This is a genomic window from Allobosea sp. NPDC003192, from assembly GCF_050275675.1.
In the GTDB taxonomy this organism is placed as follows: domain Bacteria; phylum Pseudomonadota; class Alphaproteobacteria; order Rhizobiales; family Beijerinckiaceae; genus Allobosea.
Genome location: NZ_JBNNPK010000016.1, coordinates 113,935 through 162,825 on the forward strand (window position 1 = coordinate 113,935; position 48,891 = coordinate 162,825).

The 48,891-nt window shown below is 66.1% G+C and carries 45 protein-coding genes (1 of these 45 only partly in view); 33 read left to right on the forward strand and 12 right to left on the reverse strand.

Going from position 1 to position 48,891, the window contains the following annotated elements; translation table 11 throughout:
• The 12 genes from ACQKLX_RS20735 to ehuA form a co-directional block, all read left to right on the forward strand.
• Window positions 1-426, forward strand: the final stretch of a protein-coding gene (locus tag ACQKLX_RS20735; RefSeq protein ID WP_427363453.1) for an ABC transporter permease. 426 nt of this gene lie to the left of the window's left edge; 426 of the gene's 852 nt are visible here — the last part of the coding sequence; the start codon falls outside the window, past its left edge; the stop codon is at window positions 424-426.
• A complete protein-coding gene (locus ACQKLX_RS20740) occupies window positions 416-2,098 on the forward strand; it encodes an ABC transporter ATP-binding protein (protein WP_427363454.1) in 1,683 nt (560 codons plus the stop codon). The genes ACQKLX_RS20735 and ACQKLX_RS20740 overlap by 11 nt, the downstream gene beginning before the upstream one ends.
• Window positions 2,088-3,497 (forward strand): FAD-binding oxidoreductase, encoded by a 1,410-nt coding sequence (locus ACQKLX_RS20745; RefSeq protein ID WP_427363455.1) that lies wholly within the window; start codon window positions 2,088-2,090, stop codon window positions 3,495-3,497. Before ACQKLX_RS20740 ends, ACQKLX_RS20745 begins: the two co-directional genes overlap by 11 nt.
• 184 nt (window positions 3,498-3,681) lie before the next feature.
• Window positions 3,682-5,136 carry a MocR-like ectoine utilization transcription factor EhuR gene (gene ehuR, locus ACQKLX_RS20750; RefSeq protein ID WP_427363456.1) on the forward strand — a complete coding sequence of 485 codons (1,455 nt, stop codon included), beginning with the start codon at window positions 3,682-3,684 and terminating at the stop codon, window positions 5,134-5,136.
• A gap of 127 nt (window positions 5,137-5,263) precedes the next feature.
• On the forward strand, window positions 5,264-6,292 hold the full coding sequence (gene eutB / locus ACQKLX_RS20755) for a hydroxyectoine utilization dehydratase EutB (RefSeq protein WP_427363457.1): 1,029 nt from the start codon (window positions 5,264-5,266) through the stop codon (window positions 6,290-6,292).
• The gene (gene eutC / locus ACQKLX_RS20760; protein WP_427363458.1) at window positions 6,289-7,302 is read left to right on the forward strand and encodes an ectoine utilization protein EutC; all 1,014 of its coding nucleotides are present in this window, start codon (window positions 6,289-6,291) and stop codon (window positions 7,300-7,302) included. The genes eutB and eutC overlap by 4 nt, the downstream gene beginning before the upstream one ends.
• Window positions 7,299-8,477: an ectoine hydrolase DoeA gene (gene doeA, locus ACQKLX_RS20765; protein WP_427363459.1), complete on the forward strand. Its 1,179-nt coding sequence runs from the start codon at window positions 7,299-7,301 to the stop codon at window positions 8,475-8,477. Before eutC ends, doeA begins: the two co-directional genes overlap by 4 nt.
• Window positions 8,478-8,481: 4 nt before the next feature.
• Window positions 8,482-9,495 carry a N(2)-acetyl-L-2,4-diaminobutanoate deacetylase DoeB gene (doeB, locus tag ACQKLX_RS20770; RefSeq protein WP_427363460.1) on the forward strand — a complete coding sequence of 338 codons (1,014 nt, stop codon included), beginning with the start codon at window positions 8,482-8,484 and terminating at the stop codon, window positions 9,493-9,495.
• 106 nt (window positions 9,496-9,601) lie between these two features.
• The gene (ehuB, locus tag ACQKLX_RS20775) at window positions 9,602-10,453 is read left to right on the forward strand and encodes an ectoine/hydroxyectoine ABC transporter substrate-binding protein EhuB (protein WP_427363461.1); all 852 of its coding nucleotides are present in this window, start codon (window positions 9,602-9,604) and stop codon (window positions 10,451-10,453) included.
• 77 nt (window positions 10,454-10,530) lie between these two features.
• Window positions 10,531-11,196 carry an ectoine/hydroxyectoine ABC transporter permease subunit EhuC gene (gene ehuC / locus ACQKLX_RS20780; protein WP_427363462.1) on the forward strand — a complete coding sequence of 222 codons (666 nt, stop codon included), beginning with the start codon at window positions 10,531-10,533 and terminating at the stop codon, window positions 11,194-11,196.
• A 10-nt stretch (window positions 11,197-11,206) separates the two neighbouring features.
• On the forward strand, window positions 11,207-11,899 hold the full coding sequence (gene ehuD / locus ACQKLX_RS20785; RefSeq protein ID WP_427363463.1) for an ectoine/hydroxyectoine ABC transporter permease subunit EhuD: 693 nt from the start codon (window positions 11,207-11,209) through the stop codon (window positions 11,897-11,899).
• Complete coding sequence (ehuA, locus tag ACQKLX_RS20790; RefSeq protein ID WP_427363464.1) at window positions 11,896-12,675, forward strand: ectoine/hydroxyectoine ABC transporter ATP-binding protein EhuA; 780 nt, start codon at window positions 11,896-11,898, stop codon at window positions 12,673-12,675. Before ehuD ends, ehuA begins: the two co-directional genes overlap by 4 nt.
• Window positions 12,676-12,702: 27 nt before the next feature.
• Here the strand turns inward: ehuA and ACQKLX_RS20795 are convergent, their stop codons facing one another.
• Window positions 12,703-13,167 carry an Lrp/AsnC family transcriptional regulator gene (locus ACQKLX_RS20795; protein WP_427363465.1) on the reverse strand — a complete coding sequence of 155 codons (465 nt, stop codon included), beginning with the start codon at window positions 13,165-13,167 and terminating at the stop codon, window positions 12,703-12,705.
• 222 nt (window positions 13,168-13,389) lie between these two features.
• Here ACQKLX_RS20795 and ACQKLX_RS20800 point away from each other — a divergent pair, with 222 nt between their 5' ends.
• A complete protein-coding gene (locus ACQKLX_RS20800; RefSeq protein ID WP_427363466.1) occupies window positions 13,390-14,793 on the forward strand; it encodes an aspartate aminotransferase family protein in 1,404 nt (467 codons plus the stop codon).
• Window positions 14,794-14,828: 35 nt separating this feature from the next.
• The gene (locus ACQKLX_RS20805) at window positions 14,829-16,238 is read left to right on the forward strand and encodes an aldehyde dehydrogenase family protein (RefSeq protein ID WP_427363467.1); all 1,410 of its coding nucleotides are present in this window, start codon (window positions 14,829-14,831) and stop codon (window positions 16,236-16,238) included.
• Window positions 16,239-16,345: 107 nt separating this feature from the next.
• Here the strand turns inward: ACQKLX_RS20805 and proX are convergent, their stop codons facing one another.
• From proX to ACQKLX_RS20850, 9 genes are all read right to left on the reverse strand, one after another.
• Window positions 16,346-17,386: a glycine betaine/L-proline ABC transporter substrate-binding protein ProX gene (gene proX, locus ACQKLX_RS20810; protein WP_427363468.1), complete on the reverse strand. Its 1,041-nt coding sequence runs from the start codon at window positions 17,384-17,386 to the stop codon at window positions 16,346-16,348.
• An 82-nt stretch (window positions 17,387-17,468) separates the two neighbouring features.
• Window positions 17,469-18,416, reverse strand: a complete 948-nt coding sequence (locus ACQKLX_RS20815; RefSeq protein ID WP_427363469.1) for an ABC transporter permease — start codon at window positions 18,414-18,416, stop codon at window positions 17,469-17,471.
• On the reverse strand, window positions 18,413-19,582 hold the full coding sequence (locus tag ACQKLX_RS20820) for a quaternary amine ABC transporter ATP-binding protein (protein ID WP_427363470.1): 1,170 nt from the start codon (window positions 19,580-19,582) through the stop codon (window positions 18,413-18,415). Before ACQKLX_RS20820 ends, ACQKLX_RS20815 begins: the two co-directional genes overlap by 4 nt.
• Before the next feature lie 63 nt (window positions 19,583-19,645).
• The gene (locus ACQKLX_RS20825; RefSeq protein WP_427363471.1) at window positions 19,646-19,960 is read right to left on the reverse strand and encodes an NIPSNAP family protein; all 315 of its coding nucleotides are present in this window, start codon (window positions 19,958-19,960) and stop codon (window positions 19,646-19,648) included.
• Entirely contained in the window at window positions 19,957-20,790 is an 834-nt protein-coding gene (locus ACQKLX_RS20830) for an alpha/beta fold hydrolase (protein ID WP_427363472.1), read from the reverse strand. The genes ACQKLX_RS20825 and ACQKLX_RS20830 overlap by 4 nt, the downstream gene beginning before the upstream one ends.
• A 5-nt stretch (window positions 20,791-20,795) precedes the next feature.
• Window positions 20,796-21,881 carry an LLM class flavin-dependent oxidoreductase gene (locus tag ACQKLX_RS20835; protein ID WP_427363473.1) on the reverse strand — a complete coding sequence of 362 codons (1,086 nt, stop codon included), beginning with the start codon at window positions 21,879-21,881 and terminating at the stop codon, window positions 20,796-20,798.
• A gap of 32 nt (window positions 21,882-21,913) precedes the next feature.
• Window positions 21,914-23,425 carry an aldehyde dehydrogenase gene (locus ACQKLX_RS20840; protein ID WP_427363474.1) on the reverse strand — a complete coding sequence of 504 codons (1,512 nt, stop codon included), beginning with the start codon at window positions 23,423-23,425 and terminating at the stop codon, window positions 21,914-21,916.
• Window positions 23,422-24,423, reverse strand: coding sequence for a flavin reductase (locus ACQKLX_RS20845; RefSeq protein WP_427363475.1), 1,002 nt, complete (start codon window positions 24,421-24,423; stop codon window positions 23,422-23,424). Before ACQKLX_RS20845 ends, ACQKLX_RS20840 begins: the two co-directional genes overlap by 4 nt.
• A 106-nt stretch (window positions 24,424-24,529) precedes the next feature.
• Window positions 24,530-26,335 carry a helix-turn-helix domain-containing protein gene (locus tag ACQKLX_RS20850; RefSeq protein ID WP_427363476.1) on the reverse strand — a complete coding sequence of 602 codons (1,806 nt, stop codon included), beginning with the start codon at window positions 26,333-26,335 and terminating at the stop codon, window positions 24,530-24,532.
• A gap of 136 nt (window positions 26,336-26,471) precedes the next feature.
• Between ACQKLX_RS20850 and ACQKLX_RS20855 the strand changes: the two genes are divergently transcribed.
• Window positions 26,472-27,077 carry an amino acid synthesis family protein gene (locus ACQKLX_RS20855; protein ID WP_427363477.1) on the forward strand — a complete coding sequence of 202 codons (606 nt, stop codon included), beginning with the start codon at window positions 26,472-26,474 and terminating at the stop codon, window positions 27,075-27,077.
• A 253-nt stretch (window positions 27,078-27,330) separates the two neighbouring features.
• Here the strand turns inward: ACQKLX_RS20855 and ACQKLX_RS20860 are convergent, their stop codons facing one another.
• A complete protein-coding gene (locus tag ACQKLX_RS20860; protein WP_427363478.1) occupies window positions 27,331-27,858 on the reverse strand; it encodes a hypothetical protein in 528 nt (175 codons plus the stop codon).
• Between the two features lie 66 nt (window positions 27,859-27,924).
• Entirely contained in the window at window positions 27,925-28,821 is an 897-nt protein-coding gene (locus ACQKLX_RS20865) for a bestrophin family protein (protein WP_427363479.1), read from the reverse strand.
• A gap of 217 nt (window positions 28,822-29,038) precedes the next feature.
• On the opposite strand from ACQKLX_RS20865, the gene ACQKLX_RS20870 reads away from it, so the two are divergent.
• From ACQKLX_RS20870 to ACQKLX_RS20955, 18 genes are all read left to right on the forward strand, one after another.
• Window positions 29,039-31,306 carry an FdhF/YdeP family oxidoreductase gene (locus tag ACQKLX_RS20870; protein WP_427363480.1) on the forward strand — a complete coding sequence of 756 codons (2,268 nt, stop codon included), beginning with the start codon at window positions 29,039-29,041 and terminating at the stop codon, window positions 31,304-31,306.
• 78 nt (window positions 31,307-31,384) lie between these two features.
• A complete protein-coding gene (locus ACQKLX_RS20875) occupies window positions 31,385-32,803 on the forward strand; it encodes a cytochrome ubiquinol oxidase subunit I (RefSeq protein ID WP_427363481.1) in 1,419 nt (472 codons plus the stop codon).
• Window positions 32,804-32,808: 5 nt separating this feature from the next.
• Window positions 32,809-33,813, forward strand: coding sequence for a cytochrome d ubiquinol oxidase subunit II (cydB, locus tag ACQKLX_RS20880; RefSeq protein ID WP_427363482.1), 1,005 nt, complete (start codon window positions 32,809-32,811; stop codon window positions 33,811-33,813).
• A complete protein-coding gene (locus ACQKLX_RS20885) occupies window positions 33,813-33,929 on the forward strand; it encodes a DUF2474 family protein (protein WP_427363483.1) in 117 nt (38 codons plus the stop codon). The genes cydB and ACQKLX_RS20885 overlap by 1 nt, the downstream gene beginning before the upstream one ends.
• A 112-nt stretch (window positions 33,930-34,041) precedes the next feature.
• A complete protein-coding gene (locus ACQKLX_RS20890; RefSeq protein ID WP_427363484.1) occupies window positions 34,042-35,229 on the forward strand; it encodes a mechanosensitive ion channel family protein in 1,188 nt (395 codons plus the stop codon).
• A 36-nt stretch (window positions 35,230-35,265) separates the two neighbouring features.
• A complete protein-coding gene (locus ACQKLX_RS20895; RefSeq protein ID WP_427363485.1) occupies window positions 35,266-36,264 on the forward strand; it encodes a cation diffusion facilitator family transporter in 999 nt (332 codons plus the stop codon).
• A gap of 215 nt (window positions 36,265-36,479) precedes the next feature.
• A complete protein-coding gene (locus ACQKLX_RS20900; protein WP_427363486.1) occupies window positions 36,480-37,043 on the forward strand; it encodes an HdeD family acid-resistance protein in 564 nt (187 codons plus the stop codon).
• 133 nt (window positions 37,044-37,176) lie between these two features.
• On the forward strand, window positions 37,177-37,824 hold the full coding sequence (grpE, locus tag ACQKLX_RS20905) for a nucleotide exchange factor GrpE (protein WP_427363487.1): 648 nt from the start codon (window positions 37,177-37,179) through the stop codon (window positions 37,822-37,824).
• Between the two features lie 41 nt (window positions 37,825-37,865).
• Window positions 37,866-38,354: a hypothetical protein gene (locus ACQKLX_RS20910; protein ID WP_427363488.1), complete on the forward strand. Its 489-nt coding sequence runs from the start codon at window positions 37,866-37,868 to the stop codon at window positions 38,352-38,354.
• Window positions 38,355-38,515: 161 nt separating this feature from the next.
• Window positions 38,516-39,088: an Hsp20/alpha crystallin family protein gene (locus tag ACQKLX_RS20915; RefSeq protein WP_427363489.1), complete on the forward strand. Its 573-nt coding sequence runs from the start codon at window positions 38,516-38,518 to the stop codon at window positions 39,086-39,088.
• 51 nt (window positions 39,089-39,139) lie between these two features.
• Window positions 39,140-41,041: a molecular chaperone DnaK gene (gene dnaK, locus ACQKLX_RS20920; RefSeq protein WP_427363490.1), complete on the forward strand. Its 1,902-nt coding sequence runs from the start codon at window positions 39,140-39,142 to the stop codon at window positions 41,039-41,041.
• A gap of 68 nt (window positions 41,042-41,109) precedes the next feature.
• A complete protein-coding gene (locus ACQKLX_RS20925) occupies window positions 41,110-41,802 on the forward strand; it encodes a CDGSH iron-sulfur domain-containing protein (protein ID WP_427363491.1) in 693 nt (230 codons plus the stop codon).
• A 45-nt stretch (window positions 41,803-41,847) separates the two neighbouring features.
• Window positions 41,848-42,750: a DnaJ C-terminal domain-containing protein gene (locus tag ACQKLX_RS20930; RefSeq protein ID WP_427363492.1), complete on the forward strand. Its 903-nt coding sequence runs from the start codon at window positions 41,848-41,850 to the stop codon at window positions 42,748-42,750.
• A 2-nt stretch (window positions 42,751-42,752) separates the two neighbouring features.
• Window positions 42,753-43,028, forward strand: coding sequence for a chaperone modulator CbpM (locus tag ACQKLX_RS20935; protein ID WP_427363498.1), 276 nt, complete (start codon window positions 42,753-42,755; stop codon window positions 43,026-43,028).
• A gap of 51 nt (window positions 43,029-43,079) precedes the next feature.
• Window positions 43,080-43,307, forward strand: a complete 228-nt coding sequence (locus ACQKLX_RS20940; protein WP_137882232.1) for a hypothetical protein — start codon at window positions 43,080-43,082, stop codon at window positions 43,305-43,307.
• A 109-nt stretch (window positions 43,308-43,416) separates the two neighbouring features.
• Window positions 43,417-44,817, forward strand: a complete 1,401-nt coding sequence (locus ACQKLX_RS20945; protein ID WP_427363493.1) for a sigma-54-dependent transcriptional regulator — start codon at window positions 43,417-43,419, stop codon at window positions 44,815-44,817.
• A 70-nt stretch (window positions 44,818-44,887) separates the two neighbouring features.
• On the forward strand, window positions 44,888-46,834 hold the full coding sequence (locus tag ACQKLX_RS20950; protein WP_427363499.1) for a sensor histidine kinase: 1,947 nt from the start codon (window positions 44,888-44,890) through the stop codon (window positions 46,832-46,834).
• A gap of 235 nt (window positions 46,835-47,069) precedes the next feature.
• Window positions 47,070-48,891 (forward strand): Clp protease N-terminal domain-containing protein (locus tag ACQKLX_RS20955; protein WP_427363494.1); only part of this gene is annotated, 1,822 nt, incomplete at its 3' end.

Consider the following 48,891-nt stretch of genomic DNA (forward strand, 5'->3'; position numbering starts at 1 on the left):
CTGCCCGTGCTGATCGGCGTCATCGCGCTGCTCGATGCGACGCGGGTTTTCCGGATCGCACGCGCCGCCGCGATGGATGTGGCGGCCCAGGATTTCGTCGAGGTCGCGCGGCTACGCGGCGAGGGAACCGGCTGGATCATGCGCCGCGAGATCCTGCCCAACATCGTCGTGCCGCTCGCGGCGGAATTCGGCCTGCGCTTCTGCTTCGTCTTCCTGTTCATCGCGACGCTGAGCTTCATCGGCCTCGGCATCCAGCCGCCGACGGCCGACTGGGGCTCGATGGTGCGCGAGAACGCCGCGGCGATCTCGTTCGGCATCCTGATGCCGCTGTTTCCTGCCGGCGCGATCGCATTGCTGACCATCGGCATCAACCTGGTCATCGACTGGGCCGCGGCCGGCCATCACGGGGTGAGCGATGAACGCTGAAACCGCGAGCCTCGCTGTGGCAGCATCACACCCGCTGGCTGAACCGGATGGCGCGCCGCTCCTCGTCATGCGCGGCCTCGTGATCGAGACGAGCGGGCCCGGCCGGCCGCAGCAGATCGTCGACGGCATCGATCTTGAGCTGCATGCCGGCGAGGTGCTCGGCCTGATCGGGGAATCGGGCGCCGGCAAGTCCACAATCGGCTTGGCTGCGCTCGGCTATGTCCGGCCCGGCTGCCGCTTCGCTGGGGGCTCCGTGCTGTTCGACGGGCAGGACCTGCTCGCCTTGCCGCCGCAGCGCTGCCGTGCGCTGCGCGGCACCCGCATCGCCTATGTCGCCCAGAGCGCCACCGCCTCCTTCAACCCGGCCCATCGCCTGATCGAGCAGGTGGTCGAGACCGCGACTCGGCAGGCCGGCATGGGGCGGCGCCAAGCAGAGCAGGACGCGCGCGAGCTGTTCGCGCGGCTTGCCCTGCCTGATCCCGACCATATCGGCGAACGCTTCCCGCACGAGCTCTCTGGCGGGCAGCTGCAGCGCGTGATGATCGCGATGGCGATGATCTGCCGGCCGGATCTCATCGTCTTCGACGAGCCGACCACGGCCCTCGACGTGACCACGCAGGTCGAGATCCTCACCTCGATCCGCAACGTTGTCGAGGCCTTCGGGACGGCCGCGATCTACATCACCCATGATCTTGCGGTGGTAACGCAGCTCGCCCATCGCATCACCGTGCTGCGCCATGGCCGCATCGTCGAGGAGGCCCCGACGCGGGCCATGCTTGCCGCCCCGCGCGAGAGCTACACCCGCTCGCTCTGGGCGGTGCGCCACATCAGGAAAGCGCCAGAGCAGGATCATGGCGCGCCGCTGCTGGAACTGGACGGGATCAGTGCCTCCTATGGCTCCGTCCCAGTGCTCAAGGACGTCTCGCTGACGGTCCGAACAGGCGGCACGGTCGCCCTCGTCGGCGAATCCGGCTCCGGCAAATCGACCCTGGCGCGCATCGTCGCCGGATTGCTGTCGCCCACTGCCGGACAGGTGCAACTCCAGGGAAGCTGCTTGCCGGGGGCCCTGCAGGATCGCTTGCGCGATCAGCTTCGCCGTGTCCAGCTCATCCACCAGAGCCCGGACGCGGCGCTCAATCCCCGGCAGAGCATCCGCGAGGCGATTGGCCGACCGTTGCAGCTCTATTCCGGCCTCAGAGGCGCCGCACGCGAGGCCCGACTGCGCGAGCTGATGGCGCTGGTCGAGCTGAAGCCCGATCTGCTCGACCGCTTGCCAGGCGCGCTTTCGGGCGGGCAGAAGCAGCGCGTCTGCATCGCCCGTGCACTCGCTGCCGGCCCCGAGCTCTTGATCTGCGACGAGGTGACCTCGGCGCTCGACCAGGTCGTCCAGGCCGGCATCCTCGCCATGCTCCAGCGGCTGCAGAACGAGCTCGGCCTGTCCTACCTCTTCATCACCCATGACATCGCCACGGTGCGCGCCATCGCCGACGAGGTCGTGGTCATGCGTCAAGGCGCGGTCGTCGAGAGCGGGCCGCGTGACGCCGTGCTGGAGACGCCGTCCGACAATTACACGCAACTGCTGCTCTCCTGCGTGCCCGATGTCGATCCGGACTGGCTCACACGGTTGCTGCAGCAGCGCGTCACCGCCGGAGACTTGACCGATGCGCGTTGAGGACATGCCTGCCGGGTCCGCGCTGGATCGGATCGCCTCCCTGCGCGCGCATCTGCCGGGCAGCCAGGTGCTCGACCGCAGCGCGCTCGCAGCGCGTGATCCCGGCTGGGACGACGGCAATCTGAACGCCTTCGCGCTCGTTCGCCCCAGCTCCGTCGCGGATGTCGTAGAGCTGGTGGCGTGGTGCCGGGCGCATTGCTGCGCCTTCGTGCCGCAAGGCGGGCGGACCGGCCTCGTCGGCGGTGCCGTCACCACGCCGGACCAGTTGATCTGCGATCTCGGCGCGCTCGACAGGGTCGAGGAGATCGATCCCGACAGCGGTGTCGCCGTGGTCCAGGCCGGGGTCACGCTCTCTGCCTTGCAAGAAGCGGCGGCGGCCGCCGGACTCCATCCCGGCCTCGACCTTGCCGCGCGCGGCTCGGCCACGATCGGCGGGCTGATCGCGACCAATGCCGGCGGCATCACGGCCTTCCGCACCGGCGTCATGCGCCACCGCGTGCTCGGCCTGGAGGCCGTGCTGCCCGATGGGCGCCTCGTCGATGACATGACACGGGTCCTGAAGACGAGCGCCGGCTATGATGTGAAGCAGCTGCTGATCGGGGCGGAAGGCACGCTCGGCATCGTCACGCGTGCGGTGATCCGGCTCGATCCCTTGCCGAGCGGCCGCGCGACCGCACTGCTCGGCACCACCGGCGCAGCGCAGGCGCTCGACATCGTCCGCCATTTGCAGGGCGGGTCGGCGCCATTGCTCGCGGCAGAGATCATGTGGTCCGGCTTCGCGGCCGTGACTTGTGCCGCGCTCGGCCTCGATTCGGCGCTGTTGCCGCTACGCTCGCCTTGCCTGCTATTGGTCGAGCTCGGCGGCGCCAGCTTCGAAGCTGCCCGCACAGCGCTGGAAGACGCGCTCGCAGCTCTCTTCGAGACGGAACCGGACATCGATGGCATTGTCTGCGCCTCGATGGCCCAGTCGGCGCAGCTCTGGCGGCTGCGCGAGGACACGGATGTGCTCTATCGGCTCCACCCCCAGGCGCCTTCCTACGATATCTCGCTCCCAGCACGCGAGTTCGATGGGTACGTGGCGCGCCTGCAGCCGGCATTGAAGGCGATCGACCCGGCCATCGAACCTTATCTGTTCGGCCATCTTGCCGACGGCAATCTCCACATCGTCCTGAACCTGTCCGGTCCGCTCCGGCCGGATGTCCGGACAGCCGTGGAAACCGCAATCTATGGCGAGTTGCGCGGGCTCGGCGGCTCGTTTTCCGCCGAGCATGGCATCGGCAGTAAGCGGATCGCGGCACTGGAACGCCATGCCGACCCTGTAAAGCTGGCGCTGATGGCCCAGCTCAAGACGCTGTTCGACCCCGACAACCTGTGCAATCCCGGCAAGATCATCGCATAGAGTCTCCGGCTGAAGCAGGCCTCCATGCCTGAAGCCCATCAACTTCAGCGAGCCTGAGCTTGGTCATGCGGCCGTCGCGCTTGAGGGCCGCGACGATCTTGAGGTCGATGGGATCGAGCTTCATCTTCTGGGACCGCGCGTGCATAATGTCATGAACAGCGCTTACTAAGAACGAGACAATCCTATGCTCCGTCAAGCCGACAGGCCGCCCGGCGACCGGCTCGCTACCGTCCTGGATAAAGCCGTCGAATGGCACCCAGTCCTGACGAAGCAGAAGGGCGCGACCAAGCACGCCGCGCTGACCGAACGCATCATCGCCGATATCGACGCCGGCGTCCTGAAGCCGATGGACCGGATGCCGACCCATCGCGATCTCGCCCGCGAGCTCGGCATCTCCGTCCAGACCGTCAGCCTGAGCTACAAGGAGGCCGAGCGCCTCGGCTATCTCAGCGGCGAGGTCGGGCGCGGGACCTTCGTGAAGAGCCGCGTCACCGAGCAGGCGGGACGGCTGATGCTCGACCGCAGCCCGACCGAGGTCGTCGACCTTTCGATCGTGCGCGGGGTCTATCTCGATGCGCATGAGGCGGCCGCGCGTCAGGCTCTGGCTGCGCTGGCCGAGGGCGATACCAGCCCCTTCATGCGCCCATGCCGGCCGATCGCCGGCCTCGACCGCCACCGCGAAGCGGCACGCCTCTGGCTCGGGCCACTCGGCGTCGAGACGTCTGTCGAGCGCGTGCTGATCACCAATGGCGCGGCGCATGCGCTCTTCCTGGCGCTCGCCTGCGTGGTTCGCGCCGGCGATATCGTGCTGACCGAGAACCTGACCGATCACGGCGTCATCGGCCTCGCCAACGTGCTCGGTTTCAGCCTCAAGGGCTTGCCAACCGACGAGGAAGGCATCCGCCCCGATGCGTTCGAGGCTGCCTGCCGCACCGGCGGCGTCCGGGCGCTCGTCCTCATCCCGACGCTCAACAACCCGACCAGCCATGTCGCCGGCCCCGAGCGTCGCCGCGCCATTGCCGAGATCGCGCAGCGCTATGGCGTCTTCGTCGTCGAGGACGAGGTCTACAAGCCGCTGATCGCCGAGCCGCTTCCGTCGATCACCGCGATGCTGCCCGATCTCGGCTTCTTCCTGACGAGCTTCACCAAGACAGTGCTGACCGGCCTGCGCGTCGGCTATCTCGTGGTGCCGCCGCAATATTCGATCCGCGCCGCCTCGATCCTGCGCGTGACCAGCTGGAGCGGCACTTATCTGCCGGCCGAGATCGCGACGCGCTGGGTCGAGGACGGCACGGCGCTAAGGCTACTCACCGTCCAGCGCGCGGAGGCGACGGCGCGCCAGCGCATCGTCGCCGAGACACTCGGGAGCCATGTCGCCTCGAGCCATCCACTCTCGCTCTGCGCCTGGCTCAAGGTGCCCGCGTATTGGACCGAGGACAGTCTGGTGCGCTCGCTCGCCGACCGGCGCGTGGCCGTGACGCCGTCCGACCCGTTCGTCGCCGGCGCCAGTCATGGCGGCGGCATCCGTATCTGCCTGGGCGGGCGGATGAGCCATGACTTGCTGGCCCGGACGCTGGCGACGGTTCGGCAGACCTTCGAGCAGCTCCCGCCGGTCTTCGACATCGGTGCGATCGGCTGAGGGCGGTGGCGAATAGGCTCACTTTGCCGTGTCATTGCCGCCTTTGGCCCATGTCCGGCATTGGATCATGACAATATAATAATTGACATGAAATTTTCCCCCTCGCAGCATGACAAGCGAGGGAGACATGACGGTGACCAAACCGCGTCTTTTCACTGCCGAGACAGATCGGCCGGCTGTAGCGCCGGCCGCTATCGCTTTGCCCGAGATCGAAGCCGCCGCGGCGCGCATCGCCGGCCGGGTCGAGCGCACGCCGCTTGTCGCCTCGCCCTCCCTCAGCCGCCTCTGCGGCCAGCCCGTCCATCTCAAGCTGGAGACCCGCCAGCCGATCGGCGCCTTCAAGCTGCGCGGCGCGATGAATGCAGTGCTGGCGCTGACCGGGGACCAGCGCCCGCGCGGTCTCGTGACCGTATCGACCGGCAATCATGGTCGTGCGGTCGCCTACACCGCCCGCGAGCTCGGCCTTGCCGCCACCATCTGCATGTCGGCGCTGGTGCCTTCAAACAAGGTCGAGGCGATCCGTTCGCTCGGCGCCGAGGTCCGCATCGTCGGCCGTTCGCAGGATGATGCGCAGATCCAAGTCGAGCGGTTGATTGCCGAGCGCGGGCTCATTCCAATTCCGCCCTTCGACGATCCCGACGTCGTTACCGGCCAGGGCACGATCGGCCTCGAACTCATCGAGGACCTGCCCGAACTCGCCTGCGTGCTGATCCCGCTCTCGGGCGGCGGCCTCGCCGCCGGCATTGCCGTGGCGGTCAAGGCGCTGCGGCCCTCCGCGAGGATCATCGGCATCTCGATGGAACGCGGCGCCGCCATGGCCGCTGCGCTCGCCGCCGGCAGGCCCGTCGAGGTCATTGAAGAGGAAACGCTGGCGGACTCCCTCGGCGGCGGCATCGGCCTTTCCAACCGCGTCACCTTCGCCCTGTGCCGTGACCTGATCGACGAGGTCGTGCTGCTCAGCGAGGCGGAGATCGCGGCCGGCATCCGCCATGCCGCGCTCGTGGAAAACGAGATCGTCGAAGGCGCCGGCGCGGTCGGCATCGCCGCCCTGCTCGCCGGCAAGGTCAGCCCGCATGGGCCGACGGCGCTCATCGTCTCCGGCCGCAATATCGACGAGGCCGTGCACCGGCGGATCGTCTCCGGAGCCGCCGCATGAGCCGCATGCTCGTCCTCACCGAAGCGGAGCTGCGCCGCATCGTCGGGCTTGATCTGAGCGCCGTCACCTGCGTCGAGGAGGCCTTTGCGGCGCTCGCGACCAGGCCGGTCGCCATGCCGCCGATCCTGCGGCTCGATATTCCCGAGCATCGCGGCGAAGTCGACGTGAAGACGGCCTATGTGCCGGGCCTCGACGGCTTCGCGATCAAGGTCAGCCCCGGCTTCTTCGACAATCCCAGGCTCGGCCTGCCCAGCCTGAACGGGCTGATGATCCTGTTCAGCGCCCGGACCGGCCTGGTCGAGGCGCTGCTCCTCGACAATGGCTATCTCACCGATGTCAGGACGGCCGCGGCTGGAGCCGTCGCGGCGCGTCACCTCGCCCGGCCGGATGCGGCAGTCGCCGCTATCTTCGGCGCCGGCATGCAGGCGAGGCTGCAGCTCGAAGCCTTGGCGCTGGTGCGGCCGATCCGCGAGGCGCGGGTCTGGGCGCGCGATCCACAGAAGGCGAGCGAGGCTGCGAGCGAGCTCTCCCGCAAGCTCGGTTTTCCGGTCGCCGCTATCGCCGATCCGCACGCAGCCATGCGAGGCGCCGACATCATCGTCACCACCACGCCGGCCGAGAAGCCGATCCTGATGGCGGACTGGCTCGAACCCGGCCAGCACATCACGGCGATGGGCTCCGACAGCGAGCACAAGAACGAGATCGACCCGACCGTCTTCGCCCGCGCCACCTATGTCGCTGATCGTCTCAGCCAGACGCGGCGGCTCGGCGAGCTCGCTCATGCGATCCGCTTCGGCCTTGCGACCTCCGACCAGGCTTTCGCCGAGCTCGGCGAGGTCGTCGCCGGCAAGCGCCCCGGGCGCACGCGCGCCGACGAGATCACCCTCGCCGACCTGACCGGCACCGGGGTGCAGGACACCGCGATCGCCAATCTCGCCGCCGCCCGGGCCCGCACTGCCGGCGCCGGGCAGACCATCGACACCAAAGCCGAAGCGGGAGACGCCGCGTGACCGTGACCCTGAACTTCACCCGCGAGGAATATGCCGAGCGCCTCGCCAAGACCCGCGCCGCCATGGAGCGGGCCGGCGCCGAGCTGATGGTCGTCACCGACCCCTCGAACATGCACTGGCTGACCGGCTATGACGGCTGGTCGTTCTACGTCCATCAATGCGTGCTGGTGCCGCCGACGGGCGAGCCGATCTGGTATGGGCGCAAGCAGGACGCGAACGGAGCGAAGCGCACCGCCTGGCTCGGCCACGACAACATCATCGGCTATCCCGACCACTATGTTCAGTCGACCGAGCGCCACCCGATGGACCTGCTGGCGCAGATCATCGCCGAGCGCGGCTGGGACAGGCTCTCGATCGCGGTCGAGATGGACAATTACTACTTCTCGGCGGCGGCCTTCGCCTCGCTGCAGAAGCATCTGCCGAATGCCCGCTTCAAGGATTCCGGCGGGCTGGTGAACTGGCAGCGCGCGGTCAAGAGCAGGACCGAGCTCGACTACATGCGCAAGGCCGGCCGCATCGTCGAATTGATGCACCAGCGCATCGTCGAGGTGGTCGAGCCCGGCATGCGCAAATGCGACCTCGTCGCCGAGATCTACGATGCCGGCATCCGCGGCACGGCCGAATTCGGCGGCGACTATCCGGCGATCGTGCCGCTGCTGCCCTCCGGCGCCGATGCCTCCGCCCCGCACCTGACCTGGGACGACAGGCCGATGCGTTCGGGCGAAGGCACCTTCTTCGAGATCGCCGGCGCCTACCGGCGCTATCACTGCCCGCTCTCGCGCACCGTCTTCCTGGGCAAGCCGACGCAGGCCTTCCTCGATGCCGAGAAGGCGACACTTGAAGGCATGGACGCCGGGCTCGCCGCGGCGAAGCCGGGCAACAACTGTGAGGACATCGCCAACGCCTTCTTCGCCGTGCTGAAGCGGTACGGAATCATCAAGGACAACCGCACCGGCTACCCGATCGGCCTGTCCTATCCGCCCGATTGGGGCGAGCGCACCATGAGCCTGCGTCCCGGCGACCGGACCGAGCTCAAACCCGGCATGACCTTCCATTTCATGACCGGCCTCTGGCTCGAGGATATGGGCCTCGAGATCACCGAGAGCATCGCGATCACCGAGAGCGGCGTCGAATGCCTGTCGAACGTGCCGCGCCAGCTCTTCGTCAAGGCCTGAGCCGATGCTGACCGCCTCGCCCCGCCCCTCACCGGTGACGCCCACGATCGACCTTTCGGCGCAGGGCGTCCGGCACGGCCATCTGCGCCTGCCCTATAGCCGCGACGACAGCGCCTGGGGCTCGGTGATGATCCCGGTCTGCGTGATCGCCAATGGTGACGGGCCGACGGCGCTGCTGATCGGCGCCAATCACGGCGACGAATATGAGGGGCCGGCGGCGCTGTTCGAACTGGCGCGTTCGCTCGATCCGGCCGAGGTTTCGGGCCGGGTGATCATCCTGCCGGCGCTGAACTATCCGGCCTTCCGGGCGGGCACGCGCACCTCGCCGATCGACAAGGGCAATATGAATCGCAGCTTTCCGGGTCGGCCGGACGGCAATGTCACCGAGAAGATCGCCGACTACGTCACGCGCCATCTCGTCCCGCTGGCCGACATCGTGCTCGACTTCCATTCCGGCGGAAAGACACTCGACTTCCTGCCCTATGCCGCCGCGCATGAATTGCCGGACAATGCGCAGGAGGCGCGCTGCTTTGCGGCGGTCGCCGCCTTCTCCGCGCCCTACTCGATGAAGATGCTGGAGATCGACGCCGTCGGCATGCTCGACACCACCGTCGAGGCAATGGGCAAGGTCTTCGTCACGACCGAGCTCGGCGGCGCCGGAACCGCGAGCGCGCGCAGCATCGGCATCGCCCGGCGCGGCGCCAGCAATCTGCTGAGGCATGCCGGCATCCTCGCCGGCACGCCCGAGACGGCGCCGACAAGCTGGCTCGACATGCCCTCGGCCGATTGCTTCACCTTCGCGAAAGATGACGGGCTGATCGTCTTCGAGCACGACCTCGGTGAGCCGGTGCGCGCCGGCGAGGTGATCGCCCGGGTCTATCCTGTCGGAAAGACCGGGCTCGCCCCGGCCGAGTACCAGGCCGCGATGGACGGCGTCCTCGCTGCCCGCCACGTCCCCGGGCTGATCAAGGCGGGCGACTGCCTTTCGGTGCTTGCCGTGCTGACGGAGGCGCCCTGACCCGTTCGGCCGGGCGACCGGTCCAAGCCAAACCGCCGGCGCGAAGACGCCAGAGAAGCCGAAGCAATCGGCATGCGGAGAAACATCAACCAGAGGAGAATTGCAGATGCCGTTTTTGAAGATCGCGGGTCTCTCCGCCATTGCTTTCGCCGCCGGCTTGTCCGCCGCCGCCGCCACCACCCTCAAGGACATCAAGGACCAGGGCTATATCCGCGTCGCGACCGCCAATGAGGTGCCCTATTCCTACATGAAGGATGATGGCACCTCGGCCGGCATCGGCCCGGATGTCGCCAATGCTGTGCTGAAGAAGCTCGGCGTCGCCGAGGCCAACTGGTCGGTCACGCCGTTCGGCACGCTGATTCCCGGCCTCAAGGCCAAGCGTTTCGACTTTGTGGCGGCCGAGCAGAACATCTCGCCCGAGCGCTGCAAGCAGGTCTCCTTCACCGAGCCGAACTCCTCCTATGGCGAAGGCCTCTTGGTGAAGAAGGGCAACCCGAAGAAGCTGACGACCTATGCCGATATCGCCAAGGACCCGTCGCTCAAGGTCGCGGTCGTCTCCGGCGCCAATAATATCGACTTCCTGCGCGCCGTCGGCGTCAAGGACAGCCAGGTGATCTTCATCACCGCCAATGCCGACGCGCTCGCGACCGTGCAGAGCCGAGCCGACGCCTATGCCGCGACCGAGCTCACCGTCGCCTCGCTCGCCAAGGGTCAGGCCAATGTCGAGCAGGTCGCGCCCTTCACCGACCCGGTCGTCAACGGCAAGCCGGTCCGCAATTTCGGCGGCTTCGCCTTCCGGCCGGAGGACAAGGAGCTGCGCGACGCTTTCAACGCCGCGCTGGTCGAGTTCCGCAAGACCGACGACTACAAGAAGATCCTCGGCACCTACGGCCTCTCGGACGCCAGCATCAAGGCGGCGGCCGATCGCAAAGTCGAGGACCTCTGCGCCGGCAAATAGGTTTCTGACCGACATCGTTCCGCCCGCCCCGGCGGCGGGCGGGGCTCGACGTCTTTCAACGTTGCGGAGCCTGCCGGATGGAGTGGCTATCCTATCTGCCCGCGCTGTCGCGCGGCGCCTTGATCACCGCCGGGATCACCTTGTCGGCGATCGCGACCGGCGCCGTCGCGGCCTTCGCCGCCGGGATCGCCCGGGTCGAAGGCGGCCGCGCGCTCTCGCTGGTCGCGCTCTGCTACACCGAGCTCTTCCGTGGGACGTCGCTGCTCGTCCAGCTGTTCTGGTTCTACTATGCCCTGCCGCTCGTCGGGATCAGCTTCGAGCCGGTGGCCACCGGCATCATGGTGCTCGCTCTCCATGTCGGCGCCTATGGCTCCGAGATCGTGCGCGGCGCGCTGCAATCGGTCTCCGTGCAGCAGCACGAGGCGGCGCGGGCGCTGAATTTCGGCCGCGCCCAGACGCTGCTCCATATCACCCTGCCGCAGGCACTGGTCGAGATGATGCCGGCCTTCGGCAATCTCGCCATCGAGACGCTGAAGCTGTCCTCGCTGGTCTCGCTGATCTCGATCGCCGACCTGACCTTCCGGGCGCAGTCGATCCGCAACCTCACACTCGACAGTGCCGGCGTCTACAGCCTGACGCTCGTCGGCTACTTCGCGATGTCGCTGGTGCTGATGCTGATCATGCGGCTGATCGAGCGCTGGGTTCGGCGCGGCGCGGCCTTCCCGCGCGCGGCGCATTCGTGAGGGGCCGCGCATGATGTACGGCTTCGAATGGGATACGACGACGCCGCTGACCTACGCGTCCTCGATCCTGCCGATCATCCTGATCGGCCTCACCGTGACGCTGCAGGCCGCTGCGGCCGGCTTTGCGATCGCGCTGGTGCTCGGCCTCGTCTTCGCGCTGCTGCGGCGCAGTCGCTACGCCGCCGTGTCCTGGACGACGGCCATCGTCGTCGAATTCCTGCGCGACACGCCGCTGCTGGTGCAGCTCTTCTTCCTCTACTACGTGCTGCCGGATTACGGCATCACGCTGCCGGCCTTCCTGACCGGGGCGCTCGCGCTCGGGCTGCAATATTCGGCCTATACCTCGGAGGTCTATCGCGGCGGCATCGAAGCCGTGCCGCGCGGGCAATGGGAGGCTGCGACCGCGCTGAACCTCTCCCGGCTGCAGACCTATCGCGACATCGTCGTGCCGCAGATCGTGCCACGCATCCTGCCGGCGATGGGCAACTACCTCGTCGCCATGATCAAGGAGACGCCGGTGCTCTCCGTCGTCACCGTGCTCGAGATGATGGGCCTCGCCAACATGATCGGCGAGCGCACCTTCGAATATCTGGTGCCGCTGACACTGGTCGGCCTGATCTTCCTCCTCCTGACGCTGATCTGCTCGGCCGGCCTGCACCGGCTGCAGAAGGCGCTGCCGAAAGCAGGGATCCCGTTGCGATGACCGAGACCAATCAGGCGCCTATCATCGAGTTCGCCGGCGTCACCAAGCGTTTCGGCGCGCTCACCGTGCTCGACGATTTCAACTTCAGCGTCGCCCGCGGCGAGAAGGTCACGCTGATCGGCCCGTCCGGCTCGGGCAAGTCGACGGTGCTGCGCATCCTGATGACGCTGGAGCCCTTTCAGGAGGGGAGGCTGACGCTCGCCGGCATGCCCTATCACGAGCCGAATGCCGGCGGGCCGTTCAAGGCCTCGGACGGGCATCTGCGCCAGATCCGCAGCCATGTCGGCATGGTCTTCCAGAGCTTCAACCTGTTCCCGCACATGACCGTGCTGCGCAATGTCGTCGAGGCGCCGGTGCGGGTGCTCGGCCTGCCGCGCGGCGAGGCCGAATGCCGGGCCGTCGACCTGCTCGCCATGGTCGGCCTCGCCGACAAGAAGGACCATTTTCCCGCTCAGCTCTCCGGCGGCCAGCAGCAGCGCGTCGCCATCGCCCGCGCGCTCGCCATGCGGCCGCGCGTGCTGCTCTTCGACGAGCCGACTTCGGCGCTCGATCCGCAGCTCGTCGGCGAGGTGCTCTCGGTCATCCGCGGCCTCGCCAGCGAGCACGACCTCACCATGCTGCTCGTCACCCATGAGATGCGCTTCGCCCGCGAGGTCTCCGACCGGGTCTGCTTCTTCGACAAGGGCCGCATCTGCGAGCAGGGCGAGCCGGAGCGCATCTTCAGCGCGCCCGAGCAGCCGCGCACCCGCGAATTCCTGGCCTCGGTGCTGGGCTGAACCGGCACCGCTTCAACTTGCGGCAGTTCACAGTTCGATTGGCAAGGAGAACCCTGCCTTCACGCGGTCCATGACCACCAATGTCTTGAAGCCCTTGATGTCGGGGTTCTCGTAGAAGAACCGTCGCGTGAACTGCTCGTAGTCCTCCATGTCGCGCGCGGTCACGACAAGGACGAAATCGGCATCGCCGGTCACATAGAAGCCGATCATCACTTCGGTCGTCGACCTGATGGCAGCCTTGAAGCGATCGACGATGTCCGCGCGCTCGCGTTCGAGAGAGACGAGCACGAGCATCGAAACCGGACGGCCGACCGCTTTCGGAGACACGATCGAGACGTCGCCCTCGATGACACCGGCGGCGCGCAGTCTTTTCATGCGGCGCTGGCATGCGGTTGGCGACAGGTTCGCCAGTTCGGCAAGCTCTTCCGAGGTGAGGCGATTATTCGCCTGCACCGCCCTCAGGAGCTTGATGTCGATCTGATCGAGTAACATTGCGCATAAATCCTGCGTTAAACTGCCAATTACGCAGGAAATACTCTCCTGAGAGCATCTGAACGCCGCCTACCTGCGCTCCGGCACTATATAACGCTATCAGCGGTCGAGACAGCAAATCCGGCGGTTGACGGTTGCGTCCACTGACAACCGCTCGAGGTGGAGCGCGCAAACGACTCCGGCACCCTTGACCGACCGTTCGATGACAGAAGGAGCTGCGCAATGACGATCAACGTCGCCGAGATCAGCAGGCTGGACCGCGCCAGCGTCCTCCATCCATTCACCCAGCTCGCCGACTTTGCGAGCGGCAAGATCGGCGATCCGACCATCGTGGAGACAGGCAAGGGCATCCGGATTCAGGATGCCACCGGCAAGGAGTTCATCGACGGCTTCGCCGGGCTCTACTGCATGAACATCGGCTACGGCCGGACCGAGGTGGCGGAAGCGATTTCCCGTCAGGCTTATCGTCTCGCCTACTACCATACCTACGCTGCGCACACGACCGATGAGCTGGCGATCCTGTCCGATCGCCTGGTGCGGATGGCGCCGGGCAAGATGAGCAAGGTTTTCTATGGCATGTCGGGGTCCGACGCCAACGAGACGAATGCCAAGCTCGTCTGGTATTACAACAATCTCCGGGGCAAGCCGGAAAAGAAGAAGATCATCTCGCGTATGCGGGGCTACCACGGTTGCAGCGTCGTGTCGGGGTCGCTGACCGGCATGAGCTTCTATCACGACCATATGGACTTGCCGGTTTCCGGGATCATCCACACTGGCGCGCCACACCACTATTGGGGCGCAGAAGCCGGCGAGACGGAACTCGCCTTCTCGGCGCGCCGGGCTGCTGAGCTCGACGAGCAGATCCAGCGCGAAGGAGCCGATACCGTTGCGGCGTTCATTGCGGAGCCGGTCCTTGGCACGGGTGGCATCACGCCGCCGCCGGAAGGCTATTGGGCCGCCATCCAGGAGGTCCTGAAGAAGCACGACGTACTCCTCATCGCTGACGAGGTGATCACGGGCTTCGGGCGGACTGGCTCGATGTTCGGCTCCCATCACTACGGGATCGAGCCTGATCTGATCACCATCGCCAAGGGCCTCACCTCGGCATACTTCCCGCTGTCCGGCTCCATCGTGGGCGAGAAAATCTACGCGGTGATGGAAGATGGCGCAGCGAAGGTCGGGGCATTCTCCCACGGTTACACCTATTCGGGACATCCCATCGGTGCCGCCGCCGCGAACGCGGTCCTCGACATCGTCGAGAAGGAAGACCTGCCGGGCAATGCGCGCGTCGTCGGCGAGTACTTCCTGAAGCGGCTCACCGCTACATTCGCTCAGCTCCCGATCGTCGGCGAGGTTCGCGGTGTTGGATTGATGGGTGCGATCGAATTCGTCGCTGATCGGGAGCGCAAGGCCCGTTTCGACGCCGGATTGAAGGTTGGCGCCCGCGTATCGAAGGCGGCTCGCGACCGCGGCCTGATCGCTCGCGCGATGCCGCACGGCGATATCCTCGGCTTTGCTCCGCCGCTGGTGACGACGAAGGAAGAGGTCGACGAGATCATCTCGGTCGCCGAGGCCGCGATACGAGAGGTCATGGACGAGCTGTCGCGAGAAAACGCGATCGCCTGATCGGGCAGCACCACGGCAACTCGGGATAGCCGCTCATGATCGCAGCGAAACTCAAAGCGTCCGATGATTATGCCACCATTGATGTCGAGAACCCGTTCGACGGTTCGCTCGTCGGGAGAGTTCCCTCGACCGGCGCCGAAGCTCTTGACGATCTCCTCGCTCGCGCCCGGCGTGGAGCGGCTGTGTCTCGCCAATTGCCGCGTCACAAGCGGGCCGACATTCTCGAAGGCGCTGCCGCCCGCATAACCGATCGCTGCGATAGTTTCGCGAACACGATCGTCGCCGAGGCCGGCAAGACCATCGTTCAGGCGCGCAAGGAGGTGATGCGCTGCGCCAACACGCTGAAGCTCTCGGCAGAAGAGGCAAAGCGCAACGCAGGCGAGATCATTCCCTTCGACGCCTATCCGGGGTCAGAGCAGCGCGAGGGTTGGTTCACACGCGAGCCACTCGGGATCATCACTGCGATTACGCCCTACAACGACCCGCTCAATCTCGTGGCGCACAAGCTCGGGCCGGCGATAGCCGGTGGGAACGCGCTTCTCCTCAAGCCGTCCGAACTGACTCCACTCTCCGCAATGAAGCTGGTCGAGGTTCTCGTCGAGGCCGGCCTGCCGGAGGAGATCATCACGGTCGCAATCGGCGGCGTCGACCTCGGCAAGGCGCTCGTCTCTGCCCGAGATGTTCGCATGGTGTCGTTCACCGGTGGTTTCGCCGCTGGCGAAGCGATCACGCGCTCTGCTGGATTGAAGAAGCTCGCGATGGAGCTTGGCGGCAATGCGCCGGTCATCGTCATGGCCGACTGCGACTTCGACATTGCCGTCGAGAGCTGCGTCTCGGGCGCGTTTTGGGCTGCCGGACAGAACTGCATCGGCACGCAGCGCATTCTCATCCAGGCGCAGCTTTATCAGCGCTTCCGTGACGCCTTCGTCCTGGCCACGCAAGAGCTCACAGCAGGCGACCCGTCACGGGAAGACACGGACGTCGGGCCGATGATCTCGGAGACGGTCGCAAAGCGAGCCGAAGCGGCTGTGAACGATGCGATCGCGGCTGGCGCGACCTTGCTTTGCGGCAATCTTCGCAAAGGTTCGCTCTACAACCCGACAGTGTTGGAGGGCACTCCTCCGACCTGCTCGCTATGGCAGGACGAAATTTTTGCTCCGGTGGTGATGCTGTCGCCGTTCGAGACATTGGATCAGGCGATCGATATGGCCAACGATCCCGAGTACAGCCTGCATGCCGGCATCTTCACGAATAGCCTCTCGGTTGCTCTGGAAGCCTCCCGGCGGCTCGACGCAGGCGGCGTCATGATCAATGATTCCTCCGATTATCGGTTCGATGCCATGCCCTTCGGGGGGTTCAAGCATGGCAGTATGGGGCGTGAAGGCGTTCGTTTTGCCGTCGAGGAGATGACCCAGCCAAAGGTCGTTTGCATCAATCGCAAATAGCGGCCTTCAGGTACCGCGCCATCCGTCGACCTCAGCCGCGCCAGTCGCGGTGGTCGCTCCAAAAGGAAAGCCGACCCTCCGGATCGGCTTTCCCATTGCGTTCCGACTCAGACAGCATCCCTGCCGCTCTTCACCCAACCGTCGAAGATCGCCTTGTTCTGGCTGATCCATTCCTCAGCCATCCGGTTGACATTGGCGCTGCTCGCCCCGTTCTTGTTGATGCTGAATTCCCAGCCCGACCAGGTCGGCAGCGGGAATTTCATCTGTTCGATCAGCGCCTTGACGGCCGGATTGGCGGCGATGAACTGCTTGTTGGCGACGGACGCCCAGTTCCAGGACGCCATCGCCATGCGGCAGGGGTCGGCCCCGCCGGCGCAGCCCTTGACGCCGGGGACGAGGGCCGAGCCGCGATTGGGGACGTTCGGGGGCAGTGCGTCCTCGGGCGTCGGCAGCCAGACGACCTCCTCGCCCGGGATCAGCGCATTGTTCACCCAGGACGGGCTCCAGGCGTAGAAGAAGGCAGGCTCGCCGCGCTTCACCCGCGCCACTGCCTCGACCATCAGTGTCTCGTACTTGCCGCGCACCGAGCGCACCGTGTCCTTCAGGCCGAACTTGTCGAGCTGAAAATCGACGACGTCGCCGCAGCTCCAGCCGGGATCGCAGTTGATCAGGTCGGCGCGGCCATCCTTGCCGAACAGGGCGGCGAGCTTCGGGTCCTTCATCTGGGCGAGGCTGGTGATGTTGTGTGCGGTCGCCGTCTTCTTGTCGATCAGGTAGCCGTTGACGCCGCCGCCGACGATCATGCCGCTGCCGATGAGCTCGGCCTGCTTCTCGACGGCGCGGAAGGCCGGCTCGCGCTGAGGCATGTTGACGTCGGTCGCCAGATCAAGGTCCCCCTGCGCCGCGGCCTGGAAGAACAGGGTCGTGTTCAGCGTCGAGATCTTCACCTCGTAGCCGAGTTCCTTCAGCGCCCGGCTGACGATCTGGGCGGTGACATAGTTGGCGCCGAGGCTGTCGCTCTGGGCGTAGCGCACGGTCTTGCCCTTGCCCGGCAGGGCCTGGGCGAAGGCCGAGCCCTGCAGGGTAGCGGCCGCGAGCGCCGCCGCGGCGAATGTCTTGACGAAGGTCTTGGCGGACAGGCTGATCATCGCGTTCTCCTCTTTGATTATCGCTTCTTGTTGTCCCCACCCGCCTGGCCGGCGGGATGTCCTGTGCCGCTGGCTGCGGCGTCTATGCGCCCTGCCGGGTGGCCTCGCCCGGCGGCAGGGCGGCGATCTCCTCGCGTCGCCCGCCACGCAGGAAGCGCAGAGCGAGCTGGAACAGCGATGGGCGCTGGCCGCTCTTGGCCTCGGCGAGCTTCTGCGTGATCCGGTCGAGCATCATCGCCAGCAGGACGATGGCGATGCCGCCGACGGCGGCGCGGCCGACATCGAGCCGCCCCAGCCCCTGGAGCACGACGAGGCCAAGCCCCTCGGCGCCGATCATCGCAACGACGACCGACATCACCATCGCGGTCAGCACCGTCTGGTTGAGGCCGCCGAGGATGGTCGGGATCGCGAGCGGCAGCTGGATTTCCCAGAGCAGCTGGCGCCGGTCGGCACCGAAGGCGAGGCCAGCCTCGACGATCTCGTGCTCGACCATGCGGATGCCGAGATTGGTGAAGCGGATCAGGGGCGGCGCGGCCGCCGTGACGACCGCGACCTCGCCCGGCACCGTCCCGACGCCGAACAGCATCACCACCGGCACGAGATAGACGAAGGTCGGCGTCGTCTGCATGATGTCGAGGATCGGGCGGACCACGTTCCAGACCCGGTCGCTGCGCGCGCAGAGAATGCCGATCGGAATCCCGATCACGGCGCAGAAGACGATCGCCGTCGCGATCAGCGACAGGGTCGTCATCGCCTCGGCCCAGACGCCGAGCATGGCGATCACGACCAGCGAGACGACGCTGAAGATCGCGACGCCCAGACCGGCGCTGCGCCAGGCGATGAGGCCGATCATGAGCAGCATCGCCGGGAACGGGATAGCGTGCAGTACCCAGTCGTTGAAGCCGAGCAGGCTCTCGACCGGCCATTTGATCGCCTGGAAAAGCGGACGCAGGTTGAGCGCGAGCCAGCGCACCCCCTCCTGGATCCACTGGTCGACCGGGAAGATCGCAAGATCGTCGGCCTTGATCATGGTTCGCGCTCCTGAGCCGGCAGGTTGGCGATACGGGCGAGGATCTGTTCGGCGCCGAGCAGGCCGACGAGGCGGCCGGCCTCGTCGATCACGCCGACGCTGCGGTCGGCGCGGTAGCAGCGCGCGACATCGACGAGCTTGGCCGCCTCCGGGACGCAGATCGGGGCCGCGTGCTCGGCCGGCAGCGTCCCGGTCTCCTGCAGGCGTGTGATTTCGGCGCCGTCCAGCCCGGCGACGACCTGCTCCTGCTGATCGAGCAGGAAGCCGCCTTCCGGCCCGCCGACGACGATCCCGGCCGGTCCGCGCCAGAGCACGGCCGGCGCCTTCATCACCGAGCGCGCATCGAACAGGCGCGCGCGATCGACCTCCCGGGTGAAGGCGGCGACATAGTCGCTGCCGGGCTCGAGCACGATCGACTGCGGCGTGCCCTCGCGCACCAGCCGTCCCTCCGACATGATCGCGATGCGGGTGCCGAGCTTCAGCGCCTCCTGGAAATCATGGGTGATGAACAGGATGGTCTTGTTCAGCGTGCGCTGCAGCCGCAGCAACTCATCCTGCATCTCGGTGCGGATCAGCGGATCGAGCGCGCTGAAGGCCTCGTCCATGATCAGGATATCGGCATCGGTCGCGAGCGCCCGTGCCAGGCCGACGCGCTGGCGCATGCCGCCCGAGAGCTGGTGCGGCAGATGATAGCCCCAGCGCCCGAGCCCGACGACCGACAGCACCTCTTCCGCTCGGCGGCGGCGCTCGGCCGGCGCGACGCCGCGCAGCTTCAGGCCGAACTCGACATTGTCGATCACGCGCTTGTTCGGCAGCAGGGCGAAGTGCTGGAACACCATCGAGATGCGCGTGCGCCGGACCTCTCGCAGCGCCTTCTCGTCGAGCGGCACGAGGTCCTGCCCGTCGAGCAGGATGCGGCCGGCGCTGGGCTCGTTCAGGCGGTTGATGCAGCGCGCCAGGGTGGATTTACCCGAACCCGACAGCCCCATCACCATGTACATGGCGCCCGAGGGGACCGCGAGCGAGACGTCATCCAGGCCAACGACGTGGCCGAGCGTCTCGAAGACGCTGTCCTTCGTGCCACCCTTGCGCAGGATCTGCAGGGCAGGTCCGGGATCCCTGGCGAAAACCTTGTAGAGGTTCTCGATACGCAGCCTCTCGCTCACTGCACTCCCCTCCTGTGATCGTGCGGGGCGGCGATTGCGCCTTGTCACCCGCGCATGCTGCGCTCAGCGCAGCGGCGAAAAATCCGTCGGCAGCAGAATGCGGTTTTCCGCCTGCTCGATATTCTCGACCAGCTTGGGCAGGAAGGCCTGCCAGCGTGGATCGTCGGCGAGCCGCTGGCGCCGCGTGCGACGGTCTTCGAGATCGGCATAGGCCCAGAGATGCGTGACCTGGCTCAGCACCCCGATCTCGGTGGTGAAGTAGCCGACGAGCTGCCCAAGAATGGGCTGCTGGATGGCGAGGCCCTCCTCGCGCACGAGCTGGAGATAGCGGCCCATCCGTCCGTTGCGGATGCGGTAGATGCGCTCCTCGACGATCACGCAGCGTCCTCCGTGAGAAACTCGCCGATCAGCGCCGCGACACGATCTGGCGCCTCGTTCAGCAGCGAATGGCGCAATCCCGGCAGGATATGCAGGCGCGAGCCGGCAATGCGCTCATGCATGAAGCGTGACATGCGCGGATTCGAGCCCTGGTCGTGCTCGCCGGTGGCGATCAGGGTCGGGAGGCGGATCTGGTCGATCAGCCCGCCGAAATCGGTCTCCGCCAGGACGCGATAGGCGGCGGCATAGCAATCCGGATCGTTCTCCGCGTTGCGGCGGCGCAGCTCCGCGATCAGTTCGGGGTTGCGCGCCTGGAACTCCTCGGTCAGCCAGCGCGACAGCGAGGCATCGTAATGCGAGCCGCGATCGCCGGCCTTGAGCGCCGCGAGCCTGGCGAGAACGCGTTCGCGCTCCTCCGGGGTCCTGCCCGATACGGTGGAGAGCAGCACGAGCCGCCGCAGCCGCTCGGGATGGGTGAGGGCGAGGCGCTGAGCGATCAGCCCGCCGAGCGAGAAGCCCGCGAGATCGAAGCTGGCGAAGCCGACGTGATCGGCAAGACCGAGCACGTCCCCGGTGAAATCGTCGATCTCGTAGCGCCCCCTGACGCGCTCCGAACGGCCATGGCCGCGCAGATCGAAGCTCAGCATGCGGAAGCGATCGGAGAGCCGCGCGATCACCTCGTCCCAGGCCTCGCGATAGGAGCCGACGCCATGGACCAGGACGAGGGGCCGTTGGCCCTGCCCGCTCAGGCGGTAGTTCAGCGCCACGCCCTCGCATACGAAGGTCCCTGTGATATCCGGCTCGGTGACTGGCGCGGAAAGGCCTGCCATCTGCGTCAGGCTCCCGCGGCGGCGAAGCGAGGCTTCGCCACGTCGCGTTCGCGGGCAGCGAAATGCGGCATCACCTCCTCGATGAACAGCCTGAGCGTCCTCATCTGCAGTTCGAAGGGCAGGTTGTAGGACAGGCCAAGGCAGAACTGGTCGACGCCGGCAGCCTCATAGACCTCGAGCTTCGGAATGACCTCGTCGGGCGTGCCGAATACGAGGTTGTCGCGGATGGCGCGCGGGTCGTAATTGCCGCGATTGGCGACGGTCTCGAACGGCACCGCCTCCGGGAAGCCGTTCGTCACCGTGCCGATATTCTGCATCAGGTTCTCGAAATAGCGGCCATAGTCGACGCTGTAGCGGACGATCTGCTCCCAATCCTGCGAGCGCTCGTAGACGCAGGAGCGGCGCTGCATCATGAATTTCGGCCGCGGGCGCTCGGGATGGTCGGCACAGGCCTTGCGGAACTTCTCGGCGAGAACGCCGATCTCGGCGACCGGCGCGGAAAGCGGCGTCGAGAGGATGTTGGCGCCGATGCCGACTGCCCAGTCGAAGGTGCCGGGATCGCGCGCCGCCACCCAGATGCGCGGATGGGGGCTCTGCAGCGGCTTCGGCACCGAGGTCGCTAGCGGAAACTGCCAGTACTGGCCCTCATGCGCATAGTCGCCGGCCCAGAGCTTCCGCACGGCTGGGACGAGCTCCTTCATATAGGCGACGCCCTCCTGCTGAGGCATGCCGCCCGCCATGCGGTCGAACTCGTACTGGTAGGCGCCGCGCGCGATACCGAATTCGAGGCGCCCGCCCGTGAGGTGGTCGCAGAGCGCCGCCTCGCCGGCCAGCCGGATCGGCGACCAGTAGGGCGCCACCAGCGTCGCCGTGCCGAGCCGGATGCGGTCGGTGTGCTGGCCCAGCCAGGTCAGCGTCTGGAAGGGATTGGGCGAGATCGTGCATTCGATCGTGTGGTGCTCGGCAGTCCACAGTGTCTCGAAGCCGCCTTCATCCGCCACGCGGGCGAGCGCCAGCATCTGCGACATGGCGTCCTTCATCGACGCTTCTGGCGAGAAACGCTCCATATTGATCGAGAGAGCGAACTTCATGGGTGCCTCCGTGGAGCGGGCGGGACAGCGCGTCAGCGCAGCCGGATGACGAACGGGTCCTGCATGGCGCCCGAGTAGTCGATGACGACGTTCTTCAGCCGCGAGAATTCGCGCATGACCTCGAAGCCGCCGCGGCGGCCGTAGCCGCTCTTCTTCGTGCCGCCATTGGCGGACATGAAGGCCGCCGAGCGGTAGGTGTTGATCCAGACCGTGCCCGCCTCGACATTGCGGGCGAAGCGCATGGCGCGGTCGATGTCGCGCGTCCAGATGCCCGAGGCGAGGCCGTATTCGGTGTCGTTGGCCAGCGCGATCATCTCGTCCTCGCTGGAGAAGGGCACGACCCCGACCACCGGCCCGAAGATCTCGTGGCGCATGAAGCTCATCTGGTTGTTCGCTTCGGCCAGCACCGTCGGCTCGTAGTACCAGCCGCGCGCCAGGGCCTCGTCCTGCGGCTTGCGCCCGCCGACCGCGACCCTTGCGCCCTCGCGCACACCCGAGCCGACGAAGTGCTCGACCTTCTCGAGCTGCGCCGCGAGCGCCAGCGGCCCGATATCGGTGTCCTCAGCCATCGGATGGCCAACCTTGACCCGCCGGGTGCGCTCGACCAGCGCCTCGACGAAGCGCTCATAGACCGGCGCTTCGACGAAGCAGCGCGAGCCGGCGACGCAGGTCTGGCCCGCTGCGGCGAAGATGCCTGAGACGACGCCATTGACCGCGCGCTCGATGTCGACGTCGGAGAAGACGACATGGGGCGACTTGCCGCCGAGCTCCATCTGGCAGGGCACGAGGTTGCCGGCGGCATTGCCGGCGATCTTGCGGCCGGTGTCGGTCGAGCCGGTGAAGACGTATTTGGCGATGCCGGGATGGCGTGTCAGTGCATCGCCCGTGGTCGCGCCGTCACCGGTGACGACGTTGACGACACCGGCCGGGATGCCGGCCTCGATGACGAGTTCCGCCAGCGCCAGAGCCGAGGCTGTCGCGTGCTCGGAGGGCTTGACCACGATCGTGTTGCCGATGGCCAGGCACGGCGCCAGCGTGCCGGTCAGCATCATCAGCGGCGAATTCCACGGGATGATCATCCCGACCACGCCGATCGGCTCACGCAGGTTGAAGTTGAGGGTGTCGAGCTTGTTGACCGGGATCGTGTCGCCCTGGAGCTTGTCGGCCATCCCAGCGAAATAGCCGTAGGAATCCGGGATCGCCCGCATCTGGGCGCGCATTTCCTTGATCAACTTGCCGTTGTCGCGGCATTCGAGCTGCGCCAGCTCCTCGGCATGGGCGAGCACCAGCTCGCCGAGCTTGCGCACCAGCTTGCCGCGATCGGTCTGCGTCAGCCGGCGCCAGGCGGGGTTCAGCAATGCCGCCTTCGCCGAGCGCACTGCTGCATCGACATCGCCGGCGTCGCCCTGCGCGAATTCGTACCAGGGCTCTGCCGTGGTCGGGTCGTAGCTCGGCGCATAGACGCCACCTCGCGGCGCCACGAAGGCGCCGTCGATGAAATGCCCGATGCGCGAGCCCTGAAGTGTCTGGACCGTCGTCTTCATGCCGCGCCACCGCGCTCCCATTGTTGCGGGACCCCGTCCCAGGGCTGGGTGTCCTCGACCATCGCGAAGCGCCCACCATCATGGGAATCGACGTAGATGCCGAAGCGCCGCCGGCTGCTCTCGCTGACATAGCGGCGCAGCATCGTGCGGGTTTCGCGGGTGAGGATCTGCTCGTAGGGCAGTTCGTCGAAGCCGAAAAAGCGCACTCCGTCCGGCAGCGCCAGGCCGGCGGCGTCGCCCGCGAGCCGCGCCCGATAGACCAGATGTCCGGGATCGCCGTCGGCGATGTCGAAGACCGAGTAGAGGAAGGTCGTCTCGGGCAGCAGCGGCAGCCCCTCGCCACCGGGGACCGGCAGCCGGCCATCGACGATCCGGCGCGCGGCATGGGGCAACGCCCAGCCGCCATCCTCGTTGCGGCAGAGCAGCAGCTTTCCGTCGCTCTCGACCAGGTAGTTGACGATCATGCTGCTGGAGGCGAGCCAGCCGGGCGGTAGCGGGTCCTTCACAGCCGCATAGCGTCCGCGGCAGAAGGCCAGCGGGGCGGAAGGACTCGTGCCGAAGGCCCGCACGCGGCCGATCAGGATGAGGTGGTCACCAGCCTCGACACGGTCGTGCACCGTGCAGTCGAACCAGCTCATGCAATCGGCCAACACAGGTGCGCCGGTATGGACGCTGTCATGCGGCGTGTCGGTGAACTTGTCCGTCGCCTTCGAGGCGAACAGGCTGGAGACCGGCTTCTGGCCTTCATGGAGCAGGTTGACGGCAAAGGCCTGCCCTTCCGCGAAGGCGGGATAGCTCGAGGCGCCCTTGCCGACGCAGACCAAGAGCAGCGGCGGGTCGAGCGAGACCGAGGTGAAGGAGTTCGCCGTCATCCCCCGCGGCCGGCCCTCGGCATCGCGGGTGGTGATCACGGTGACGCCGGTCGGGAAAGTGCCGAAGGCTCGGCGCAACGCGACGGGATCGATCGAAACCGGCTCCTGGGGTGCTGTCGCCAGCATGGCTGGTCCTCCGATGGCCTACGCCACTTCGGAGTCAGGCTATGAAGGCGGCAGTCGGCGCGCTTCCTATGAAAAGATGGAAGCGATCCGGAATCTTTCCGCGCTTTCATTCGAGCGCAGGCGCGGCTCCCTCGATGAGGCCGTGCATCTTGAGCGCCAGTTCCAAAGCGAAGCGCGTATCGGGTGGCTCGGGATCGATGCCGAACAGCTCCTGGATCCGCGTCAGCCGATAGCGCAACGTGGTGACGTGCAGGCCCATCGCATCGGCGCAAGCCTGGCTGCGGCAGCCATGGCGCAGATAGGTGGCGAGCGTGTCGAGATAGGGTGTGCCGTGCTGGCGGTCATGGCTCGCGACGCGCCCGATGCTGCCCTCGACGAATCGGCGCACCTCGGCCGCATCGGCCGCACCGATCAGCATCGGCAACGGCCCGAAATCGAGCGCCGACAATACGCCAGTCCGCTTGAAGCCGCGCGCGATGCGCACCATGCGCCAGACCCGCTCCCACTCGCCGGCATAGTCGTCGAGTTCATGGCACAGCCCGCCGATCACCACGATCGGCTCGCCCTGCAGATCATGGCGCAGGACCTCGGCGATGCGCTTGGCAAAACGCTCGGAGGCTTCGCGCCGCGCCCCCTCCTGCTCCGGTTCGAGGCAGACGAGCCCGGCACCGACAGCGACGATGTGACAGCCCAGGCCGAGTTGGCTGGCAAGGCGCGCGATGCTCTGATGCGCCTGCTGGGTGCGGTCGCGCTCGCCATGAGCGGCAGCAGGCAGGTCGACGACGATCATCCGCAGCGGTCGGGCGAGGGAGACGCCGAGATGGCGCGCCCGGCGCAGGATATCGTCGGGATCGCGCCAGCGCCGCTCGACGATCTCGAAGAACAGCTCCGTCAGCGTTCGCGTCTCGAAGCGGAAGCGGATCACGCTGCGCATCATCTGTACGCTCAAGGCAAATTTCGCGCTGTCGATCGTCAGCCGCCTGAGATCGCCGCCCTGCTCTTCGCCGAACAGCACGAGCGCTCCGACCTTCTCAGCCTCGACGGCGAGCGGCTCGATCGCCGCGGCAAGCCGCAGCGCCCGCCCGCCATGGGCGATCGGCAGCTCGATCCGGCCTGCCTCCTCGCGCGCGACGCCCTGCCGGAGCTGCGCGATCAGCCGGTCGGCCTCGCCCTCGGCGAGCAATTTGCGCCAGGCAGCGGCGTCGAGCAGGTCCGGCATGGGCGAGCCGTTGGCGACGAGCGTGTTCGCGGAGAAATCGATCACCAGCACGGCACACTGCAGGAATTCGCCGAGCCGTTCCGCCAAAGCCTCGATCGAGCCTCCGGCCAGCACCTCCTGCAGCAGGTCGCTTTGCGCCACCAAGGCGTGGCGCAAATCCTCGGCAACGCCCCGTGCGGCGCGCAGGCGATGCTCGCGCTCGACCGCGATGGTCCCGAGATGCGCGATCATCGCCATGAAGGCGAGATCTTCGGAAGGCACGGGCTTCAAGGCCCGGGAGACCAGGCTGAGCACCATCGGACGTCCTTCGGCATCGGCACTGCCGAGCGGCAGGACGATCACCGAGCGGTAATCGCGCTCGAACGCCTCGCGCCGATAGCCGGGGAATTCCTCGGAGGTCCTGGCGTCCTCGATATAGACCGGCTCGCCGCTCCGCAGGGCCAGAAGCGCCGGACTCGTCGCGAGTTCCCAGCGATCCTCGAGGCGCCGGCGCAGCAAGGTGGGGTCGTGCCGGGCAACCACATTGGCGTGGCCATGCGTCAGATCGACCGCCATGATCGAGCCCATGCTCCAGCCGCCATGCTCGCAGGCGACCTTGACCAGGTCGAGCAGCAAACCGTCGAGATCGGAGCCGGAGTTGATCCGGCTCGCGACATCGCGAAGCGAGGCGATCTGGGAAACCGGGTCGAGCATCGCGTCTGATCCTGGCTGGCAAGCTGCGCAGGCTCGCAGCATTGCTCTGCCAATTCTTCCTAGCAACCGGAGGAAGACAGGCGCGCGCCGGCTACTAGCTTGGCCAACGACGACATTTCAAACGCCGGAGGCGAGCATGGATATCGGGCTGCGCAAGATCGCGACCTTCACGGAAGAGACCATGATCGAGGGCGGCAAGGCTGCGCCTCGCCCGACCACCATGGTGGTCGTCGCCGCCGTCGTGAAGAACCCCTGGGCCGGCCAGGGCTTCGTCGAGAACCTGCGGCCGGAAATCCTCCGGATCGCCCGCCCGCTCGGCCAGGAGATGACCCGCAGGCTCGTCGCCGCGATGCCGGGAGAGCGTGTCGAAGCCTATGGCAAGGCGGCGATCGTCGGTGTCGGCGGCGAGATCGAGCATGCCTCCGCCCTGATCCACACGCTGCGCTTCGGCAATGTCTTCCGCGAGGCGGTCTCGGGCACCGCCTTCCTGAGCTTCACCAACACCCGCACCGCTCCTGGCGCCCTGATCTCCCTGCCGATGATCCACAAGAGCGAGACCGGCAAGCGCTCGCACTTCATTACCGCGACGTTCCAGATCGCCGACGCACCGGGGCCCGACGAAATCCTGGTCGCGATCGGCGCATCAGATGGCGGCCGCATCCATCCGCGCATCGCCGATCGGTTCGAGGACATGAAGGACATGGACAGCGAGAAGGCCGCGGGTGAGCCGGTGCCCGCATGAGCCGGAGTGCGGCAGGCTCCAGCCGGCGACACGCTGGCTAGGCCCACGCCACAGATAGGTTCTGCGCCTGCGCTGATGACCAATTGCGGGGATGCCGTCAGGCATCGAGCCGGGCCGCCTGCAAGTCTGACAGCCGGTTTGGGCCGAGAACCGCCCTCACTTTCCCGGCTGAAATACGCCAGCGGCAGCAAAATGGGAGCGCTCGTACGCCTGACAACGGCTCCTGAGCGGCTCGAACAGATGGAGACGTTGCCTATCCGCCAGCGGCGTCGCGCTTCGCCTGAGCAACGTGGGAGGCCTTCCGCAGCCGCCCTCGCTCCGCGGGCCGGATCAATGAATCGACCTCCTTGTCCGGAATGTCCCGCATGCCCTGATTGGCGTGCCGCGTATTGAACGGGACGTTCTTCCGCTGCGCTTCCATCTTCATATGGAGAGCGCGCTGGGCATTCTCGACGAGCGTGTGGTTTCTCGCCATCTCGGCTCGGCGCTGGATTTCCGCGTTCAGCCGCTTCAGCGCAGTGGCGAGAACCGTCGCCTTCAGGCTCGAGCCGGCATTCCCCATGCTGGGCTCGGCTCCCTTGGGGGCGGCCTTGCCTCGCATTTCGCGGCGCTGCTGATTGGCGTGCGAGGAGGCCTTGTCGCGCAGGTCGCGCAGGCGTTTCAGGAGCGCTGTCAGCTCATCGTCGGGCACGTCCTGCACGGCGGGGTGCCGGGTCTGGGCCACGACGGCACGCTCGTCGGCATTGAGCGCGCGCTCTTCTTCCTTGCGGGTCAGGGCCATGCTGGACTCCTCTTGATGGTCGCTTCGGTGGTCACTCCTGGTCATGTCGGCCGACAGGCTCGACGCTCAGGTCAGGATATTGTCTTTCGGGCGGATCGGCTCGGGCAGATCCTCGCAACCGAGCAAGGCGAGGAGCTCTCGCTCGATGTTGCGTTGCATGGAGTTCAACGGCAAGGCGTTGGGCTCGAGCCCGAACGGGTCCTCGAGCTGATGCCCGAGAGCGTCCAGTCCGAAGAAGGTATAGGCGACGAGCAGGACCGGCAGGAGCGTCCACCAGCCGAGCGAGCCAGCCAGCGCAAACGGCAGGGTCAGGCAAAAGACCAGAGCCGTGCGGTGCAGGAGAAGCGAATAGGCGAACGGGACCGGCGTGTGTGCGATTCGCTCGCAGCCACCCTGCACGGTCGAGAGTGCCGTCAATTGCCCTTCGACGACGGCGTAGTGGATCGCGCCGAGTTCACCATTGTGCATCAGGACGATGCAATAGGCTCCGAGCTCCTGCAGAACGGCGTTCGTGGGGTTCGGGCTCTTCGTGACGCTCTCGGATTCGAGCCACTGCCCGATGGCGATGCGCTCATTGCCGCCGCGCAGCCTTGCAGCGAGCCCGGCAGTGAAGGCGCAAAGCCCGCGTAGCAGAAACTGTCGGTGGCTCTCGTGCAGGCCCGAGGCCTGCCGTGCGAGCGACCGGCAGGCGACGATCAACTCGCCCCAGAGCTTTCGCCCATCCCACCAGCGATCGTAGCAAGCATTGTTGCGGAAGCTCATGAAGACCGAAAGGGCGATGCCGATCAGCGTGAAGGGAATGGCGCTGATCTTGGCGAAGATGCCCGGGTGCTCCTCCGCCGCCAGGATCGCCCCGACACTAACGGCGGCGATCACGACAAGACGCAGGATGATCCGGGGCAGGATCGAGCCGTTCACCGCGAAAACGATGTCCGTAAAGTTCGGCTTGGATCGCACTATCATCGACGGAGCCGCTTAGATCGGAACGGGAGCCTCTTGCAGGATCAGGATCGTCAGCATCGATCGTGCCAATTCCCTGGGCACATGAAGTCAACGGGTTAGCCCGCGCCGGCCTGCCCCGATGGACATTTTGTCTTCTTTAAGAGGACAAACTGTCCATAGATTTCAATGTGATAGAATGATCTAATCGCGATGTAGTCGCGTACGGAGGACGATCGCCATGACCGACAGCAAACCGCGCTACAAGACCTACCACCATCCGGCTGGCGGCTGGGGAGCCGCGGCGGCGACGGCCAAGGTGCTGATGGAGCAGAGCGTCATCACCAAGGGCTCGCGCGCCCTGCTCGCGATGAACCAGCCGGGCGGCTTCAAGTGCCCGAGCTGCGCCTTCCCCGACGCCGATTGCAAGAAGACCCTGGAGTTCTGCGAGAACGGCGCCAAGGCGCTCGCCTTCGAGGCGACCAAGCGCCGGGTCACGCGCGAGTTCTTCGCCCAGCACACCGTCTCCGAATTGATGGAGCAGTCGGATTACTGGCTGGAGATGCAGGGCCGCCTGACCGAGCCGATGCGCTACGATCCGCGCTCGGATCGCTATGTCCCCTGCGACTGGGACACGGCCTTCAAGCTGATCGGGGCGCATCTGCGTTCGCTCGAAAGCCCGCATCAGGCCGAGTTCTACACCTCGGGCCGCACGCCGAACGAGGCGGCGTTCCTCTATGCGATCTTCGTGCGGGAGTTCGGAACCAACAATTTCCCCGACTGCTCGAACATGTGCCATGAGCCGACCAGCCGCGGCCTGCCGCCGGCGATCGGTATCGGCAAGGGCACGGTCGTGCTCGAGGATTTCGAGCATGCCGAGGCGATCTTCGTCATCGGCCAGAACACCGGTACGAACTCGCCGCGCATGATGACCAATCTGGTCGAGGCCAGGAAACGCGGCGTGCCGATCGTCGCGGTCAACCCGATGCCGGAGCGGGCTCTCATCCGCTTCACCGAGCCGCAGGACGTCGTCCAGATGGCGACCTTCGGCTCGACCGCGATCGCCAGCGAATTCGTCCATATCCGCATTGGCGGCGACCTCGCGCTGATCAAGGGCATGATGAAGGTGATGTTCGAGCGCGAGGCGCAGGGCGAGGCGGTCCTCGATCACGACTTCATCCGCGAGCACACGGTCGGGGTCGATGCCATCCGCGCGGACGCGATTGCTCAGGACTGGTCCGAGATCGTGCGGATCTCCGGGTTGGAGGAGGCGCAGATCAGACGTTGCGCCGAGATCTACATCCGCTCGCGCGCGACGATGATCTGCTACGGCATGGGGCTGACACAGCATCAGCAGGGCTCGCGCCTGCTGCAGCAGGTCGCCAACCTGCTCTTCCTGCGTGGCAATTTCGGCAAGCCGGGCGCCGGCATCTCGCCGATCCGCGGCCATTCGAACGTGCAGGGCGACCGCACGGTCGGGATCGACGAGAAGCCCACGCAGGACTATCTCGATCGCGTGCGTGATGTCTTCGGCTTCGAGCCGCCGCGCCATGACGGCCACCACACCATCGAATCCGTCGAGGCGATGGAGAACGGCACTGCCAAGGTCTTCATCGGCATGGGCGGCAATTTCGTGCGGGCGATCCCCGATACGGAGCGCTCCTATGCCGCCATGCGCAAGCTCGACCTGACGGTGGGAATCGCGATCAAGCTCAATCGCGGCCACCTCGTCCACGGCCGCGATGCGCTGATCCTGCCGGTGATCGCGCGCTCGGAGAAGATCGTCACGGCGGCCGGCGAGCAGTTCGTGACGATCGAGGATTCGATGTCCAACGTCACGGCCTCGCGCGGGGTGCTGACGCCGGCGAGCCCCGATCTGCTCCCGGAGGTGGAGATCGTCTGCCGGATGGCGATGGCGACCCTGCCGAACAGCAAGGTGCCCTGGCAGAGCTACATCGACGATTACGGGCCGATCCGCGACAAGATCGCGGAGGTCTATCCGGAGATCTACGCCGGCTTCTCCGAGCGGATCAAGGAGCCGAAGGGCTTCCATCTCGACATCCCGCCGCGCCGGCGCGTCTGGCCGACGCCGAACGGCAAGGCGAATTTCCTGCTGCTGCCGGGGCTGGAGGTCAACGACGTGGTCGCCGACCCCGCCATGTTGCGGCTGGCGACCGTGCGCTCGCATGATCAGTTCAACACCACGATCTACAGCTACAACGACCGCTATCGCGGCGTTTACAACGACCGCATGGTCCTCTTCATGAACGCGGAGGACCGGGAGGACCGTGGGCTGGACGAGGGCGCGCGCATCGCGCTCGAGACGATCAGCGACGACGGCATCGCGCGCCGCGTCGATGGTTTGACCATCCTCGATTATCCGATGCCGCGCGGCTCGGTCGCCGGCTACTACCCTGAACTCAACCCGCTGCTGCCGCTCGACTACTACGATCGGGTCAGCGGGACGCCGGCCGCTAAATCCATACCGGTGCGGATCTCTGCCGACTGAACCTGCTCGATCGCCATGCCGACGCTCGTTCGACCGTCGGCATGGCGATCATCGCTTCCGTTTCGAGGAGGATTGACGTTGTTCGACCAGTTCGACCCGGTGATCCTTGCCCGCGCGCAGTTCGCATTCACGGTCTCGTTCCATTTCATCTTTCCGGCCTTCTCGATCGGGCTCGCCAGCTTCCTGATGGTGCTCGAGGCGCTGTGGCTGAAGAGCGGACAGGGCGTCTACGCCAACCTCTATCGCTACTGGCTCAAGATCTTCGCGGTCGTGTTCGGCATGGGCGTCGTCTCCGGCGTGGTCATGTCCTACCAGTTCGGCACCAACTGGTCGGTCTTTTCGCACAAGGCGGGGCCGATCATCGGGCCGCTGATGGCCTATGAGGTGCTGACGGCGTTCTTCCTGGAGGCCGGGTTCCTCGGCGTGATGCTGTTCGGCATGAACAAGGTCGGCAAGCGCCTGCACTTCTTCGCGACCTGCATGGTCGCGCTCGGCACGCTGATCTCGGCGACCTGGATCATCTCGGTGAACAGCTGGATGCAGACGCCTGCCGGCTTCGCGATCAACGAGAAGGGGCAGTTCGTGCCTGCCGGCTCATGGTTGCCGATCATCTTCAACCCGAGCTTCCCCTATCGCCTCGTCCATACGGTGATCGCTGCCTTCCTGACCACCGCCTTCGCAGTCGGCGCGGTCGGCGCCTGGCATCTGCTGAAGGACCGCGGCAATCTCGGCGCGCGCAAGATGTTCTCGATGGCGATGTGGATGGCGGCACTGGTCTCGCCGATCCAGATCCTCGCCGGCGACGCCCATGGCCTCAACACGCTCGAGCACCAGCCGATCAAGGTGCTGGCGATGGAGGGCGACTACCAGCCGAGCCCGAACGGCGCCCCGCTGATCCTGTTCGGCCTGCCCAACAGCGCCCAGGCGCGCGTCGACTACGAGGTGGCGATCCCGCATCTCGGCTCGCTGATCCTGAAGCACGACCCTTACGCGCCGCTGCCCGGCCTCACCGACTTCCCGCGCGACCAGTGGCCGCCGGTGCCGATCGTGTTCTGGTCGTTCCGCATCATGGTCGGGATCGGTTTCGCCATGCTCGGCATCGGCCTGTGGAGCTTGCTCGCCCGCTATCGCCACAAGCTCTACGAGTGGTCCTGGCTTCATCGCGCCGCCGTCCTGATGGGACCTTCCGGCTTCGTGGCGGTGATCGCCGGCTGGGTGACGACCGAGGTGGGGCGCCAGCCCTATACGGTCTACGGCCTGCTGAGGACGACGGAATCTGTGTCGCCGCTCGCGGCGCCAGCCGTCGCCGCCTCGCTGCTCGCCTTCGTGATCGTCTACTTCGTCGCCTTCGGCGCCGGCATCTACTACCTGCTACATCTCATGGCGAAGCCGCCCGGTGCCGGCGAGACGGCGCCGCCCAATGTGCCACAGCGCGCGGCGGGCATCACGCCCGCAAGCAGCATCGCCGCCGAAGCCTCGGCGCGGGCAAGAGGGTGATCGCCATGGCCAGCATCGATCTCACCATTTTCTGGGCCGCCGTCATCGGCTTTGCCGTGATGGCCTATGTCGTGATGGACGGTTTCGACCTCGGCATCGGTATCCTGTTTCCGAGCTTGCAGGTGGGGGACGAGCGCGATCAGGCGATGAATTCGATCGCCCCCGTCTGGGACGGCAACGAGACCTGGCTCGTCATGGGCGGTGGCGGACTGCTGGCAGCCTTTCCACTCGCTTATGGCATCCTGCTGACGGCGACCTATCCGCTGATCATCGCAATGCTGCTCGGCCTCATCTTCCGTGGCGTCGCCTTCGAATTCCGCTGGCGCGATCCGCGCCATCGCCCGTTCTGGGATGTCGCCTTCTCGCTCGGCTCCTTCGTCGCGGCGCTCGCCCAGGGCATCACGCTGGGGGCAATCCTGCAGGGCATCCGCGTCGAGAACGACGCCTATGCCGGCGGCTGGCTGGACTGGCTCAGCCCGTTCAGCCTTTTGACCGGCGTCGCCGTGGTCATCGGCTATGCGCTGCTCGGCGCAACCTGGCTGATCTGGAAGACCGAAGGCAGCAGCCATGAGCAAGCGCGGCGCGCCGCCTTCTGGCTCGGTATCGCGACGCTGCTTTCGCTCGCAGCCGTGAGCGCCGCGACTCCCTTCCTGAGCTACGATTACTGGCGCCGCTGGTTCGCCCTGCCCGGCGTGCTGCTCACCGCCCAGGTGCCGCTCCTTGTCGTCATCAGCGCGGTGACCTTCTTCTGGAGCCTGAAGCGCGGCTCCCACCGGCTGCCCTTCGCCATGGCCCTTGCGCTCTTCCTGCTCGGCTTCGTCGGCCTAGGCGTCAGCATCTACCCCTATATCGTGCCGCGGGCGGTGACGATCTGGCATGCGGCGGTTCCCTATAGCAGCCAGGTCTTCATGCTGCCGGGCGCGCTCGTGATCATCCCACTGATCCTCGCCTATACCGGCTGGGCCTACTGGGTGTTCCGCGGCAAGGTCGGCACGCACGGCTATCACTGATGACGACGCGCGCACCGTTCTGGAAGCAGCTGGCCTGGAGGGCCGGGATCTGGGTCGCGAGCGTGGCGGCTCTCGGCCTGGTGAGCGGGCTCATCAAGCTCACCTTGTCCCCTTGAACGACCGGCCCGTGCTTTCTCCTGTGCGCGGCGTGTCGGATCGGCTGGCATCGCGCGAAGCCACTGCCATGCTGCGCCACGACGTCCTCCCTCATGATCGGCGGGCACCGACATGGAAGCACAGACAGACCGGAGCTTCGCCATAGGCTGGACGATGCTGCAGGGGGCCTGGCGCCATGATCTCGGTGGCGTCACGATCGGCCAGATCGCGTTGGCGCTTGTCATCCTGGCGCTAGCGGTCGCGCTCAGGCGCTTCATCGGCCGCGCGCTGCTGCGACAGCTGCAGCGGTGGACCGTCGGTGCCAAGAACGATGCCGGAGAAGGCATCCTCACGGCGCTGACGCCGCCACTATGTTTCGTCCCGATCGTCCTTGCAGTCCTCGCAATCGCCGTCTTCCTCGACCTGCCTGCGTGGGCGAAGGACCTGCTGGTCGAGGTCGCCCGGTCGCTGGCCGCGGCGACGCTGTTCTGGGCGCTTTTCGTTGTCGTGGAACCGGCCTTCGCGGTGCTCCATGGCAATCGGGCGATCTTCAATGAAGCGATGGTCGGCTGGGCGGTGCGCGTGTGCCGGATCATCCTGCTCTCGCTGGGCACTGCCGTCGTGCTCGAAATCTGGGGCATCCGTGTCGGCCCGGTCCTCGCCGGCCTCGGTCTCGTCGGTGTCGCCGTCGCACTCGGCGCGCAGGACCTGTTCAAGAACCTGATCGCCGGCATCTTCATCATCGGCGAGCAGCGTTTCGAGACCCGTGACTGGATCCGGGTGGACGGCGTGGTCGAGGGTACCGTGGAGACGATCGGGTTGCGCACGACAAAGGTGCGTCGCTTCGACCTGGCACCCGTCTTCGTGCCGAATTCGAAGCTGGCCGACAATGCGCTGACCAACTTCACGCAGATGACCTCCCGGCGCATCTCCTGGACAATCGGCCTCGAATATGGCGCGACCGTCGAGCAATTGCGCGAGGTCAGAGACGGCATTGAGGCGCTCATCCGCGACAATCCCGATTTCGTCGCGCCTCCAGAGGCGCCGGTCTTCGTGCGCATCGCCGATTTCGGCGCCTCCTCGATCGACCTCATGCTCTATTGCTTCACCCGCAGCACGGACTGGGGCGAATGGCTGCGGATCAAGGAAGCGCTCGCCTTGTCGATCAAGGCGCTCGTCGAGAAGGCGGGAACCGGCTTCGCCTTCCCCAGTCAGTCGATCTATGTCGAGAGCTGGCCTGTGGAGGCGGCGGCCCCTCCCGTCGCGCGAGGCGGACCGGTCGCCACCCCGCCGAGCGGCGCAGGACCTGCGGTACGGTAATGTTCGGCCAGCGCTCGCCGATCATCGGAGGCTGACATGACCGCCATGGTGTCCGATCCGAAGCTGCAGCGTCATTCAGCCGGCCGGCGCGTGGTCTATGCGGCGCTCGCCGGCAACGTCGCCGTCGCCGTGACCAAGCTCGCAGCGGCGGCCATCACCGGCAGCGCCGCGATGTTCAGCGAGGCCGTCCACTCGATCGTCGATTGCGGCAATGAGGGCCTGCTGCTCTACGGCTACCGCCGGGCTTCGCGGCGGCCGGACCTCGTCCATCCCTTCGGCTACGGCCGCGAGCTCTATTTCTGGAGCTTCATCGTCGCGCTGATGCTGTTCGCGCTCGGCGCCGGCGTCTCGATCTATCAGGGCGTGCACCATGTCATCGCCCCCGAGCCGATCCGGCACGCCGGCATCAGCTATATGGTGCTCGGGCTGTCTTTCCTGTTCGAGGGCGCGTCATGGATCGTCGCCTGGCGCAGCTTTTCGAAAGCCCGGGCGCAGGTTCCGTTCTGGACGGCGTTCCGGCAGAGCAAGGATCCGCCGGCCTTCATGGTGCTGTTCGAGGATACGGCCGCGCTGATCGGCATCCTGATCGCGGCAGCGGGCATCTTCGCCGCGCAATGGTTCGACAAGCCGGTCTTCGACGGTATCGCCTCCATCCTGATCGGGCTCGTCCTCGCGGTCGTCGCCACCCTGCTGGCGATCGAGAGCAAGAGTCTGCTGATCGGCGAACGGGCGACGCCTGCGCTCGTCGATGCGATCTGCCGGCTCGCACAGGAGCAACCCGGCGTCGTCCACGCCAACACAGCGCTGACCGCCCAGCTCGCTCCGGATCAGGCGATGGTGGCGCTCAGCATCGAGTTCGATCCGGGGCTGCACACGCACGAGATCGAGGCCTGCGTGGCGCGGATCGAGCAGCGCGTCACAGAGGTCCATCCCAACGTCGTCGCCCTCTTCGTCAAACCTCAGACCCAGGAGCAGTTCGAGATCGCACGCCGGGTGCGCTTCGGCGCAATCGTGTTTCCTGCCGCCCGATCCTGAGGTCATCGCTGGCAGCTCGGCTGGACATTCTGTCCGCGAAAACGAAGACAGAATGTCTTCTCCTCTTCTTCTAAATTCCGACAAGCCTTTGATATAAAGAAACTTTATTATTGGCACGCCTGTTGCGGTCCTTCCCGAAACCGGAGCCGACGCCGATCGGATCGAACAGCCCGATCGAAAGCACGAGCTCTGGTGCCGAACAACGGAGCCGGCCCATGACGCAGATCGACAAAGGCCATGACGTCCTTCCGTTCCCCACTCTCCGCGCGGGCTGGGGGTGGTTCGTCGCGCTCGGCGTCGCCTTCATCATCCTCGGGCTGGTCGCGAGCAGCCATCTGCTGCTGGCTACCATCGTCACGGTCTACTATCTCGGCGGCCTGATGATGCTGGCGGGCGTGCTGCAGGTCGTCCAGTCCTTCCAGCTCAAGCAGTGGGGCGGCTTCCTGCTGTGGCTCGCCAGCGGCATCCTCTATGCCGCCGCCGGCGTCATGGCATTCCTCAACCCGGCTCTGGCCTCTTCGGCGCTGACCCTGCTTTTGGCGCTGTTCACGGCCGCATCCGGCATTGCGCGGACCTGGCTCGGAGCCGGTGCGATGTCCGAACCAGGCTGGGGCTGGGTCGTCGCCTCCGGAGTCCTCTCGACCATCGTCGGGCTGATCCTCCTCCTGGGCTGGCCGGTCAACAGCTCATGGGTTCTGGGCCTGGTCCTGGCGGTCGACCTCGTCTTCCAGGGCTGCGCGATGCTCGCCGCCGGCCTTCGGCTGAGATCAGCAAGCTGAGCAAACCGCTCTCTGGAACATGGTGCCGCCGTGTAGCAGGCAGCGCCTTTCGTAACGGAAGCTGAGAGAGTCCGGCGCGTTCAGTTCGCGCGGCCCCCTCCTGCAAAGCGATGCAAGCGGATCGGAGGCGATCATGATCGGCAGGGATGCGACCGGAAACAGGCGAGCCGGCAGCCGGAGCGACCATGGCGCCCCCTCCCCCGATACGAGCAGGCCGGCTGAGCCGGACGCAAAAGCGCCTGACCACCAACCGGGCGCAGAGGCTGAGCCGTCGCAGCCGGAAAGCGTCGCTCTGGCCGAACTCCAGTCCGAGAATGCAGCCCTGAAGGATCGCCTGCTCCGGGCGCTGGCCGAGGCCGAGAATGTCCGCCGCCGGGCCGAGCGTGATCTCGCCGACATGCGCCAATACGCCGTCGCGAAGTTCGCCGCGGACCTGCTGCCCGTGGCTGACAACCTGGAGCGCGCCATCGCCAGCGTTCCAGCCGAAAGCCGCAAGAACGACGGCACCGTCAAAGCCCTGCTCGAAGGCGTCGAGCTCACCGAGAAGGAGCTGCTGCGCGTGCTGGAGAGACACGGCGTCAAGAAGCTGCTGCCGATCGGCGAGCGCTTCGATCCGAATTTCCATGAAGCGCTGTTCGAGATTCCCGATCCGTCGGTTCCCGACGGATCGGTCAGCCGGATCGTCGAGCCCGGCTACTCCATAGGAGCTCGCCCCTTGCGCCCGGCCAAGGTCGGCGTCGCGCGCGGCGGCCCGTCCGGCAAGCCGCCATCGGGACGATGAAGCCTGCCAGGGCGCATACGCGAAAGTTCGGAGGACGGTCGATGAAGAAGATCGCAGCTATCGCCGGTATCTCACTCGCCAGCTCCGTGCTCCTCGCCAGCCCGTCATTCGCCGCAGGCTTCACCTGTCCGAATATCGGCAACCTTGCCATATCGCCGGTCGCGGCCGAGGTCGGTGCGCGGCTACCCAAGGGGTTTGCGCTGGAACAGAGCGACAAGCTCGCCGCCGCGATCACGCTGCTGCGCGAGCATGGACTGTCGCCGGGCAACACGACCGACCACCTGATCGCCTTCTTCTGTCCGGCCGTGGCGGCCGAGACCGGCCTGTCCGACGCCGAGAAGCGGACACGCGTGCTGCGCTTCGCCCAGAAGGCGACGCGCCTCGTCTACGCGCAGAACGATGTCGATGCGGTCATCTATGACGTTCCCCTCAAGCCGGGCGTGGCGGAGGCGGCGACGGAACGCGCCAGGAAGGCGGGTCTCTCCTTGGAGGCCTGGATCGGCCAGACGGTCGAAGCCGCCATTCGCTAGCTCCAGCGTCACGGACATTCTGTCCGGGCGGAGCAGGACAGCTTGTCCGTCGGAGCGCAAGGTAACAGGCTAAGATACTGATATCACAAGCTATACCGGCTGGCATGTCGGTTGCTGTGCGATATCGGAAACGCGTTGATGGCGACGAACGAGGTGATCTCATGACACAGGCCCCCTCTTCTTCCGGCCGCCTACCGAGCGCTCCCCAGCCCAATCTCCTCGAGCGCAGTATCGAGACGCCGTTTCACGCACTCCACCGGGAGATGAACCGCCTCTTCGACGACGTGTTTCATGGCAGGCTGGCAGGCGGAGCCGACCAGACCGCGCCAATCAGTCCCATCACGGATGTCTGCGCCAACGACCGGCAGGTCCGCATCACCATCGAACTGCCGGGAATCGACAGCAACGACATCGACCTTTCGCTCGCCGGCGATCTGCTGACCGTTCGTGCCGAGAAGAAGGCCGACAGCGTCGATCCCAAGGACAGCTACCACATCATCGAGCGCGCCTACGGCACGTTCCAGCGGACGGTGAAACTGCCCTGCGCGGTGGTCGGCGATCAGAGCCAGGCGCGCTTCGACAACGGCGTCCTGATCGTGACGTTCCCGAGAGCGGGAACACAGGACACGAGCCGCAAGATTCCGATCGGCGGGGCGGGCAAGCGAGGTGCGGAGCCCGCCATCCCGATCCAACCGCCCTCCCTTGATCCCGGATCTGCGGGGGCGGCTCGGTAAGGCGCAGCAGGAAGCGAACACGACAATCAAACCGCGACAGGGAGCAGCACGATGTCCAAAGTCATCGGAATCGATCTCGGCACGACCAATTCCTGCGTCGCCGTCATGGACGGCAAGAATGCGCGTGTCATCGAGAACGCCGAAGGTGCGCGCACGACGCCGTCGATCGTGGCCTTCACCTCCGATGGCGAGCGGCTGATCGGCCAGCCGGCGCGGCGGCAATCGGTGACCAACCCTACCAACACGATCTTCGCGGTGAAGCGCCTGATCGGGCGTCGCTATGACGACCCCGTCGTCGAGAAGGACAAGGGGCTCGTGCCCTACAGGATCGTCAAGGCGGGCAATGGCGACGCCTGGGTCGAAGCGGAGGGCAAGCCCTATTCGCCTTCGCAGATCTCCGCCTTCATCCTGCAGAAGATGAAGGAGACGGCTGAAGCCAACCTCGGCGAGAAGGTGACGCAGGCTGTGATCACCGTCCCGGCCTATTTCAACGACGCCCAGCGCCAGGCGACCAAGGATGCCGGCAAGATCGCCGGCCTGGAAGTGCTGCGCATCATCAACGAGCCAACCGCGGCCGCGCTCGCCTACGGTCTTGAAAAGCAGAAACAGGCCAAGATCGCCGTGTATGACCTCGGCGGCGGCACCTTCGACGTCTCGATCCTCGACATCGGCGACGGCGTCTTCGAGGTGAAGGCGACCAATGGCGACACCTTCCTCGGCGGCGAGGACTTCGACATGCGCCTCGTCGAATACCTCGCCGACGAGTTCAAGAAAGAGCAGGGCATCGACCTGCGCAAGGACAAGCTCGCCCTGCAACGCCTGAAAGAGGCGGCCGAGAAGGCCAAGATCGAGCTCTCCACCGTCACCCAGACCGACGTCAACCTGCCGTTCGTCACCGCCGATGCCTCGGGCCCGAAGCACCTGCTGATCAAGATCACGCGCGCGAAGTTCGAGGCGCTGACGGAAGACCTCGTGCAGCGGACGATCGAGCCCTGCCTCAATGCGCTGAAGGACGCAGGGCTGAAGGCCGCGGATATCGGCGAGGTCGTGCTGGTCGGCGGCATGACCCGCATGCCCAAGGTCCAGGAGGTCGTGCAGAAGATCTTCGGCAAGGAGCCGCACAAGGGCGTCAACCCCGACGAGGTCGTCGCCATCGGCGCTGCGATCCAGGCCGGCGTGCTGCAGGGCGACGTCAAGGACGTGCTGCTGCTCGACGTGACCCCGCTCTCGCTCGGCCTGGAGACACTGGGCGGCGTCTTCACCCGCCTGATCGAACGCAACACCACGGTTCCGGCGAAGAAGAGCCAGACCTTCTCCACCGCCGAGGACAATCAGCAGGCGGTGACGATCCGGGTCTTCCAGGGCGAGCGTGAGATGGCGGCCGACAACAAGTTCCTCGGTCAGTTCGATCTCGTCGGCATTCCGCCGGCCCCGCGCGGCATGCCGCAGATCGAGGTGACCTTCGACATCGACGCAAACGGCATCGTCAACGTCTCGGCCAAGGACAAGGGCACGGGCAAGGAGCAGCGCATCCAGATCCAGGCCTCCGGCGGCCTCTCCGAGGCCGAGATCCAGAAGATGGTCAAGGACGCCGAGGCGCATGCGACCGAGGACAAGCAGCGCCGCGAAGTCATCGAAGCCCGCAACTCGGCCGAAGCGCTGGTGCATGCGACCGAGCGGACATTGTCGGAGCACGGCGCCAAACTGTCCGAGCCGGATCGGCGCGGCATCGACGATGCCGTGAACGGTCTGCGCGAGGCGGCCAAGGGCGACGACGTCGCGGCGATCCAGGCGAAAGCCAATGCCTTGCAGCAGGCCTCGATGAAGCTCGCCGAGGCCATGCAGGCCTCGGCGCAGGCGGGCCCCGAGGCAGGTCCGGCGCAGCAAGCCGGCGGCGATGGCGTGGTCGATGCCGAATTCACCGAGATCGACGACGACAAGAAGAAGGGGTGACGCAAGGCAAGACGCGCTTCGGCTCACGCTCGACCAGGGAATGCCGTATCGCAGATGGGAGAGGTGTCATGCGGAACACCGAGCAAAGCGTGCGTGTGACGGTCACGCGCAACGGACCTTATGTCGTGGCGGGTCGTGTCCGGTTGTCCGAGCTGACGATTGCGACCGATGCGGCGGGTGTGTCGGAGGAATGGATCGGGCGCGACCACCCCGCGGGAAAGGCGGCCATCGCGCTTTGCCGGTGTGGGCATTCACGCAACAAGCCGTTCTGCGACGGTTCTCACGCCAGGGTCGGCTTCGATGGCACCGAGGTCGCGAGCAGGACACCCTATCTCGAACAGGCGCAAGCCTTCGACGGTCCGGCGCTCGCGCTCCTCGATGTCGAAAAGCTCTGTGCTTTCGCGCGCTTCTGCGATGCCAATGGGCAAGTCTGGAACGAAGTTGCCCAAACGGCCGACCCGGAGATGCGCGAGACCTTCACCCGTCAGGTTCAGGACTGTCCGTCGGGGCGACTCGTCGCCTGGGACAAGGCCCGTCAGGCGGCGATCGAGCCTGATGTCGAACCGTCGATCGGATTCATCGAGGATCCTGCCGAGGGCTGCAGCGGCCCGATCTGGCTGCGCGGCGGGATCGCCGTCATCTCGGCCGATGGCGCGGCCTATGAGCTTCGTCAGCGCGTGACCCTGTGTCGATGCGGCAGCTCCGAAAACAAGCCCTTCTGCGATGGTACGCATGCCGCTATCAAATTTCAGGCGAAGTGACAGAATTCGACATGTGCTTCGCCGCACAGGCCTTCGGAGTAGCCCGTGAAAAATCCCTATGAGGTTCTCGGCGTCGCTCAGACGGCTTCCGCTGCCGAGATCCAGAGCGCCTATCGCAAGCTGGCGAAAAAGCTGCATCCCGACCTCAATCCCGGCGACAAGGCTGCGGAGGAGAAGTTCAAGGAGGTGGCGGGCGCCTATGACCTGCTGAGCGATGCCGACAAGCGCAAGCGCTTCGACGCCGGCGAGATCGATGCCTCCGGTGCCGAGCGGCCGCAGCACCATTACTATCGGGACTTCGCCTCTTCGGACCAGGGCAACCCTTACGCCGATGCGTCGGGCTTCGCCGATTTCATGGACGAGGACGACGCTCTCGCCGAGTTCCTGCGACGCAGCCAGAGGACACGGGCGAACCGCCGTGGGCAGGATCTGCACTATCATCTCGCGGTCGATTTCGTGGACTCGATCACCGGTGCGACCCAACGCCTGAACCTGCCGGATGGCAGCACGATCGACGTGAAGATTCCGCCCGGCCTCGTCGACGGCCAGACCCTCAGGCTCAAGGGCAAGGGAGCTCCGGGAACCGGCAAGGGCGGGCCGGGCGACGCCCTGATCGAGATCGAGGTCCGGCCCGACCGGCGCTTCACCCGCGAGGGCGACGACATCACGCTCGAATTGCCGATCTCGCTGACCGAGGCGGTTCTCGGCGGGCCGGTGCGGGTGCCGACGCCGACGGGCGACGTCACCATGTCGGTACCGAAAGGGTCGAACACCGGAACGAAGCTACGCCTGCGCGGCAAGGGCGCCCCACGCCGCGGCGGCGGCCAGGGCGACCAGTTCGTCAGGCTCAAGGTGGTCCTGCCGAAAACGCCCGACCCTGAGCTCGAAGCCTTCGTCTCGACCTGGAAGGGCAAGGACTACGATCCGCGCGAGGGGATAGCGTCATGAGGATGACCAAACAGGAATTCCTGACCTCGTCGGGGCTTCAGGTGCAGGTGCTGGAATTCTGGCTGGAGCAGCGTTGGCTGATTCCGGAGGAGACGGCAGGCGAGTTGCATTTCCAGGACATTGACATCGCGCGCGCCCACCTCATTCGCGGGCTCAAGAATGATCTCGGCGCCAACGACGAAGGCATCGACGTGATCCTGCACCTCATGGACCAGGTCCACGGGCTGCGGCGCGCGCTCGTCGAGCTGCGTCAGCAGATCGGCGGAGGTCGCGGCTAGTTTCCGGCCGCTCTGAGCACGGCTTCGAGGCACGGTCGTACGGAGGATGCCATGACGGAACCTTTCCCGGGCCAGGGCCGGATCGAGATCGACATGCTCGTGCTCCGCGCCCTCGTCCGCAAGCTGGTGGAGAAGGGCGTGCTGTCTCCGGACGACGTGAAGGCGCTGCTGTTCGAAGCGGCGAAGCAGATGAACGAAGTCGGCAGCGAGCAGACCGACCAGGCGGCCCGCAGCATGGTCGCGCAGGATCTGGCGCCGGCCTTTCTGGGCCAGAAGTGACGCCTGACGCGCATTGCGGGTGACCGCTGAAGACGTGCGAAGGACCGCCGTCGCTCGCCGCGACGGCGAGTGGGGTCTCGCAAAGGCCCGAGCAGACGGGAAGGATCGGATGTCGCTGGAGCAAGACGTGGCCGGGAGAGAGTCGTCTGCCGATCCGGAGTTCGGCCCTTGGCTGGCCGGAGCCTCGATCCTGATCGTCGACGACGAGCCCGGGATGCGCAATTTCCTGGTCAAGCTGCTGAGACCGCGCTGCAAGCGGATCGAGGAAGCGGCCAATGCGAAGGAAGCCTCGCACAAAGTCGAGGAGCATCCTTTCGACGTCGTGATCCTCGACAACATCATGCCCGGGCAGAACGGCCTGGACTGGCTGGCCGAGCAGCGCGCAAGCGGCTTCTTCGCCGATGTCATCCTGATGACGGCCTATGCCGATCTGGAGACGGCCATCGGCGCCCTGCGCGCCGGCGCGGTGGATTTCATCATCAAACCGTTCCGTTCGAACCAATTGCTCAATGCTGTATCGCGCTGTCTCGACCGCAGCCGGCTGCAACGCGAGAACGACGTGCTGCGACACGAGTTGCACTCGCCGGGGCACCAATCCTTCCTGCGGGACAGGCTGGTCGGCAGCTCCAGGGCGATCCAGTCGGTGCGCGAAACGGTGGCCAAGGTCGCGCCGCTGCCGACATCCGTCCTGCTGACGGGCATGTCGGGCACCGGCAAGGAGGTCGTTGCGCGCTCGCTCCATTCGTTGTCGAGCCGGGCCGCCAAGCTGTTCGTGCCGATCAATTGCGGCGCCATTCCCGCGGACATGATCGAGAGCGAGCTGTTCGGCCATCTGAAAGGGGCGTTCACCAGCGCCGGGCGTGCACGCGAAGGCCTGTTCATGCACGCTCATGGCGGCACCGTGTTCCTCGACGAGATCGGCGACCTGCCTTTCCTGCTGCAGAGCAAGTTGCTGCGCGTACTGGAGGATCGCCGCGTCCGGCCGGTCGGCTCGGAACGCGAGGTGCCCTTCGACGCCCGCTTCATCTTCGCGACCAATGCCGATCTGGCGCGGCGCGTCGACGAAGGATCGTTCCGTGCCGACCTCTATTTCCGGATCAACGTCGTGCGGATCGCCTTGCCGCCGCTCAAGGAGCGCGGCGACGATGTTCTGGAACTGGCGTCGATGTTCATGCGCGAATTCTCCGGGCAGCTTGGCATGCCAGCCGTCGCGATCGACGAGCACGTGCGCGCTGCGCTGAGGCGCTATGACTGGCCCGGAAACATCCGCGAGCTTCGTAATCTGATCGAGCGCGCCGTCATCCTCGGCGCTTTTCCGGCGGTGCTCGGCAACAGCCTTGAGCGCCACGAAACGGGGGGCGAAGGCGGGCGGCAGACCCTCGCCGATGTCGAGCGACGCCACATCCTCGCCATGCTGCGCGAGACCGGCGGCGATCGCGAGGAGGCGGCACGTCGGCTGGGCATCTCGCGCAAGACCATCGACCGCAAATGCGCCAGCTGGAATGTCTAGCGAGGTAACAAGTGGCGGGTCTCGCGGGCGGTCCGTACGCTACCGCCTGCTGGCGATTGCGCTCGTGCCGATGCTGATCATCCTGCCGCTGCTGCTGGGCATCAGCATCTATCGCTGGAACGCCCGCTTCAATGCGATGATGCTGTCCAAGGTCAATGACGACCTGACCATCGCGCACCAGTATCTGGCGCGAATCCGGGATAGCACCGGGGATCATCTCACCGCCGTGACGGAGGCCGCCCGTTTCCAGGAGCTGCTTGGAAAAGGTGAAGGCGACAATGGCGATCTCGCGGCTTTCCTGTCGGATGTCGCAGCAGGACGCGGGTTCGATTTTCTCTATGTGGTCGCCGACGACGGACGGGTGATTGTCGCCTGGCGGCAGATGACGTCCGGCTTCATCCGTTCGGATGGGCCGATCGTCCGCTCCGCCCTGCAGGGGAGGGCTCGGGCCGGGATCGATATCTTCGAGGAAAGGGACCTGGCCGCGCTCTCGCCCGAGCTGGCGTTGCGCGCGCGCATCGAGATCGTTCCAACGGCCGGCAGCACCCCCAGTGATCGCCTGGTCGAGCCACGCGGGCTCGTCCTGCAAGCCGCCAGCCCCGTCAAACTGCCCGATGGCCGCCCCGCCGCCCTGGTCGGCGGCATATTGCTCAACCGCAACCTCGCCTTCGTCGATGGCATCAACGATCTGATCTATCACGGTTCCGGACTGCCGGAAGGCAGCCGCGGCACCGTCACCCTGTTCCTCGATGACGTCCGCATCAGCACCAATGTGCGCATGTTCGAGGAACAGCGAGCGATCGGGACCCGTGTCTCCGCCCAGGTTCGCAGCGCAGTGCTCGACCAGGGCCGGATCTGGCGCGACAGCGCCTTCGTCGTCGACGATTGGTATGTCTCGGCTTATGAGCCGATCGTCGACAGCCAGGGCAGGCGCATCGGCATGCTCTACGCCGGCTTCCTCGAAAAGCCCTTCTTTCAAGCCAAGCAGGAAACCCTGATCGCGATCGCTGCGGCTTTCCTGATTGCCGTTCTCGCAACCGTGCCGCTGTTCCTGCACTGGGCCCGCGAGATTTTCCGGCCACTGGAGCGCATGAGTGGAGTCATTACGCAGGTCGAAGGCGGAGATCTCGCGGCACGGACCGGTGTGGTCACCAAGCGGGACGAGATCGGACGGGTCGCGCTTCATCTCGACCATCTGCTCGATCAGGTCCAGGAGCGCGATGCCGAACTGCGACAGTGGAACCAGGAACTCAACCAGCGTGTCGAGGAGCGTGCGCGCGCCCTGCAGCTGACCACGACGCAGCTCGAGACGACAACCAGGCAGCTCATCATGTCGGAGAAGCTCGCGGCCATCGGCGAGATCACCGCCGGCGTCGCCCATGAGATCAACAACCCCATCGCCGTCATGCAGGGCAATCTCGAGGTGATCCGCCAGATTATGGGCGCGGATGCCGGGCAAGCGCAGACGGAGTTCCGGCTGATCGAACAGCAGATGGACCGGATCACCGAGATCGTGACCAAGCTGCTGCAATTCGCAAAGCCCCAGGAGTATTCCGGCTACACCGAGCACTATTCCGCGTCCGGCGTCATCTCCGACACGCTGCCGCTCGTGCAGCATCTCCTGAAGAGGACCACGATTGCCGTCGAACGCGAGGACCGGGCACTCCAGCCGATCATGATGAACCGCACCGAGCTCCAGCAGGTGCTGGTCAATCTCATCGTCAACGCCATCCATGCGATGCCCGATGGCGGACGGCTCACCTTGCGCAGCATCGACAGCGACATGGACGGGCAGGCTGGCGTCGCGATCCGGATCGCCGATACCGGCGCGGGGATGACCCCCGAGGTGATGCAGAGGGTCTTCGATCCCTTCTTCACGACCAAGCGGCGGGAGGGCACCGGGCTCGGCCTGTCGATCAGCCAGATGCTGGTGACGCGGCAGGGTGGCAGAATCTCGGTCGAGAGCGAGCCGAGCGCCGGGACGACTTTCACCGTGTGGCTACCCGCCGCTCGTTGAGACTGCCGACCCTATGGACAGATTGTCCGCCTGGCCATCGACAGATTGTCCCGCACTGCCGCCACCTCCCTTTCATCATGCTGATTTCATTGGCCATCTGCCTTGGCATGTCGGTTGCTCATATGAGTCGGCAGGGTTGCCGAAGCTCGCTATGGCTCGCCGCCCCGAGATTGACAGGGTGGCACCATGGGGCTGGTATTCGCCTTGATCAGATATTGTTCCGAAAGGCCGTTCGATGAACGCTGAACGATATACCGATCGCGCCAGAGGCTTCGTCCAGTCCGCGCAGTCGCTGGCGTCGCGGGAAGGCAACCAGCAGTTCACCTCGCTGCATCTGCTCAAGGTGCTTCTCGACGACAATGAAGGTTTGGTCGCAGGGCTGATCGACCGCGCCGGCGGCAACTCACGCGCCATCCTGTCCGAGACCGAAGCCGCGTTGACCAAGTTGCCGAAGGTGTCGGGCGGGGGGGCCGGGCAGGTCTATCTGGCGCCGGATCTCGCGCGTGTCTTCACTGCCGCCGAAAAACTCGCCGACAAGGCCGGTGACAGCTTCGTCACGGTCGAGCGGCTGCTGCAGGCACTGGCCACTGACAAGGACAGCGACGCCGGAAAGCTGCTCGCCCGCGGCGGCATCAGCCCGCAACATCTCGATGCCGCCATCGAGGCCTTGCGAAATGGGCGCACTGCCGACAGCGCCTCGGCCGAGAATGCTTATGATGCGCTGAAGAAATACGCCCGCGACCTGACCAAGGCGGCGCGGGACGGCAAGCTCGATCCCGTCATCGGCCGCGACGAGGAAATCCGCCGCACCATCCAGGTTCTCAGCCGCCGGACCAAGAACAATCCCGTGCTGATCGGCGAACCCGGCGTCGGCAAGACCGCGATCGTCGAGGGCCTGGCGCTGCGCATCATCAACGGCGACGTGCCCGAGAGCCTGAAGGACAAGAAGCTGCTGTCGCTCGACCTCGGCTCCCTGATCGCCGGCGCGAAATATCGCGGCGAGTTCGAGGAGCGGCTGAAGGCGGTGCTGCAGGAGGTGACCTCGGCGGCCGGCGGCATCATCCTGTTCATCGACGAGATGCACATGCTGATCGGCGCCGGCAAGACCGATGGCGCGATGGACGCGTCCAACCTGCTGAAGCCAGCTCTCGCGCGCGGCGAGCTGCACTGCGTCGGCGCGACCACGCTCGACGAATACCGCAAGCATGTCGAGAAGGATGCGGCGCTGGCAAGGCGCTTTCAGCCCGTCTTCGTCTCCGAGCCGACGGTCGAGGACACCATCTCGATCCTGCGCGGCCTCAAGGAGAAATACGAGCTCCACCATGGCGTGCGCATCGCCGATTCCGCGCTGGTGGCGGCGACGACGCTGTCGAACCGCTATATCACCGACCGCTTCCTGCCCGACAAGGCGATCGACCTCGTCGACGAGGCGGCGGCCCGGCTGAAGATGCAGGTCGACTCCAAGCCGGAGGAGCTGGACTCGCTCGACCGCGAGATCGTCCGGTTCAAGATCGAGCAGGAGGCGTTGAAGAAGGAGCACGATGCCGGCTCGAAGAGCCGGCTGCAGAAGCTCGACAAGGAACTGGTCGAGCTCGAGAAGAAATCGGCCGACCTGACCTCGAAATGGCAATCGGAGAAGGGCAAGCTCTCCGACGCCCAGAAAATGAAGACCGAGCTCGACCAGTTGCGCACGGAGCTCGCCAATGCGCAGCGCAAGGGCGAGTTCCAGAAGGCCGGGGAGCTCGCCTATGGCAAGATTCCCGAGCTTGAGAAGAAGCTCGCCGCCATCGAGACCGACGACAACACCTCCTCCGCCAGCGAAACCGTGACGGCCGACAGCATCGCACAGGTCGTCTCGCGCTGGACCGGCGTGCCGGTCGACAAGATGCTCGAAGGCGAGAAGGAGAAGCTGCTCAAGATGGAAGAGCAGCTGATCAAGCGCGTCGTCGGCCAGGGGCAGGCGGTCCGGGCCGTGTCGACGGCGGTGCGCCGTGCCCGCGCCGGCCTGCAGGATCCGAACCGGCCGATCGGCTCGTTCATGTTCCTCGGCCCCACCG

Bases quoted from the DNA above. Each gene is read 5' to 3' on its own strand.
- ACQKLX_RS20830 (WP_427363472.1), bottom strand. From the start codon at position 20,790: ATGGCAGGCCTTTCCGCGCCAGTCACCGAGCCGGATATCACAGGGACC.
- ACQKLX_RS20840 (WP_427363474.1), bottom strand. From the start codon at position 23,425: ATGAAGACGACGGTCCAGACACTTCAGGGCTCGCGCATCGGGCATTTC.
- ehuC (WP_427363462.1), top strand. From the start codon at position 10,531: ATGGAGTGGCTATCCTATCTGCCCGCGCTGTCGCGCGGCGCCTTGATC.
- ACQKLX_RS20835 (WP_427363473.1), bottom strand. From the start codon at position 21,881: ATGAAGTTCGCTCTCTCGATCAATATGGAGCGTTTCTCGCCAGAAGCG.
- ACQKLX_RS20925 (WP_427363491.1), top strand. From the start codon at position 41,110: ATGCGGAACACCGAGCAAAGCGTGCGTGTGACGGTCACGCGCAACGGA.
- proX (WP_427363468.1), bottom strand. From the start codon at position 17,386: ATGATCAGCCTGTCCGCCAAGACCTTCGTCAAGACATTCGCCGCGGCG.
- cydB (WP_427363482.1), top strand. From the start codon at position 32,809: ATGGCCAGCATCGATCTCACCATTTTCTGGGCCGCCGTCATCGGCTTT.
- ACQKLX_RS20935 (WP_427363498.1), top strand. From the start codon at position 42,753: ATGACCAAACAGGAATTCCTGACCTCGTCGGGGCTTCAGGTGCAGGTG.
- ACQKLX_RS20860 (WP_427363478.1), bottom strand. From the start codon at position 27,858: ATGGCCCTGACCCGCAAGGAAGAAGAGCGCGCGCTCAATGCCGACGAG.
- ehuB (WP_427363461.1), top strand. From the start codon at position 9,602: ATGCCGTTTTTGAAGATCGCGGGTCTCTCCGCCATTGCTTTCGCCGCC.
- ACQKLX_RS20945 (WP_427363493.1), top strand. From the start codon at position 43,417: ATGTCGCTGGAGCAAGACGTGGCCGGGAGAGAGTCGTCTGCCGATCCG.
- grpE (WP_427363487.1), top strand. From the start codon at position 37,177: ATGATCGGCAGGGATGCGACCGGAAACAGGCGAGCCGGCAGCCGGAGC.
- ACQKLX_RS20870 (WP_427363480.1), top strand. From the start codon at position 29,039: ATGACCGACAGCAAACCGCGCTACAAGACCTACCACCATCCGGCTGGC.
- doeB (WP_427363460.1), top strand. From the start codon at position 8,482: ATGCTGACCGCCTCGCCCCGCCCCTCACCGGTGACGCCCACGATCGAC.
- ACQKLX_RS20865 (WP_427363479.1), bottom strand. From the start codon at position 28,821: ATGATAGTGCGATCCAAGCCGAACTTTACGGACATCGTTTTCGCGGTG.
- ACQKLX_RS20740 (WP_427363454.1), top strand. From the start codon at position 416: ATGAACGCTGAAACCGCGAGCCTCGCTGTGGCAGCATCACACCCGCTG.
- ACQKLX_RS20900 (WP_427363486.1), top strand. From the start codon at position 36,480: ATGACGCAGATCGACAAAGGCCATGACGTCCTTCCGTTCCCCACTCTC.
- ACQKLX_RS20795 (WP_427363465.1), bottom strand. From the start codon at position 13,167: ATGTTACTCGATCAGATCGACATCAAGCTCCTGAGGGCGGTGCAGGCG.
- ACQKLX_RS20950 (WP_427363499.1), top strand. From the start codon at position 44,888: ATGCTGATCATCCTGCCGCTGCTGCTGGGCATCAGCATCTATCGCTGG.
- eutB (WP_427363457.1), top strand. From the start codon at position 5,264: ATGACGGTGACCAAACCGCGTCTTTTCACTGCCGAGACAGATCGGCCG.
- ACQKLX_RS20885 (WP_427363483.1), top strand. From the start codon at position 33,813: ATGACGACGCGCGCACCGTTCTGGAAGCAGCTGGCCTGGAGGGCCGGG.
- ACQKLX_RS20890 (WP_427363484.1), top strand. From the start codon at position 34,042: ATGGAAGCACAGACAGACCGGAGCTTCGCCATAGGCTGGACGATGCTG.
- ACQKLX_RS20815 (WP_427363469.1), bottom strand. From the start codon at position 18,416: ATGATCAAGGCCGACGATCTTGCGATCTTCCCGGTCGACCAGTGGATC.
- ACQKLX_RS20895 (WP_427363485.1), top strand. From the start codon at position 35,266: ATGACCGCCATGGTGTCCGATCCGAAGCTGCAGCGTCATTCAGCCGGC.
- dnaK (WP_427363490.1), top strand. From the start codon at position 39,140: ATGTCCAAAGTCATCGGAATCGATCTCGGCACGACCAATTCCTGCGTC.
- ACQKLX_RS20915 (WP_427363489.1), top strand. From the start codon at position 38,516: ATGACACAGGCCCCCTCTTCTTCCGGCCGCCTACCGAGCGCTCCCCAG.
- ehuA (WP_427363464.1), top strand. From the start codon at position 11,896: ATGACCGAGACCAATCAGGCGCCTATCATCGAGTTCGCCGGCGTCACC.
- ACQKLX_RS20940 (WP_137882232.1), top strand. From the start codon at position 43,080: ATGACGGAACCTTTCCCGGGCCAGGGCCGGATCGAGATCGACATGCTC.
- ACQKLX_RS20805 (WP_427363467.1), top strand. From the start codon at position 14,829: ATGATCGCAGCGAAACTCAAAGCGTCCGATGATTATGCCACCATTGAT.
- ehuR (WP_427363456.1), top strand. From the start codon at position 3,682: ATGCTCCGTCAAGCCGACAGGCCGCCCGGCGACCGGCTCGCTACCGTC.
- ACQKLX_RS20850 (WP_427363476.1), bottom strand. From the start codon at position 26,335: ATGCTCGACCCGGTTTCCCAGATCGCCTCGCTTCGCGATGTCGCGAGC.
- ACQKLX_RS20745 (WP_427363455.1), top strand. From the start codon at position 2,088: ATGCGCGTTGAGGACATGCCTGCCGGGTCCGCGCTGGATCGGATCGCC.
- ehuD (WP_427363463.1), top strand. From the start codon at position 11,207: ATGATGTACGGCTTCGAATGGGATACGACGACGCCGCTGACCTACGCG.
- eutC (WP_427363458.1), top strand. From the start codon at position 6,289: ATGAGCCGCATGCTCGTCCTCACCGAAGCGGAGCTGCGCCGCATCGTC.
- ACQKLX_RS20845 (WP_427363475.1), bottom strand. From the start codon at position 24,423: ATGCTGGCGACAGCACCCCAGGAGCCGGTTTCGATCGATCCCGTCGCG.
- ACQKLX_RS20910 (WP_427363488.1), top strand. From the start codon at position 37,866: ATGAAGAAGATCGCAGCTATCGCCGGTATCTCACTCGCCAGCTCCGTG.
- ACQKLX_RS20800 (WP_427363466.1), top strand. From the start codon at position 13,390: ATGACGATCAACGTCGCCGAGATCAGCAGGCTGGACCGCGCCAGCGTC.
- ACQKLX_RS20855 (WP_427363477.1), top strand. From the start codon at position 26,472: ATGGATATCGGGCTGCGCAAGATCGCGACCTTCACGGAAGAGACCATG.